We start from the raw sequence: 57348 nt of genomic DNA on the forward strand, positions 1-57348 counted from the left end.
GCCGGAACGTTCGGGATGTTGGTCGGCAGCTGGGCCGGAACCTGCGGCAGGTCGGTGGGCAGGTGCGCCGGGACCTGCGGCAGGTCGGTCGGCAGCTGAGCCGGGACCTGCGGCAGGTCGGTCGGCAGCTGAGCCGGGAAGACGGCGAGGGCTCGCGGCGGCGTCCTGACGAAGAGGAGGGCACTCAGTGCCGACTGATCTGACCGACCCGCGCACGGTGATGCTGCGGGTGCGCATCGGAGCCGAGGAGGCGCACTACGGCGGCGACCTCGTGGACGGAGCCCGGATGCTCCGTCTCTTCGGTGACGTCGTCACCGAGATCGCCATCCGCACCGACGGAGACGAGGGGCTGCTGTCCCACTACACCGGGGTGACCTTCACCGCACCCGTCCACGCCGGTGACTTCATCGAGGTGACCGGTCGGCTGACCAAGGAAAGCCGGCTGCGCCGGGTCGTCGAGTTGGAGGCCCGCAAGGTCATCGAGGCCCGCTACGAGGAGGGCCACAGCACGGCCGCGGTCCTCGACGAGCCGGTGGTCGTCTGCCGTGCGGAGGGGGTCGTGGTGGTGCCGGTGCACAAGGCTCGCCGCCGCGCGCTGACCGCCTGAGCCGGCCCCCGGCGCGGATCCGCCTCGGCGGCCGGGACGCCCCGGCCGCCGGGCCCGCTCACTCAGGAATACGCGGCTTCAGGAAGTACGGACCACAAACAGGAGGACAACGGCGTGACCTTCTCGACCGCTTACACGCCCCGGCCGGGCAACGGGCCGCAGGGGTCCCTCGACGACCAGCCGACCACCCTGGAGGCATGGGGGGCCTACGTACCGTCCCGCTCGGTCTCCCTGGAGGAGGTCGGCGGCCCGCTGGGGCTGACGCGGGCTCAGATGAAAGTGCTGCGGCGCGTCTACGGCGTCCGCGACATGCGGCTGGACCCCGAACAGTCGCTCTTCGACCTCATCCTGCCGGCCGCCCGCGCGGCGCTGAAGGAGGTGACCGACCCGAGCACGGTGAAGTACCTGCTGTACGGACACGCAACCCAGGAGGTAACCCCCTCCACGATGGACGCCGCCGACGTCCTGCGCACCTCGCTCGGACTCCACGACGCACAGGCGTTCGGGCTCACCCAGCAGAACTGCGCGATCGGGCTCGCGGCCATCGACATGGCCGGCGCCCTGCTGGCGATGGACGGTGACCCGGCGGCACGCGCCCTGGTCGTCACCGGCGAGAAACCCTTCGCGAAGCTGAACCAGGACTACCACTCCCTCGGTTCCGTGATGGGCGAGGCCGCCAGCGCCTGCCTGGTCGCCCGCGGGGGCCAGGGAGACCGCGTGCGCTCCTATGTCACCCGGACCCGCGGCGAGTTCGCCGACGGCATCCTGATGGACCAGGAGACCCGTGAGAGGGCCAACAACGCACACGATCCGGAGGTCTGCGATGTCATCCGCGAGGCGGTCGCCCAAGCCGGCCTGCGACTCGACGACATCCACCGGTTCGTGCACTACAACTCGCTGATGATCGAGGTCTCCACCGAACTCGGCGTGGACCGCGACCGGTTCTTCACCGACAACCTCCCGCTGTACAGCCACTGCTACGCCTCCGACGTCATGGTCAATTACACGACGATGCGGGACACCGGACAGCTGGAGGCCGGTCGGCACTACCTGTTCACCGCCACCGGTCTGGGCGCCACGTACTCGGCCATGGTCGTCACCCACGCGCCCGCAGGGGACCGCTGACACCGTCCGGCGGAACCGCCGCGCCCCGGATTTCACCTCGGGCTTGCCCGTTCCCGTGGGAGGATGCACGTGCAAAACCTGGAAAAGATCCCCGAAACACCCCGCAGCGGGCCACGCCCCAAGGCGGGTTCCCTTCACTGGGCCTGGATCGTGGCCGGTGTCTCGTTCCTGGTCCTGATCGGTACGTCCGGCTTCCGTTCCCTGCCTTCAGTGGTCCTGACCCCGCTCCACGAGGAGATGGGCTGGTCCTACGGCACGATCTCCTTCGCGATCTCGCTGAACCTGGTGATCGTCGGCCTGGCGGCACCGTACGCGGCGGCGCTGATGGAACGGCTCAGCATCCGCAGTGTGCTCTCCGGCGCGCTGGTGCTGATCGCACTCGGCACCGGGCTGCCGGCGTGGATGACGGCGCCGTGGCAACTGGTGCTGCTGTGGGGCGTGCTGGTGGGAGCCGGCTGCGGCGCGATTTCCCTGGCCTTCGTCGCCACCCTCACCGAGCGGTGGTTCGTCAAGCGCCGCGGCATCGTCTCCGGGGTTCTCACCGCCGGAAGCACCGCCGGCCAACTGGTCTTCCTGCCGCTGCTGGGACGGCTGAGCGACAACTCGAGCTGGCGCACGGCGTCGATCGTGGTGGCCCTGGGCTCCCTGGTCGCGGTGCCCTTCGTCATCTTCCTGCTCCGGGACCACCCGCGGGAGATGGGCCTGACCGCCTATGGAGCCGAGGAGGTGCCGGAGGGTGAACCGGGCGCGGAGCCGGAGGCCCCGGAGGCGGCGCCCGCGGCCACGAGCGCCTTCGGGGTGCTGCGGAAGGCGGCCCGTACGCAGGACTTCTGGCTGCTGGCCGGCACCTTCGGCATCTGTGGTGTCACGACGTCCGGCTTCATACAGACCGACTTCATCCCGGCCGCTCACGACCACGGGATGACGACGACGGCCGCCGCCGGGCTGCTCGGCATCGCCGGGGTCTTCGACATCGTCGGGACCACCTTCTCGGGCTGGCTGACGGACCGGTACGACTCGCGCTACCTGCTCCTGGTGTACTACACCCTGCGAGGGCTGTCCCTGCTGATGCTGCCGTGGCTGTTCGCCGACACGGTGACGCCCGGAATGCTGGTCTTCACCATCTTCTACGGCATGGACTGGATCGCCACCGTGCCGCCGACCATCCGGCTGTGCCAGGAGTCCTTCGGCTCGTCGGCCGGTGTGGTCTTCGGCTGGCTGTGGACCGCGCACCAGCTCGGCGGGGCGCTCGCGACCGCCGTGGGCGGGGTGATCCGTGACAATTCCGGCAGCTACACGATCGTCTGGTTCGCGGGCGCCACGGTGTGCCTGGCCGCGGGGGCGATGTCCCTGGCGATCCGTCCGTCCAACCCCCTCTCGAGCAACGGGGTCCGTCTGTGACGGCCGGGCCCCAAGCTTCCGGCCGGGCGGCCCGCGCGCGGATGCACCGATGGTTACGGATCGGCTGGATCCTCCTGGTCGTCCTGGCCCTGCCCGCGACCTCGGCCTCCGCGCTGCCCACCCGGGCCCCGGCCCCGTCGGCGCCTTCCGCCGCGTCGTGCTCCGGGGAGCGTCCGGAGGACGGCTGGGCGCCGTCATCGACCGCCGTCGACTCGCGGGACAGCTACCACGCCTTCGTGGGCAACGGCTACCTCGGACAGCGCATTCCCCCCAACGGCACCGGGTACTGGGCCGGCGAGCAGCGAACCGGCTGGCCCCTGTACACACCGCGTTACGACGGCTCGTACGTCTCGGGCCTGTACGCCCACAACCCGGCGACCACCGACGACCGGCAGGTCATCGCCGCCCTTCCCACCTGGACCGGGCTGACCGTCGGGGTCGGTGCCGAAGCCTTCACCTCGGAGACTCCGGCCGACCGGATCTCCCACTACCGGCAGACCGTCCTCCTGCGGTGCGGCCTGGTCCGTACCTCGCTGACCTGGACCACGGCCGACGGGCGCGCCACCGACCTGGTCTACGAGGTGTTCGCCGCCCGCGACCGGGAGCACACGGCCGCGGTACGGGTGCGGATGACCCCGCATTGGAGCGGTGACGCCACCGTCACCGACCTCATCGACGGCCGCGGTGCCCGGATGCTGTCGGCGACCGGCGGCGGGCGCGAGCCCGGCCGCACCATGACCGTGGGATTCCGCTCCGACGGCACCGGGACCCGCGGGGCCATCGCCTCCACCCTCACCCCCGGCCCCGGCGTACACCCGCGCGACACCCGCCCGGCCGGGACGGACCGAAGCCTGACCAATCGTCAATCCGTCGGCTTCCCGGTTCGCGGCGCGCACACGTACACGCTCACCAAGTACGTCGGCGTCGACACCGCCTTGACCGCTGACGCGCCGCTCCGGGCGGCGGTGGCGGCCTCCCGGCGGGCCGCGGAGCGGGGCTGGCCGGCCCTCTTCGCCACCCACACGGCGGCTTGGGCCGCGCTCTGGCGCGGCGACATCGCGGTCGCCGGGCAGCCTGCCCTCCAGGCATGGATCCGCTCCTCGGAGTACGGGATGCTGTCCAACGTCCGCGCCGGCTCCGGCAACAGCGTCGCACCGACCGGACTGACCAGCGACAACTACGCGGGCCAGGTGTTCTGGGACGCCGACACCTGGATGTTCCCCGCGCTGCTCGCGAACCAGCCGCGGCTGGCCAGATCCATCGTGGACTACCGCTACCGCACCCGCACGGCGGCCCGCGCCAATGCCGAGCGACTCGGCTATCCCGGTCTGTTCTACTCGTGGACCAGTGGCGGCCAGGGCGACCTCGAAGAGTGTCATAGCTGGGGCCCGCCGCCGCACTGCCTCATGCAGATCCACCTCCAGAGCGATATCGCCATGGCCGTCTGGCAGTACTACCAGGCGACCGGCGACCGCGACTGGCTGCGGAAACGCGGGTGGCCGGTACTGAAGGGCATCGCCGAGTTCTGGACCGGACGGGTCACCGGAAACGCCGACGGCAGCTACTCGATCGAGAACGTGGCCGGCCCCGACGAGTACAGCAACGGCGTCACCGACGGGTCCTTCACCAACGCCGGCGCGGCCACGGCGCTGCGCGACGCGACCCGTGCGGCGCGAGTGCTCGGACACGACCCGCCCGCCGACTGGACACGGATCGCCGACCGGCTGCGTATTCCGTACGACAGCGAGCGGCAGGTCTTCGAGCAGTACGCGGGCTACGACGGCTCGAAGATCAAGCAGGCGGACACCGCCATGCTGATGTACCCGCTGCGGTGGCCCATGACCCGCGAGCAGGCGGCCCGCACCTTGGACTACTACGCCGTGCGCACCGATCCGGAAGGCCCCGCGATGACGGACGCGATCCACGCGATCGACGCCGCGGACATCGGCGATCCGGGATGCTCGACGTACACCTACCTGATGCGCTCGATCGAACCGTTCGTCCGTGGGCCCTTCCACCAGTTCTCCGAGGCGCGTGGCGCCAAGGCCGGAGCGGACGACCCACTGGCGGGCGCCCCCGCGCACAACTTCCTCACCGGGGCGGGCGGCTTCCTTCAGACGTTCACCTACGGCCTGGCCGGTCTGCGGTGGGGGGACGACCGAGTGCGGCTGGATCCGGTGCTCCCCCCGCAGATGAAGGACGGGGTGCGTCTGAAGGCGCTCCACTGGCGGGGCCGCACGTTCGATGTCGCCATAGGTCCCCACCGCACGACCGTTCGGCTGACCGGTGGCAGACCGTTCGAGGTCGAGACCGCCGAGGGCACCCGGACGGTCGCCACGGCCGCCCCGGCCGTGCTGGAGACCCGGCGCCCGGACCTCGAGGCCACGACCAACGTCGCCCGGTGCGCGACGGCGACGGCCACCTCCGGACAGCCGGGCATGGACGCCCGGGCGGCGGTGGACGGCAGCGCCGCCACGGCCTGGGTCCCGGCCGAGGCGGCCGGCAGCCTCACCGTCGACCTGGGAGGCGCACGCCGGGTGACCCGTATCTCGCCGGAGTGGACATCCACCGCGCCCGCGTCGTCCACCGTGCAGGTCTCGGCCGACGGCCGGCAGTGGAGTCCGGCGGAGAACTCCGCCTCATCCGGCGTGCTCCGGCACCCCGCGCTCGTCCGCTACGTACGGCTCACGCTCAAGGCGGCCGACAGTGGTGACCCTCCCGGCCTGGCGGAGCTGACGGTAAGCCAAACGTCCGCGGACCGGCCGCCCGGCGACCGGTGACGGACGCACGGAACCCGGGCCCCAGCCGCGCCCTGCGGCTGGGGCCCGGGTGCCGCGCGGCGCGTCGCCAGGGGAAATCCCTACGGCCCGGGTGGCCGTCAGGGCACCGGCAGCGCACGGTCCTGCCGGGCCGGGGTGGCCGACTGGGCCAGTGCAAAGGCGAGTTCCGGCCTGCCGGAGATCCCCAGCTTGCGATAGGCACTGGTCAGATGGATCTCGACGGTGCGCCGGGTGACGAAGAGGGCCTCGGAGATCTCGCGGTTGCTGCGGCCCTGGGCGGCCAGCTCCGCCACCCGGCGCTCGCTGGGGGTGAGCCGCCGCGCATCCGATGCCTTGTCCGCCCGAAGTCTGCCTCCGACCAGTGGCAGAGTGCCGCGGACGCGGTCGGCCAGGCAGCTCGCGGAGCACTCCTCCGCCACCACCAGCGCCCGTTGCAGGGAGGATCGTGCCGCGTCCCGTCGTGCGAGGCGCTGGCAGGCGGCGCCGAACTCGTTCAGCGTGTAGGCGAGTTCCACCCGCGCCGGTGAGTGCTCCAGCATGTCGACGGCTTGGGAGAGGAGCTCGAGTCCCCGCTTGCCGCCGGTGACCGTGCCCAGGGTGCGGAGGCTGACGCCGATCGCCTTGTGGGTGCCCCACCTGCGCGACAGCTCCAGATCGCGCTCGGCCATGTCGATCGCCGAGGCCCGGTCGCCGGTGGCGGCATACGCCAGCGCGGCGTAGGAGCGCCACCGAGTGATCGCCGGAATGATCACAGGGCCGGCCTCCTGGTACCGGCCGCACTCCAGCAGGGATGCCAGGGCGGCACCTGGATCACCTTGCTCCAGCCGCAGTCGCCCGTGGGCGAGCAGATAGGCGGACCTGGCCCAGGCATCGCTGACGAGGCTGTCGGTCGGGTGTGTCTGCAGGATGTCGTGCGCGATGTCGGCGGCCCCCAGGTCCAGCAGCAGGTTGGCCACGACCGCGAACGACGGTAGGGCGGGACGTTCCGGGGTTTCCCGCCCGACCACGTCGAGCAGGTCACGCGCGTGGCCGAGCCCCTCCCGCACACGACCGGAGTGCCAGGCCACCGTGCCCAGCCCGAGGCTCGCCAGGGCGGACAGGCGCCCCGAGCCACGCCGGGCGGCGTGGTCGGCCATCCGCTGGAGCCAGCCGGCCGCCATCTCCGGGTGGTCGGTGGCGACGAGGGCGAGGAGGAGGGGCGGGTAGAACCACAGCATGGCCCCGTCGAGCTCCATCCCGCCCCGCAGGGCGCGGCCGGCCAGGGAACGCGCGTGCTCGGCGGTGCCGTGACCCGCGTGAGCGTGCAGGGCGCACACCGCCAGCCAAGCCCGCTCGCCGGGGGTGTCGCCGCGCACGCGACGACTCGACCGCGCCTTCACCAACTCCGTGCCGATCGACGCGGAGGAGCCGTCCTGCCACGAGGCCAGGACCAATTGCGCTTCCAGCCGCAACCGCCACTCGCCGTGCTCGGGCGACTCCCCGAGCTCGGCCAGTCCCTGCCGCAGCGCCGTCACCGCCTCCTGGGTGCGCCGGGTGGTGCACAACGCCGCGGCCAGCCCGCTGACCGCGGCGGCCCGCCCGGGGGTGTCCTGACGCAGCAGCAGTTCCTGGTGGAAGTGGTAGACGGAAGCCGTGGGATTGTCCAGCAACTCGATCGTCGCGAGTTCCGCCCGAAGGCACACCTCCACCTGCGGGGCCGGGGCCTCCGTCAGGGCTTGCCGCAGGTAGCGGGCCGAAATGGCCGGGGCGCCGCGGGCCGCGGCCCTCCGCGCCGCGTCTCGTAGCACCGCGATGCGCCACTCGTCTCCGGTGGGCTGGGTGAGCATCAGGTGGCGGGCGACCTCCTCACTGCATTCGCCGTGGTCGCGCAGCAGCCGGGCCGCGCGCATGTGCTCCTCGGCCAGCTTCCCCGGAGCCATGGCACGGAAGAGGGCGGACCGTATCAGCGGCTGGGTGAAGCGTGGGTGCTCCTCCTCGGTCAGGACGCCCATGCAGCGCATCTCCCGCACCGCCTCCTGCGCACGGAAGGGATCGAGCCCGGCCAGCGCGGCCACGACGGGAAGCTGTGTACCGTCACCGAGTACCGCCAGCGCCCGGCTCATCGCCATGACCGCTTTGGACTGCCGGGCCAGGCGTATGGCGATGGTCTTTTCCGTTACGTGTTCGTTGAGTTCGGCCACGCGGCCGGCCTGAGCCGCGCACGGTCGCACCCCGTTCTTCACCAGGACCCGCAGCAACTCGTTGAGCAGCAGGGGATTACCCCCGCATGCCTCGTGGCATGCCGCGCAGAACTGCTCGTCGGCGTGTCTGTCCATCCGGTCCTGGACGAGCCGGCGCACGCTGCCGGGGCTGAGCGGGGAGAGTTCCAGGGTGATGACGCCCGGCTGGAGAGCGAGTTCGTCCAGCAGCGGCGCGGCTTCCTGTCCGTTACCGCACCGCCGGGTCGTCACCAGCATGAGCGGAAGGCCGTCGATGCGGCCCGCCAGGGAGTGCATCCAGCGGAGCGACGCCTGATCGGCCCAGGTGGCGTCATCCAGGACGAGGGCCAGTGGGCTCATCTCGCAGGCGTTGACGACCAACTCGTACAGGATCTCGCTCATCTGGCACGACACCTCGGCCTGGTCCCCGCACGCCCGGCCCTCCTCACCGGGCGGGGTGGACAGGGCGGACAGGGCCTGGGCCGCCGGGCTCTCCTGCAGAGCGCGCCGGTCCGATTCGGAGAGCGCGGCGAGAAGGGAGTCGAACAACCGCCGTGCCGCCGACCATGGCCGGCCTTCTTGCGACTCGCTGCCACACACACGCGCCACCAGCAGACCACGGTCGCGCGCAGCGGCGATCCAGGCGTTCAGCAGCGAGGTCTTGCCGATGCCTCCCGCACCCTCGATGCATACCACCGAACTGACACGGTCGGGTAAACGCTCGGTGAGTCTTCCTAAGACGGCGAGTTCTTCCCGTCGGTCGAGAAGCTCGTACTGAAGAGCTGCGGTGGCGGGCGAATGCGGTACCGGGCAAGACTTCTCCGCTGAAACCGTGTTCGTGAGGGGGGTGAGCAAGGGTAGATCCTTTCTTGAAAGTCTAGTGTGGTCCCTAGTATTTCGATGTACGGCCATGCGGGAATTCGGTCGGGCCTGCTCGGCAGGACACGGGTGATGGATGCACACCGCACGGGTCGAAAGCGATTCACCGCTGTAACAACTACGTGAACATCTGCCGTTCAGTGCCACCGCAATTCTCGGAACGGCCGGTCAGTAGGGAGTGCAGCGCTTCGAAGGTGCACCTTGCCGTCAGTGCCGCATTCGTCGAATGGCCTGGCCAGAGTGGTTGTTGTGGCCAAGGGCAAGTCAGCATCGGTCAAATGCACCTCCCCTGATTTATCCAAGATAATGAGGGGTCTATGGGGAATCAAGAAGGCCTTTGGCGGGCAGGCGCTCGCTGCGGCGCCCGGCCTGGTCGGCATTCGCCGAAGGAGTGGCCGCCCTTCCTGTTGTGTCTTCCTGTGGAGGGCTCGTGTCGAAACCTCGTCCGCGCAGGTCGATAGACACAGCTCGCGCGGCGGGCGATTCCCCCCGAACTGAGCCGCGCCGGAATTCGGCAGGCGCGGTGTGGCATATCTCACCGTGAAACCTGGTGTGCGGCCCCCGCTCGCAGAGGGCCTGGGCCGCGATACCCGGCACACCTGGTCCATGCCGCGCCACGGGGCAGCTCATCGGTGTCGGTGACCAGGCCCGGGCGCGGTTCGGCCCCGTCCATCGTGGACACCTGCCCGCCTTCTCCGTCCCGCGCACGGTCCCGCTCACAGCCGCAGATGCGACGCCCCGTTGAGATCCAGGACCGTCCCCGACGCCCACGTGGCCTCCGCCGACGCCAGATACACCACCGCGGCCGCGACCTCCTCCGGCGTGCCGACCCTGCCGAACGGACTCTGCCCCCGCAACGCGTCCCCCGACTCCCCGGTCAGCCGCCCCGCCACCCGTTCGGTGGCGGTGAACCCGGGCGCCACCGAGGTGACCGCGATCCCATGCGGCGCCAGCGCGACCGCCAGCGACTGACCGAGCGCGTGCAGCGCCGCCTTGCTCGCCCCGTAGGCCGGATGATCCGGCTCACCGCGGAACGCCCCGCGCGAGCCGATGTGCACGATCCGACCGGGCACACCACGGTCGATGAGGTGCCGCGCCACGCAGTAACTCAAGTGCGCCGCCCCGAGCAGATTGACATCGACCATCTGCCGCCAGACCTGCTGCCACTCCGCGTACGACACGTCGGCCACCCGGTGCGCATTGCCCTCCGACGTGGCCACGGCGGCGTTGTTGACCAGTACGTCGACCCCGCCCAGGGCCTCCTCGGCGGTGTCCGCGATCCGCTGCGCCGCGACCGGATCACCGAGGTCGCCACCGATGACCACATGTCCCTCGCCCGGCAGCGCCGCCCGGGTCTCCTCGGCGTCCGCCGCCCGTGCCCCGTAGTGCACGGCCACCCGGTCGCCACGTTCCGCGAACGCCCGCGCGACCGCCCGGCCGATACCCCGGGACGCCCCGGTGACCAGCACACCCCTGCTCAAAGGGCCGGACACGGCACATCACTCCCGCTGCGGTGGTAGGTACGAAGCGACACCACGCCAGTCCCCGAGCAGTGCGGGGATCCGGTCGTGGGGAACCGCCTCGGTGGATGGGAACGACCAGCGCGCGTCCCCGGTCTTGTCCACCAGCTTGGCACGGACACCCTCGGCGAAGTCCGGCTCGCGGACGAGCCGGGACGCGACCGCCAGGTCCCGCCGGAGGCACTGGGCGAGACTGTCCCGCCCGCCCAGGCGCAGCATCTCGTCGGTCAGCGCGAGGCTCAGCGGTGAGGCGGCCGCGAGTGAGCCGAGCGCCGTCTCCGCCCATGCCGAACCGTCCGCCCGGAGGCGGCCGGTCACGTCGGACAGCGAGCCGGGCGCGAACGCGGTGGCGATACGGTCGCCGATGTCGTCCAGGTCGGACGGCGGCGCGGTACGGGCGTACTTGGCGAGCGCGTCGTCCGGTTCGGCCGTGTCCAGCGCGGCGGTGAACTCGGGCAGATCCGCGGAGGACACGAAGTGGGTCGCGAGTCCCGCCTTGACCGCGTCGGCCCCGGACAGACGGGCGCCGGTGAGCCCGAGGTAACGGCCGAGCGCCCCGCCGAGCCGGGGCAGGAAGTGGCAGGCGCCGATATCGGGGAAGAAGCCGATGAGGGTTTCCGGCATCGCGAACACCGACCGCTCGGTGGCCACGCGCACCGCACCGTGCACGGAGATGCCGAGGCCGCCGCCCATGGCGACCCCGTCGATCAGCGCCAGATACGGCTTGGGGTACTCGGCGATCTCCTGGTTCAGGGCGTACTCCTCGCGGAAGAAACGCGTCGTCGCGGCGAAGTCGCCACGCAGCGCCGCCTCACGGATCGCCCGGATGTCCCCTCCCGCGCAGAACGCCCGTGGCGTGCCGCTGCGGACGACGACCGCGCGGATATCGGGGTCGCCGCGCCACCGGTCCAGCGCGTCGCGCATGGCCAGCACGGTATCGGTGTCGAGTGCGTTGAGCGCGGACGCGCGGCTCAGCACCAGATGCGCCACCCCCTCGCGCACCGAGGTCTCCACAGTCGTCATGAGCGCCTTTCGGAATTCGGTCGGCAGGGTCCTCACGGTAGACACGGTGGTCACCGCCCACGACATCGGGCCCGGCCCAGGCTGGTCTCCTGAACGCCGACGCGCCCCGCCGGAAGGACTCCTGTGACCACCGAGGATCTGCTTGCCACCTGCTGGACCACGGCCGGTGACGCCGCACCCGGGCGGGACGACGAGCGCAGCCCGCTGACGCTGGGGGAGCGGGTGGAGGCGGTGAGCGCCGCCGGGTTCAGGGGCTTCGGGCTGCTGTACGCGGACCTGATGGAGGCCGAGCGCGTATACGGACTCGCGGGCATCCGGTCGCTCTTCGAGGGCAACGCACTCGTCCACGTGGAGCTGGAGTTCCTCGTGGACTGGTGGACCGACGGACAGCGGCTGCCGCCTCGGACGCGGTGCGCCGGGACCTCCTGCGGGCCGCCGAGGCCCTCGGCGCCCGCCACAATCGGCGGCCGAGTTGCTCGACGCGCTCACCGGGGGCCGTACGCACCACGACCCGGTCGTCAAGATGCGGCTGGACGAAGTACACCGCCGCCGCCTCGCCGCGTGTCCCCACGATCCGGCAGCTCATGCGCCACTCGTGATACGCCACGTGGCAGCGGGCGGTACCGGTCGCGCCACCGGCCCAGGGGGCGAGCATCCGCCGGGTGACGGGATGGGGTGGATAGTGGAAGCCTCCGTCATGCCTTACGCACCTCTTCGAGCCGTACGGGCCGGTGCTCGCGCAGCGACAGGGCACAGGCCTCGGCGATCCAGCTCGCCTCGATGGCGTCCGCCACCGTGCAGGGCGAGGTCCGGGTGCCTGCCACGACCTCGGTGAAGGCGGTGAGTTCGGCGCGGTAGGCGTCGGCGAAGCGGTCCATGAAGAAGTCGTGCGGGGGCCCGGCCGGGAAGGTGGCACCCGGTTCGACGGAACGCAGCGGCAGCCTGTCCTCCAGTCCGACCGCGATGCTGTCCGTCATGCCGTGCAGCTCCAGGCGCACATCGTAACCGCGGGCGTTGTGGCGGGAGTTGGAGACGACGGCGATGGTGCCGTCGTCGAGGGTGAGCAGCGCGGACGCCGTGTCGACGTCGCCCGCCGCACGGATGTACTCCGCACCCCGGTTGCCGCCGGTCGCGTACACCTCGGTGACCTCGCGCCCCGTCACCCAGCGCACGATGTCGAAGTCGTGCACACCGCAGTCCCGGAAGATGCCACCGGAGACCGCGACGTACGCGGCCGGGGGAGGGGCGGGGTCCAGCGTGGTGGACCGCACGGTGTGCAGCGGCCCCAGCTCACCGCTCACCACGGCCCCGCGCGCGGCCACGCAGCCCGCGTCGAAGCGCCGGTTGAACCCGATGTGCACCTCGGCGCCGCTGCCCTCGACCGCGCGCAACACCTCCACGCCCTCCCCGATCCCGCGGGCCACGGGCTTCTCGCAGAACGCGGGCACACCCGCCTCGACCGCGGCGAGGATCAGCTCCGGGTGGACGTCGGTCGCGGCGGCGATCACGACGCCGTCGACGCCGGCGGCGAACACGGCCTCGGGAGAGTCCACCGCGGTGGCGCCCCAGCGTTCCGTGGCCAGGGCGGTGGCGGCGGCCACCGGGTCGGTGACCATCAGGGAGTCCACCGTGTCGAGTCCGGACAGAGTCTGTGCGTGGAACGCGCCGATGCGGCCCAGCCCCATGATGCCTATACGCATGACAATCGTGCTCCTTCAGCCCACGGGGCCGTTCAGTCGAACCCGCCGATGACGTTCTGGTCCCAGTCGATGACCGACCCGGTGACCACACCGCTGCGGTCGGAGAGCAGGAAGACCACGAAGTCCGCGATCTCGTCGGCCTGGCCCAGCTTTCCCATCGGCTGCGCCGCGGCGGCCTTCTCCCGCCAGTCGTCGCCCGCACCGTGGAAGGCGCGTTGGGTCGCGTCCTCGCCCTCGGTGTCCGTCCAGCCGATGTTGAGGCCGTTGATGCGGATGCGGTCCCAGCGGTGGGCGTAGGCCGCGTTGCGGGTCGCACCCGCCAGCCCTGCCTTCGCGGCGGAGTACGGCGCCAGGTGCGGCGGTCCGCCGTGCGCGCAGTTGGAGAGGATGTTGACGATGGTCCCCGGCTCCTCGCGTGCCGTCATGTCGGCCACCGCCGCCTGCATCGCGAAGAACGGACCGCGCAGGTTGATTGCCATATGCGCGTCGAACAGCTCCGGCGTGGTGTCCAGCAGCGAGCCGCGCGAGGTCAGCCCGGCCGCGTTGACCAGGCAGTCGATGCGCCCGTGTGTGTCCACGGTTCGTACGACGCTCTCGCGCGCCTGCTCCGGGGCCGCCAGGTCCGCGCGGATGAAGCGGGCTCCCGTGTCCGCGGCGAGCCTCTCGCCGACCTCGGCCCGGCGTCCGGTGAAGACGACCGACGCGCCTTCGCGCACGGCCGCCCGCACGATCCCCGCGCCCACGCCCTGGCTGCCGCCGTTGACAAGGAGGATCTTGTCCTCGAGCAGTCCCATGAGGTGCGCATCCCCCTTCAGCTCTGGCGGCGCTCGGCGCCCGCGCGCAGTTCCTGACGCAGCCGCTCCGGGGCCCAGCCCTCGGCCACGGCCTGCCAAAGGGTGTCCGCCTGGGAGGGCGGAGCGAGCCCGCCGACCGGCGGGTCGAGGTCCAGATCGGTGGGGAAGGCGTAGCCCTCGGCCGTGGCGGCGACCACCCGGCGCAGCCACTCCTCGGGAACGCCCTCGGCCTTGCGGCGCAGCAGCACCGGGAAGAGCGCGTTCGCCATCGCCTGGCGGTCCACGCTCTCCATCGCGCGGCCGAAGGCGGAGGAGATCTGGAGCAGATTGGCCATGCGCTTGATGCCGGCCGAGCGGTTGTGTCCGGCGGCGTGGAACAGCGCGGGGTTGAAGAACACCGCGTCGCCCTTCTCCAGCGGGAGCTGGACGTGGTGCTGCTCGAAGTACTCGATGAACTCCGGCAGCTGCCAGGCCAGATAGCCGGGCTCGTACTTCTGCGAATGCGGCAGGTACAGCGTCGGCCCCGACTCGACCGGCATGTCGCAGTGCGCCACCGCGCCCTGCAGGGTCAGGACGGGCGACAGCCGGTGGACGTGCGCCGGGTACGCGGCCGCCCGCGCCTGAGGGAGGAAGCCCAGGTGGTAGTCGCGGTGCACACTCTGCGCGGCGCCACCCGGGTTGACCACGTTGACCTGCGAGGTGACTTGGTACGCGGGGCCCAGCCACGCCTCGGCGACCAGCTCCAGCATGTCGTTGGCGTAGTAGTCCGCGAACGCCTCCGGCGCGCGCACGGCCATCTTGCCCAGCGCGTTCCACACCCGGTCGTTGGCGCCCGGCTTGGCGAAGTGGTCACCGCGGGCACCGCCCCGCGCGCGCTCCTCCTCGATCAGCGCGTTGAACGCGCCGGACGCGAGGTCCACGACGGCGGGATCCGGGTACGCGCGCCGCAGCACCACCACCCCCGGACCGTCCAGCAGGGCCCGCACCAGCTCGTCCTGTACCGCCCGGCGCCCCTCCGGGGTGGCCGCGAGACCGCGGAGCCGGTCGCTGTCGTACAGCGGGACGTCGTGCTCGATCCGCTCGGCCGAGGGGTGGGCGCCCGGGTCGGTGCCCTGCTCGACCAGGACACGGAACGCGTCGAGGTCGCAGTCGTCCTCGGACAGCCACGTCCGTGTTGCCGCGTCGGTGGAGGACATCCTGGGTCCTTTCGCCGGAAAGACGTCCAGGCCGGCCCGTGCGGGCCGGCCTGGACGCTCAAGGGGTCAGGGCTGCTCAGGCGAGGTCGAACCGGTCGAGGTTCATCACCTTGGTCCACGCCTTGACGAAGTCGTTCACGAACTTCTTCTTCGCGTCATCGCTCGCGTAGACCTCCGCGAGCGCGCGCAGCTCGGAGTTCGACCCGAAGACGAGGTCGGCACGGGTGCCCGTCCACTTGACCTCGCCGGTGGCGGCGTCGCGGCCCTCGAAGGTGTCCTGGGCCTCGGACGTCGACTTCCACTGCGTGCCCATGTCGAGCAGGTTGACGAAGAAGTCGTTGGTCAGCGTGCCCGGCGCGTCGGTCAGGACGCCGTGCGAGGACTGGGCGTGGTTGGCGCCCAGGACGCGCAGGCCACCGACGAGGACCGTCATCTCGGGGGCGCTCAGGGTCAGCAGGTTCGCCCGGTCGATCAGCAGGTACTCGGCCGGGAGCCGGTTGCCCTTCCCGAGGTAGTTGCGGAACCCGTCCGCGGTCGGCTCCAGCGCGGCGAACGACTCGGCGTCGGTGTGCTCCTCGGTCGCGTCGACACGGCCCGGGGTGAAGGGCACCTCGACGTCGTGGCCGGCGTCCTTGGCCGCCTTCTCCACGGCCGCCGAGCCGCCCAGCACGATCAGGTCGGCCAGGGACACCTTCTTGGCACCGGCGTTGAACTCCCGCTGGATGCTTTCGAGGACGCGCAGTACCGTCGCCAGCTCGTCGGGGTTGTTGACCTCCCAGCCGCGCTGCGGCTCCAGGCGGATGCGCGCGCCGTTGGCGCCGCCGCGCTTGTCGCTGCCGCGGTAGGTCGAGGCCGACGCCCACGCGGTGCCGACGAGCTGCGAGACGGTCAGGCCCGAGTCGAGCAGCTTGGCCTTGAGGGCCGCGATGTCCTCGGCACCGATGACCTCGCCTTCGGCCTCCGGCAGCGGGTCCTGCCACAGCAGGGTCTCCTCCGGGACCTCCGGGCCGAGGAAGAGCGACTTCGGACCCATGTCGCGGTGGGTCAGCTTGTACCAGGCCCGCGCGAAGGCGTCCGCGAACTCCTCCGGGTTCTCGTAGAACCGGCGGGAGATCGGTCCGTAGATCGGGTCGAACCGCAGCGACAGGTCGGTGGTGAGCATCTGCGGACGGTGCTTCTTCGACGGGTCGTGCGCGTCCGGGACGATCTCCGGGGCGTCCTTGGCCACCCACTGGTTGGCGCCGGCCGGGCTCTGGGTCAGCTCGTACTCGTACTCGAAGAGGTTCTTGAAGAACCCGTTGCTCCACTGGGTCGGGGTCGTGGTCCAGGTGACCTCCAGACCCGAGGTGATGGCGTCCGCGCCCTTGCCGGTGCCGTAGCTGTTCTTCCAGCCCAGGCCCTGCTCCTCCAAGGTGGCGGCCTCGGGGTCGGCGCCGACGCTCTCCGCCGGGCCCGCGCCGTGGGTCTTGCCGAAGGTGTGACCGCCCGCGATCAGGGCGACCGTCTCCTCGTCGTTCATCGCCATCCGGCGGAACGTCTCACGGATGTCGCGCGCCGCGGCGAGCGGGTCCGGGTTGCCGTTGGGGCCCTCCGGGTTGACGTAGATGAGGCCCATCTGCACCGCGCCGAGGGGGTTCTCCAGCTCGCGGTCGCCGGTGTAGCGCTCGTCGCCGAGCCAGGTGGTCTCGGGGCCCCAGTACACGTCGTCCTCGGGCTCCCAGACGTCCGCGCGGCCGCCGCCGAAGCCGAAGGTGTCGAGACCCATCGACTCCAGGGCGACGTTGCCGGTGAGGATCATCAGGTCGGCCCACGACAGGCTCTGGCCGTACTTCTTCTTGACCGGCCACAGCAGACGGCGGGCCTTGTCGAGGTTCCCGTTGTCCGGCCAGCTGTTGAGGGGGGCGAAGCGCTGCTGGCCCGTACCGCCACCGCCGCGGCCGTCGCTGATCCGGTAGGTGCCCGCGCTGTGCCAGGCCATACGGATCATGAACGGGCCGTAGTGGCCGAAGTCCGCCGGCCACCAGTCCTGCGAGCTGGTCAGCACCTCGGCGATGTCCTGCTTCACGGCCGCGAGGTCGAGGCTGTTGAACGCCTCGGCGTAGTCGAAGTCCTCGCCGAGGGGGTCGGCCACTGCGGGGTTCTTGGCGAGGATCTTCAGGTTGAGCCGATCCGGCCACCACTGGCGGTTTCCGCCGCCCTGCGTCGGGTGCGGGGCGCGCCCGTGCGCGACCGGGCAGCCACCGCCTTCGCCCTCCGTCTTCGCGTCTACGACGATTGCTTCATGGTTCTCAGACATGGGAATCCTTCCGGACCGGGCGGATCAGGTGCCCAGGAACTGCGGGCGGTGGAACAGTCGGGGCGCAGGCCCCACGTCTCCGCCTCTGCCGAATTGGAGTCTTCCTGTCCCTTGGCTATCGCCGGAACCGATCCTACGATGGACAGGATCTAAGTCAATAAGCACGCCAAACCCAGATCACATCAGAGTCCCGGACGCCTCTGGGTACCATCGGGGCATCCCACCGAACGTGAATAGGTGAGCCTGTATGAGTGACCTGCTGCGGCGACTGCGAGGGCGTGGCTGGCGGATGACCTCCCAGCGGCGTGTCGTCGCGGAGGTCCTCGACGGGGACCATGTGCACCTCACCGCCGACGAGGTGCACGCCCGCGCGGCAGAGCGGCTGCCCGAGATCTCCCGGGCGACCGTCTACAACACCCTGGGCGAGCTGGTCTCCCTCCGTGAGGTCATCGAGGTCTCCACCGACGGCCGCGCCAAGCGCTACGACCCCAACGCCCACCACCCCCACCAGCACCTGGTGTGCTCCGGCTGCGGCACCATCCGCGACGTCCACCCCACCGGTGATCCACTGGCCGCCCTCCCCGCGGATGAGCGGTTCGGGTTCACGGTGTCCGGGGCCGAGGTGACCTACCGGGGGCTGTGCCCGGCCTGCGCCTAAGTCATCGCCGCGGTGACTCCTATGCCGAATCGGGCCGAGAGGCTGTCCCGGATGGTCTCCATCGCGTCGATGACCGACGTGCACAGCGAGATGGCGTGCAGGACGGCCCCCGGGGGCAGCACGTCGTCCTCCCGGCCCTGCCCCAGCCTCCGCCGGATGCGGCGCGCGCTGCCCCACACCGCGAGCGTGAAGTGCATCGCGGCGGTCCCGGTCAGGCCCTGGCCGGTGTACGGGCCGGACGCGACGAGCCGGTTGTGGTAGTAGGTGATCCTGGCATCGAGCTGATGTCGCAGCAGGCAGGTGCCGCTGGAGACGCTGCCGGCCGGGAGGAGCTGTGCCAGCAGCGTGGTGTCCTGGTAGGCGTCCGCGAGCAGCTCGGCGAACGTGGGGGGCCGGTCGGCCGCTGCCTCGGAGGACTCGGTGGCGCCCGTCCCGGCCTCCGTCCCCGGCGTGCGGATGGTGACGGCCCCGTCGATGTGGATGTCGCGGTAGGCCGCGTACAGGTCGGGCTGGCTGGGCAGCGGTACGTCTTCGGTCGGGACCGCGTGCCAGTGCGCCAGGGCGGCGCCGCGGTCGGTGTCGAGGTTGGCGCTCACGGTATCCAGTACGGCAGCGTCTGCCGCGGCGAGGAGAGCGTCGAGTGCCGTGTCCGGATGGGTCATTTCGCACCTCCAGCGGATGTCAGGCCCAAGATGTCCTTCAGCAGGGCACGGGCGCGGGCGACGTTCTGCCGGACCGCGTTCGGTTGCATGTCCAGCGTCTCCGCGATCTCGTTCGTCGAGTAGCCGTCGAGGCGCCAGGCCATCACCTGACGCTGCCTCATGGGCAGCTGGGCCAGGGCCTCGTAGACCTGCTTCTCCTCGTCGGCGAGCACGACTCTGTCCAGCGGGCACGAGAAGGCCGGCCGGTCGGGCACCTCGGCGGTGAGTTCCTCCTGCGGGCGCGGGGCCTGCCGCAGGTACTGACGGAAGGCCACCTTGCGCAGCCACGCGCCGGGGGACTCGATCAGATGCCATACGCGGAAGCCCTCGATGAAGGCGGCCTGCGCGGCATCGGCCGCCTCATGCGGACTGGCCCCGTAGCGCATGACGAACCTGATCAGGGACGCCATGTGCTGCTCGTAGTAGCGGGAGAAGCTCTCACGGAGCGCCTCGTCTTGATGGGCAGGCACGGAGACACCACGTTGGCCGGGAAGGGACACGGGCAGGGCGCGGACGGTATGGCTCGTGCGGCTATCCACGCGCTCCTCCCGTCGGCGGACCGACCCGGACCCGGATGCTGTCGCCGTGATGGGCTTCGCTCAGCGTGCTGCCCGGTGGCAGCGCACGCACGCGCTCGCTGATGCCCTGCTGACGCAGCCGGGCCAGCCGAACGTGGGCACGACTGCCTATCCAGGCGTACAGCAGGCGTGCTCCCGCGGCGCAGACCGTTCCCACGGCTGCCGCGACCGCGATCTCCATGCGGCTCCTCACAACTCCCTCGATCGACGGTGCCCCATTGCATCGTCGGCGGACCTTTAGGAGTGCACTTCGGCCCGCAATGTGTGACATCGAGATCGCGAGAAGCCCGATTTTGCCGCGTTCCGGCGCTGGCCACCACGCCGGAGGTGGTCAGGAAGGGCAGGGATCCTCGGGGCCGTTGCGGTAGGTGCGGTAGAGGGTCGGCGCGCTCTGGTCGGCGGTGCGGGTGGAGGGCGGGTACTCGACGACGGGGACCGGCTTGCAGACGGCCCACTGGTCGTTCTTTCCCGGGCCCTCGAAGCCGTAGGTGCCTCCCGCGCCGATCAGACAGGAATCGCAGGAGCCGCCGGAGATGCTCGGGTAGTTGAGGGTGTTGTAGACGTCCTCCTTCATGGGCATGCGCGGGGACTTCGGGGACTTGCCGCTCTCGTTGAACTCGGTGTAGGTGCGGTCCACGGCGTTGGCCAGGAGAGCGAAGGCGTCGTGGTACATGACGGCGTAGCCGTCGTCGAGTGGCTTGGTGCCGAGCTGCTTGTGCTGCCTCGTCAGCTCGTAGAAGCGGTCGAGGAAGCTGCCGAGTGCCTTCTTGGGCTTGTTCTTTCCGTTCCACCAGGCGGGGTCGACGCAGGACGCGTCGATTATCGTGGCGTGGGCGTCGTCCAGCCGCTGGGTGGGCGCGGGGGCGGTGAGGGTGGGTTCCAGGCCGATGCCCACCTTGAGGATGCGCAGCTTCGTGGTGCGGCCGCAGTCGCCCTCCTGGGCCAGGCGCTCGATGAACGCGGGCAGGTCCTGGTCGCGGCCGGCGAAGAAGACGGTGTCGGACTTCTCGTTGCAGATCTTCTGCACGGCGTCGGTGAACCGCTGGGGGATGCCCTTGCCGGTGCCCGAGGTGCCGATGAAGTTCGAGTTGTGGTGGGCCAGGCCGTACTCCTTGCCGAAGTGCCGTTCGAAGACGCTGCGCAGATTGCGTGAGTAGACGTCCTCACCGCGGTCGTCCCAGACCAGGAAGCCCTGGTGCTTCCCCGGCTTCTCCTTCAGATAGCGGACCAGGGCGCGGGCGAACTGGTCGTTGTTGGCCGCGGTCTTGAAGAAGTACGGGGAGTTCATGGTGGCCGCGGTGATGACGGGGCCGACGGTGGGGATGCGGTGCTTGCTGAGCGCGGCGATGGCTCTGCGCGTCTCCGCCGTGCTGCTGGGGATGCCGGTCACACCGACCAGCGGCGCGCGGGTGTCCTTGGACAGTTCGGCGAGGCGCGTGACGACGGGTTCCCACTGGTCGAGGTTGCGGCCGTCGGGAGCGAGCAGCAGCTGGTAGTGCGGGCCGCCGTAGCGGTTGGCCTGCCGCTGCGCGGCGAGGGCACCGGCGAGGCCCCGGCGGATCATGTCCGTCGTCATGGCGCTGTGCTCGTCCGCGGTGAAGGGCATCATCAGCGCGATGCGCACGTACGGGATCTCGGGGCCGCTCGACGGGGACTCGCCGTTCTGCTTCACCCGGGCGTTCTCGTCCGCCACCGCCTTGATGAGGCTCTTGACACCCGGATCCGCCTCGAAGGCGTTCGCGGTGACGCCTATGCAGTCCCCGCCGATGTCCCGCAGATCGTCACCGCACCTGCCGGGGCCCCGCGCCATGCTGACGAGGACGGTGATCGTGACAGCGGTCAGGACACCGAGTCCGAAGACGGCCAGCCATTCGACCGGACCCCACTCGCGGGGATGACGACGGAACAGACGCAGCAGCATGCTTCCTCACTGACCGGTGATGGGGAAGGGGCGCTTCTTCCGCGCCGCCGCAGGCCAGCTGCGGGCGGCCTGGCCCAGGACGGCGTGCCAGGAAGGGTGCCGGGGTGAGAGGTAGGCCAGCTCTTCGCCGACGGCCTTGCACATGTCGGGGTCCGGTTCGGCGTGCGGTTCGGACACATGCCACAGGGCGTGCAGCAGCCGGTTGACGCAACGCTCGATCTCGTGCAGTCCCGCATACCGGCCGTCGTGCGCGCCGAGGGCGACCTGCATACGTTCGTCGGTCCACTCCCCGGCGGGCGGGGTGGGTGCGGTGGCGGCGTACTGCAGACACCGCAGCCAGTGCGCGGCGGCCTGTTCGTCCTGCTCCGACTGGAACTCCTCGGCCAGCATGGCCACCACGGCCTCGGCGTTCCCGGCGGCGAGCGTGTGCCGCAGGGCGTCCGCCTCCCCGCTCTCGCCGCGCTGCGCGTGGTGCATCCGCAGGAAACGGTGGATGTCCTGCCAGCCACGGCCGTCCTCGCCCGCCTGCGAGGTACGGCGCGCCTCCTGTACGAGCAGGGTGCGCAGCAGGGGGTCGGCGACCAGCGGCTCATCCGGCGGGGTGAGCTGCTGCCACTGCTGCTCTTCGAGGTAGTCGGTGGCGGAGTTGGCGGGCAGCTGATCGGGGCCCTGCAGACGCAGATGGTCGGCCAGCGCCTCGGCCGCGGTGCTGTCGCGGGCGAGCGAGAGGAGGGTCAGCCGGTCGCGCTGGCGCCGGTTCGGAAGCAGCCGCTCCAGGAGTGCTTCGGTGACCGGGCGCCCGTCCTTGGCACGCAGGTGGAGAAGGTCCCGCGGGCCCACGCCGGCGCCCTTCGCGGTGGCGTCCAGCACCGCCGCGCACAGCACGGTGGTCACCGCGGGATGCCCGCCGGTGAGGGAGTGCACGGCGGAGGCCAGATAGGGGTGGAGCGGCCGGGCGGGCCGGTCCGGCACCAGGAGGGGCAGGATGTCGTCCCGGCTCAGCGGGGTGAGGGGGACGGCGAGCAGCCCTGCGGAGGGGCTGAGGCCCTTGCGCTCCCAGCCGGAGGACTTCACCAGGTCGGGGAGGTTGCGGCGGACCGCGGCGGACGCGTCCTCCGGCAGGCCGCCGAGCCGGGTGGCCACGACGACCAGCTCCTCGTGGTCGGGGCGTTCGGGCATCGCCCGGTGCTCCAGGAGCAGATCGAGGAAGTCCTGCCCGGGAGGATGGTGGGTGTCGTCGAGCAGGATGAGCGGCCAGGGCTCCCGGTTCCACCGCTGCAGCCTGCCGTAAGAGGCGGCCACGTCGTGCAGGAAGGCGGCCATCAGGCTCTGCTCCGCCGCGTGCCGGTAGTCGCCGCCCTGCTGGAACCACTGCCCGAGCAGGACCAGAGGGTCCTGGCCCTCCGCGCCCCGGGGGAAGCGCCGCCGGTACCACTCCTCGGCCGCGGCCGGCTGGTGCCGTTCGGCGTACTCGGCCACCACGGCTGCGGTGACCGCCTCCTGGTCCGGCCGGCCCCAACGGTCAGGTTCCACGTAGTCCGAGGGCTCCGCGCCGGTCTCCGCGTCACGGACCTCCAGGCGGCCTTCGACGGCGGTGGCCCAGGCGTGCCGCAGCGTGCTCTCGTCCCCGACGGTGAGGCGGCAGGCGAGCAGCAACCGGGCGAACCGGAGACACGCCGCGTCCCGCTGCTCGGCGTTGCCGTGGTGCCAGCCGGAGACGGCGAACAGACCGGGCACCAGAACGGGAAAGCGGCGGCGCAGTCCGGGTGCGAGCCCGCACACCAGCTCGGCCAGGATCTCGACCAGGGTGGAGGCGGTGGGAGCCGCGCCGCCGGCCGGGGCGGTCGGGAAGGCGACGGTTTCGGTGGCCACGACCCGGACGTGGGCGAGCGGCAGCCGGTCGCGGTAGCGCGCGGCCAGTTCCGCGAGGACGACGCTGCGCCCGATGCCGTGGTATCCCGTCACCAGCACCACGGGGAGATCGCCCTGGTGTTCCCGGGGCGTACGGGATCTCTCGTCGAGGGTCAGGCCCGTGAGCCGGGGAACGAGCGAGCGCAGCAGGGGGTCCCGGCCATAGAGCTGTGACCCTTCCGATACGCGCATCTGGCTGCGTCCCGCCTCCGTCGCTCAACGCTGCCGGCGGCCACAACTCAGGAGGCGGGCGGCACCGCTCCCCCGAGACATCAGCCGCTGACATCCGTACCAACTACGCCTGTAAGCAGAGAATTTACCCGTCACGGGAGCATCGCACCAGGTGAAGACGGGATCGGGTACGCGGTGGCGGCCGATGGGGCCTCGGATCGAACAGAGGTGCCCTTCTGTGTCGAACACCAACACGGGAGGGGACTGGATGTCAGGGGTGCGGATAGACATCCAGTTCGACACTGTCCGGAAGCGCGTCCGCCCCGCGGATCTCGCCGGGGTAGACGAGCCGTACCCGGCGCAGCCGGCGCAGTCCGGCGAGGGAGCCGAGATCGACCTCGGTGACCTGCGACAGATGGATCTCCTCGAGCCCCGGCAGGCGCCGGGCGATCCGCCGCAGCGGAACCGCGGCACCCGCCCTGGCCCACACATCCAGGTGGGTGACCTGGGGAATCTCGGTACGAGGGGCGAACAGCAGCATGCTCAGCTGCTGCGGGGAGAGCGTCAGCTTGCGCAGATTCGGCAACTCGGCGACGAGGGAGCCCCACTCGTCGGGCGTCAGCCGCTCGCTCGCGTCCTGCAGCCGCAGCTCCTCGAGCCCCCGGCACGCCACGATGCCCGCCAGCTGGGCCGCCGACGACGGCAGCGCCAGCAGCCGCAGCTCGGCGGCGCGCGGAAGGTCGGACAGGCCGCGCCAGGGAACCTCCGGCCCGACGAGAAGGCCCTCCAGCCGGGGGCAGTCCGACAGCCTCAGCAGCGTCTCGAACTGGGGGAGGTCCCGCAGCTCCAGCTTCCGCAGCCGCGGCAGCCGGGTCAGCGGCGCCGGGTCCTTGACGTTCCGGCACCCCTGGAGGGCGAGCGTCTCCAGCTCGGGGTAGGCGGTGAGCAGGCCGAGATCCTCCAGCTGGAGGGTGTTGCGCAGCCGCAGCTCGCGCAGCCGCCGCGGGTCGAGCGCGGTGCGGATCTCCTCCGGTCCGAAGTCGCCGTGCAGGCCCACGCGTTGATAGCCGGACATGGTGCTCAGCGCGTCCAGCTCGGCGTGCGAGCGCACCGTGACGATCTCCTCGGGGGCGGATTCGAGGAGCGGGCGCACGATTTCCTCGGCGTACGTCGTCGTGTCGAAACGGTCCCAGTGGGCGAGGAGTTGCGCGCGCACCGCGGGCTGGCCGGTGCGCAGGAACTCCCGGAGCCTGGGGATGGCGGCGTCGCCGCCGATCTGGCAAATGGCGTGGACGGTGGCCAGCTCCTCGTCGCCCTCCAAGTCCTTCGCGGCGGGCAGCAGACCGAGCAGCAGCGGACCCGTCTGCGCCAGCGACCTGGCCTCCCGCAGGCTGCGCGGCGGGAGCAGCCGCGCGGCCCGGTCCTCGATCGCCTCGCGCACCGTCGGCTCCAGGCGGGTGGCCTGTTCGAGGGAGGCGAGCGCGAGGAGCCGCAGGCGCGCCCGCACCGCCGCGTCCTGCTCCCGGTCGCCCCGCTCGCGAAGGCGGGTCAGCAGATCGGCGCGCTCCTGGTGACGGGCCTGTGCGACGGCCATTTGCACCACGTCCTCCCACTGGTCCAAGTGCGCGTTGTTCACCAGCATGCCCATGTCGCGCTCTTCCAGTACGGCCCGGGCGCCCAGGAAATCCTGAAAAGTCCGGTGAATGAAGTTCACTGCACCTGTCGCGGGTTCCCGCAACAGACCGGAACGCTCCAGCAGATGCTGCAAAGCATCCTCCGCCGTCCCGACTTCCGCCAGCCGGGGTACGGAGGGCTGCAGCCGCCGCACCACGTCCACCGCGTCCGAACGGTCCAGCTGCGTCCGCTCGTTGCGGATCAGCCAGTACGCCAGCTTCTGCAGAGGTTCCGTCGCCGACCGCTGGTCGAGTACCGGGCGGCTGCGGCCGTACACCTCGCGCTCCAGATCGCGCCGCTCCAGGAGCATCGACAACGCCGCCTCGTACAGGGAGGCGCGGCCCTGGGGCAGGAAGCCGCGGCGCTCCCGGTGCAAAGCGCAGATCAGGCCGCACATCAGCGGATTGGTCGCCAGGCGGCTCAACTCGGGGCTCCTGCGCAGCGACAGCGTCAGCGAATCGCCCAGCTCCTCCGACGCCCCGGCCGCCGCGTGCCAGCGCCGGATGAACTGCTTCATGTCGGCGGGCCGCATCGCGGCGAGCGCGAACTCCTGGAAGCCCTCGCGCGCCAGCCAGCCCCGCTCCAGTGCCGCGGGCCGGGAGGTGAGAAGCCACAGATTGCCGGGGAAGACGGCGAGCAGTTTCTTGAGCCAGGCTCGAGTGCGGGTCCGGTCTTCCTTCGGGATCTCGTCGGCCCCGTCGATCAGGAGCACGCCGCGCCCGTGCTGCAGCACCCGCGCCGCCCAGCCGTCCGGTTCCGTGCCCACCAGCGGGCAGCCGATCCAGCGCAGGAAGTCCTCGGGCATGGGCAGCTCGGCGCCCCGGCGCGCCAGCGTGCGCAGGGGCAGGACGAAGGGGACGCGCCCGAACAGCTGCGACAGCCCGCCGGGCACCTGATCCTGCTGCGCCGCGGCGAGGGCCAGCCACTGCACCAGGGTCGTCTTCCCGGTGCCGGCGACCCCGCGCAGCAGCACCCGCTCATGGCGGGCGAAGACCGCCTCGGCCGGGCCCGCGGCGCGCTCGGCCTCCGCATCCCGGTCGGCGCCCGTCTCACCGTTCACCACCGGAACCGGATCGGTCCCGTCGCGGTACGGCCTGGCCTCCAGGCTCAGATAGGCGGTCTCCAGCGGCCAGTCCTGGCCGTCCGGTTCGCGCAGATCGACGCCGTAGATGGTGAGCCTGCCGTGGCACTCGACGACGTAGTGCGCGTACTCCTCCTCGAACTCCGCGTCCTGGCGGCTGATGTCGGGCAGCTGCCGCAGGATCCTGTCCAATTTCTCGCTCTGCTCCCGGATTTCGCGGCTCTGCTCGATCTGGGCACGGGCCGCGAAACCGGGCCGCTGGCTGAAGAAGCGCATGAGATGCACGCACGCCGTCTCCAGGAGCCGGTCGTGGAAGCGGGCGGCGTCGTCGCTGAGGAGCCTGCGGGTGTCGGGGCCCGCGCTCCTGGACAGCTCTGCGGCCAGCCGCTCGGGGCCGAGCGCGAAGGCGTGGACGTCGTCCATGTCGAGATCGCCGAGCGCGTGCAGGGTGCGGGTCAGCGCCTGCCCGACGGAGTCGTGCTCGTCGGCGCCGATCGGCGGATCGTGCGGACCCGCGGCCCGCACGGCGCGGCGGACCAGCTCCCGGGCGAGCTTGTGCAGATCGTCCTCGGTCAGGGTGCGGTGCTCCTTGGCGAAGGACACCAGTCGGCGGATCGGGATCGGACGCTCCCCGAACTCGGCCGCCGGTGCGCTCGCCGGCGGCACCAGCAGTCGTTTGACCACCGGCACGACCACTGCCGATGCGATCTTCAGGCCCACCGTGCCGCCGTCCACAGCAGCCCCTCCCTCACCAGCGCCGACGCGCTTCCCCCGCCGGGCCCGTACCCCTCGGACCCCGCTCACCATAGCCGCGGACAGCCGCCTTGAGGCAGGGCGCGCGGGCGCCGGGCTCGCGCCAGACGCCGTCGCACCCCTGTTCGCCGGCGTCCGCTCAGGATACGTAGTCGGCCCTCTTCGCCGCGGCCACCACGCCGCGGCCATCCGCCGCGCTCAGCAGCCCCGCGGTCACCCAGGAGTCCACGGTGGACTTCACGTACTTGACCAGCGCGCCCTTGTTCCGGTAGGGAGCGGCGGCCCAGATCGCGTCGAGGAGGGTGGTGCCGTCGTCCCGGGCGGGGTTGGCGATGCCGGAGTCGGTGGTGCCGAAGACCACGGTCGGCTCGGAGCGGCGGAAGTAGGCGTGGGTCGGTTCCTCGGTGCCTTCGGAGAACGGGGCGAACTCGACGCCGTCGAGAGTGTAATGGAGCGGCTTGCCCGGTACGGGGGTGAGCGTGGGCAACAGGTCGCCGGAGAGGGCGGCGTTGCGGTAGAGGCCGAACGTCAGGAAGGACGTGCGCGCGTCGCGCGCCACCAGATTGACCGGACCGTAGAACAAGGTCTGGACGGCTGGGTCGTCGAGCGCCTTCTCCACCCGCAGCCGGAACGGGATGTCGACCCGGACGGTGTCCCCGTCGTGCCAGGTGCGGGACACCGAGGCGTAACTGCCGGGGGACCAGGTCCCCTTCACCACTGTGCCGTTGACCGTCACCCGGAAGCCGTCCGTCGTCCACGCGGGCACGCGCAGGCGTAAGGAGAAGGCGGCGGTGCGGCCCCGGACGGTGAGCGTCGAACCCTGCTCCCTCGGATAGCCGGTGGACTGGGTGACGGTGACGCCCTTCTCGGCCCAGGTGAGCGTGGACGGACTGTACAGGTTGACGTACAGGGCGGTGCCGTCGGACTTCTTGAAGTACACGGAGTCCTGGTACTTGGTCGCGCTCTCCATGCCGGTGCCCTCGCAGCAGGTCGTGCCCGCCTTGGGGGTGTAGTCGCGCACATGCCCCGGCACCAGGCCGATGAAGTACGTGACCAGCGGCTTCTCCGCGTCGGCCTTGTCCTGCTTGGAGCCGAGGACCTGGTTGTACAGGGCGCGCTCGTAGTAGTCCATGTACGTCGGGTCCTGCTCGTGGAAGAACAGCATCCTGCTCAGCTTGAGCATGTTGTAGGCGCAGCAGGACTCGGCCGTGGTGTCGCTGAGCGTCTTGGCGATGGCACCGCGCGCGCCCCAGAACTCCCGATTGCTGGTGCCGCCGATCCCGTACATCCGGGTAGGGACGACCATGTCCCAGAAGTTCTTCGCCGCGGTGAGGTAGCGCTCCTCCTTCGTCTCGTCGTACAGCCGGACCAGACCGGTGAAGATCGGGATGTGCTGGTTGGCGTGCAGTCCCTCCAGGATGTCGTTGCCGACGGCGCAGGCGTCGATGAGCCTGTCGAGGTCGAACAGCCGGGCCAGCGCGAGGTGCTGGGCCTTGCCGCTGATCGCGTACAGATCGCAGATCGCCTCGACGATGCCGCCGAACTCGCCGCTGGAGAAGATGCCCCACATCCGCTGCAGGGTGCTCCTGGGCAGCTTCGACAGCCGGGAGTGCATCCAGTCGCACATGCCCGTCGCGAGGTCCAGGGCGCGCGCGTCGCCCGTGCTGAGATGGGCGTCGAGCAGCCCGCGCAGGATCTTGTGCGCGGTGTAGTACGGCGCCCACACCACGGTGTAGTCGCCGCTCGTCATCGACTCCAGGGCGATGAACTGCGTCTCCGGGTACGCCGCGAGGAACCCGGGGTGGCTCGGCCCTCCCCAAGTCCGGCGCAGGGTGGCGTGCCGGCCGTGGCCCGAGGAGTCGGCGAACGTGCCGCCGGTGGTCTCCTCGAAGGTGTACGCGGCCAGGTTTCCGGACCCCGCGGACGACTCGGCGGCCGGGTGGTCCTGAAGCTCGGCGATCTGGGCCGCGGTCAGGGCCCGCGACCAGAGGTGGACCTCGTCGAAGGCCCCCGCGAACACCGGGTCGGCGGAGTAGTGGGACCGGCCGAGCCAATGGTCGCGCAGGGTGCCCAGGGCGGCCGGGGTGAGGGTCATCGCGGTGTTCCTCGCGACCGCGGCGCCGTTGATGTAGAGGATTCCGGTGCCGTCCGCGATCGTCACCGCCACATGGCTCCAGGCGTCCGGGGGCAGTGGCGCCGTGCCGTCCAGGCTCTGCTCGCCGCCGGCCCCCGAGGTGGTGATGGCGAAGCGGGGATTGCCTTGTCCATTGCGGGCGGTCAGATAGAGATAGCGGGTGGTGTCGTCGCCGAAGTCGAGGATCCGGGCCCAGCCGGCGGTGTGCGTGGGCTTCACCCAGGCCGCCAGGGTGACCGCGGGGGCGCCGCCGAGCACGGTGTCCGGCAGGTCGACGTACTGGTAGGACCCCCGGACGTTCTCCGCGGCGGTGCCGAACCTGCCCGGCACGCTGAGCACCGCCGGATCGCGCCGCAGCGCCTCGCGGACCTCGTCCAGCGCCCCGACCATATGGCGGATCTTGTCCGCGTACACCTTCTCGCCTGTGCCGGTGTGGGCCTGGGAGAGCATGGTGAGGAAGTGTCCGGTGAAGTGCCCGCGAAGGTTTCCGTTGGCCTCGCCGTCCAGTCCCTCCCAGCCGCCCGGCGCGACGGCGCCACGGGTGGAGAGGCCCGCGTTGGCCCGGAAGACCTGGAGCAGCCGGTCGACGTCGTAGCCGCGGCCGTAGTCCAGCATCAGTTGGCGCTTGGCGGTGAAGTCGCTTTTCCGGAGCGCCACGTCCTCGGGGCGGAACGGCTGAAGTGTCCAGGCGGCCGGGGCCCCGGATGCGGCGTCTGAAGCGGCAGTTGCCCGGCCGGTGGCGAGTGAGGTCAGCGCCGGGGCCGCCGCGACGAGGGCTGCGGCGCGGAGGACGGCTCGTCTGGCGGGTGCGGGTGCCATGGATTGCCTCGTTTCTGGGGGCGGCGGGCAGGCGAGTGTTCGATATGTCAAACGTCGTTCGGAAAGGCGACCAGAAAGTAGAACGCCGGTCAGAACACGTCAATAGCTGGGACAAGAGTGTGCGTGAGCCTCAGCGAGGCGGGGGAGTGACCCGGGAGCGCTGTCGTACGGTCGTGGGCAGGCGCCGCCCGCCGTCCGAGGCCACGTGGAAGAGCTTGCCGCGCAGACCGGTCCACGTCGGCATGACGAGAGCGCCGGGGGCCGGCCGGGCAGCACCTGCCGGCGCACCCGGAGGTATCCCCGCCCCGTGAACGTCACGTGCTCGCCCCGGTGGGTCAGCCCGGTCGGCGGTGCGCGCGCGCCACCCCCGACGAACGCGGCGGCCCCGCCGCCGAGCGGCCCGGCCGCCACGAGGCCGCCGCCGAGGGGGAACAGTCCTCTGCGGCTGAGGCGGTGCTTGTTGTCCTGAACAGGAATAACAGAGGACGCATAGGAGACGGAGCCACATCACCGCCGATGACAGTTTTTCAGGCCGACCTCAACGCAGCGCCGTGTACACCGCGTCGATCAGGGCCTTCTTCCGGGGATCGTCGGCGATGTGCGGACCCATGCGGTTCATCACATAGCCGAGGCTGACCTCGGCTTCCGGGTCGGCGTGGCCGCAGGAGCCGCCGAAGCCGTCGTGACCGAAGGCGCGGGGGTTGGGGCCGTACGAGCCGTTGGTGCCGCTCAGCCACACACCGAGGCCGGCTTCGGTGTCATGGGTGAAGCCATGCGCCAGGATCAGGTCACGGCACGCCCCCTGCCCCTCGCGGGCGCGCTCGACGGCCTCGGGCGAGAGTACGCGGTGGTCCCCGGCCAGGCCATGGCGGGCGTAGATGCCGTAGAGGGTGGCGATCGCACGGGCCGTCCCGTGGCCGTTGGCCGCCGGGATCTGTGCGGCCCGCCACTGCGGAGTATTGGCCTCGGCGGCCCCGACGAGCGGATTGGCCAGCGCGGCGATGGCGACGGGCTCCAATTGGGCGCACGCCGCAGCCTGTTGGCTGGACGCGGCGGCGGGCGGATGGACCAGCTCCGCCGCCCGCCCGGCCTCCTTCTCCGGCAGACCGATGCCGAAATCGATCCCCAGCGGCCCGGTGATCTCCTGGCGCAGAAACTCGCCGGGAAGGACACCGGTGATGCGCCGGATCACCTCGCCGACCAAGTGGCCGTAGGTCATGGCGTGGTACCCGGACCGGGTTCCGGGCTCCCACCACGGCTCCGTGGCGGCCAGTCGCGCGCAGGTCTTCTCCCAGTCGTACAGATCGGCCACGGTGTGCTTTTCCCGCAGCCCTGCCAGGCCCGCCCGGTGGGACAGCAGATGGCGCACCGGCAGGTCGTCCTTGCCCGCCACCGCGAACTCCGGCCAGTACGAGGCCACCGGCGCGTCGAAGTCCAGCAGCCCCCGGTCCGCGAGGACGTGGGCGCACAGCGCCGTCACCCCCTTGGTGGTGGACCAGACGTTCACCACGGTGTCCCGCTCCCACGCCCGTTGGCGCCCGGCATCCGCCCAGCCGCCCCACAGATCCACCACGGTCCGCCCGCCCACATGAACGGTCACCGCCGCGCCCAGTTCCTCGCGCTCGGCGAAGTTGGCTTCGAACGCGGCGCGTACGGCGGTGAACCGTGGGTCGCAGTGGCCTTCGATGCGCGGTGCGGGCGGCACGGACTGCTGCGTCATGGGGCACTCCCAACAGGTCTGTTCGGCAGATTGCAACATACCGACCGGTTGGATCAGCCGAAACCCGGGGAGGTCCTCCGGCAGCCGCTGACCACCACCCCCGAGGAGCAGGCCGTTGGGACACACACGGCAGGACGAATGGGACGCCCACTACGCCGACGGAAAGATGTTCCGGCCCCTGAGGGACACCGAACGCGCACTGCTGTCCGCCCATGTGCCCGCCCCCGCCGGCGGCGGCCGTGCCCTCGATGTGGGCTGTGGCCTCGGTGAACTGGCCGCGCATCTGGCGTCGGTGGGCTACATCGTCGACGCCGTCGACTGGGCCGGCAGCGCCCTCGACCGGGCCGGTTCCGATCACCCGGCGGGGGTGCGGTGGCTGCGCCTGGACGTCGAGCGGGACGACCTCGCCGTATTGGGCCGCGACGGCTACGACCTGATCACGCTCCGGCTGGTCTATCCCTTCCTCCGTCACCGCACCCGGACCATGGACGACCTCGGCCGTCGGTTGAGGGAAGGCGGCGCGATCGTGGTGATCACACCGCTCGCCGCGACGACCCCGGAGAAGCGGCGGGACATCGCGCTGGACGAGACCGAGATCGACGTGCTGAGCGCCGGATGGGAGCGGGTGGAGCGGCTCGACGCGGAGGGGCTGGCCGTGCTGATCCTGCGTGGCCGGGTTCAACCGGCGGCTTGAGGGTTGTCCGCCCACTCACCCTGAACCATCGCCCCAGGCGCGAGGAAAAGTCTCCGGGATCACTTCAACGAAACACTTGAATTCATGGATCCCCAAGACATCGAACCGCCCCAGGCGGAGTCCGCCGCCGACACCATGCAGCGACCCGCCCCCGCGCGGCGGTGGTGGTGGTGGACGCTGCTGGCGGTGAGCGCGGCCCAGCTGCTCGTCGTGCTGGACGGGACGATCGTGAACATCGCGCTGCCCTCCGCGCAAAGCGCGCTCGGGATGTCCGATGCGAACCGGCAATGGGCGATCACCGCGTATGCCCTGGGCTTCGGTGGGCTGCTGCTGATCGGGGGCCGGATCAGCGGCGCGCTGGGCCACCGGCGGGGGTTCGTCATCGGTCTGGTCGGCTTCGCCGCGGCGTCCGCGCTGGGCGGGGCCGCCGTGGATCCCGGGATGTTCTTCTGGGCCCGGGCCCTCCAGGGTGTGTTCGCCGCCCTCCTTGCGCCCGCCGGGTTGTCGTTGCTGACCATGACATTCACGGAGCCGCGCGAACGCGGCCGGGCGTTCGGTGTGTTCGCCGCGGTCGGTGCCGCCGGGTCGGCCCTCGGCCTGGTTGCCGGGGGACTGCTGACGGAGTACGCCGGCTGGCGCTCGTGCCTGTACCTCAACATCCCCGTCGTCCTCATCGCCGTACTCGGCACGGCCTTCGTGCCACCGGACCGCCCGGTCCGCGGCGGCGGACGGCTCGACGTCGCGGGCGCACTGCTCAGCGCCACCGGGTTCGCCGCCGTGGTGTACGCCTTCAACGAGGCCGAACCGCTCGGCTGGGGCGCGCCGAAGGTGCTGGCGCTGCTCGCCGGGGGTGTCCTGCTGCTGGCCGCGTTCGCGGCCGTCGAGGTCCGGGCGCCCCGCCCGCTGCTGCCGATGCGGGTGCTTCTGCACCGGGCCCGGGCCGGTGCGTTCCTCTCGATCACGTTGATGTTCGTCGCGATGTTCGGCTTCTACCTGTTCATGAGCTACTACACCCAGACCGTCCTGGGCTATTCGCCGGTCCGGGCGGGCCTGACGCTCATCATCAACGCCTTGGCCGCCCTGCTCGGGTCCACACTCATCGCCGGGAGGCTGCACGGACGCGTCGCGCCCGTGGCGTTGATCCTGCCCGGTCTGCTCGCCGCGGCCGCCGGGATGTTCGTCCTGACCCGCCTGACACCGCAGAGCACGGACATCCTGCCGCTCCACCTGGTGCCCGCCCTGGTGTTCACCGGGCTCGGTCTCGGCTGCGTCATGCCTCCGACGGCGAGCCTGGCCACCGCGGACATGCCGCGGAACGACGTCGGAGCCGCGTCGGCCGCGTACAACGCGTCCCAGCAACTGGGAGCCGCACTCGGCACCGCACTGCTCAACACCATCGCGGCCGGCGCCACGGCGTCCCACCTGGCGTCGGCACGCGACGCCACGCCGACCGCGGCATCCGTGCACGGCTACACCACCGCCCTGACGGTCGGTTTCGGCATCCTCCTCGCCGCCGCGTGCGTCGCCGCGGGATGCGGGGCACCCGCCCGGCGTCAGGGAAGGGGTTCGACCTCCAGATAGCGGTGGCGGCCGCGGCCGCGGTACTCCAGGGCCTCCCAGCCCAGTTCGCGCAGCACGCGGGCGCAGCGGCCCAGTTCCTCTCCCGCCGCGTACGCGGCGCCACTTCCCGGGGGGCCCAGCCACTCGACCCGGACCACCCCCGGCCGCTCGGCCTCGCCGCAGCGGTAACCCGTCGCCAGCCGGTGGCCGTCGGCGCCGACGGCCGAGGGTGGGATGGCCGCCGCCTCCAGGGCAAGGGCCACGGCCCGTACCGGCTGGTGCCGCTCCCAGGGGGCGGGTGCGACAAGAGGGTCGTCCCGGTCGGTGTTCATCAGCCGACGGATCTCCCGCAGGCCGTCGAACGCCGCCCGCACCGCCGCCGCCCGCTCCCGGGGGTCGGCGTCGAGGGGCGCTTCGTCACCCGTGGCCGCCTCGAACTGTGACCTGTTGCCGCCGCTGTCCGCCATCACCTGCCACCTCCGGGCCGGAGCCTCTCCGGCATGCGCCGGACCGGCCGACACGTTCACGGACAGACGGTAGCGGGTGGACGTCTGCGGCTTGATTCCCTATTTTTCCTACTGGGTTAATAGGGAATCATGGCAGGCAGTACGTGCCGGACGAAGCGGCTCTTGCCGAAGGAAGAGGAGCAGGCGTGACGGTGGTGGATGCGGTAACGGAAACACGCGACCGCGCGCGTTGGCTGCAGGTCGCCCACGAGGCGGCGGACGACCTGGCCACCGACGCGGTGGTCCGTGACCAGGCCGGGAAGACACCCTTCGACGAGGTCTCACGGCTTCGGGAGGCGGGACTCCTGTCGTTGCTGATACCCGTCGAAAGCGGGGGCGGCGGGGCGGACTGGCCGACGGCTCATGCCGTCATCCGGACGATCGCCGCGGCCGACGGGGCGATCGGTCAAGTGCTCGGCTGTCATTACCTGCTGTCGTCCAGCGCGCGGTTCTTCGGCGGCCCGGGCCTCGCCGCTCGCGTCGAGCGGGAGTCCGCGGCCGGTCAGTGGTGCTGGGGCGGCGGGCTGGCCCCCGTGGAACCGCGTCTGACGCTCACCCCGGCGCCGGGCGGCTATGTGCTGAACGGACGCCAGGGTTACGCCACCGGCGTGCTGGTCGCCGACCGGCTCGCCGTGCGCGCCGACCACTCCGAGACGGGGGAGCCGCTGGCCGTCCTCGTCGACGCCGGGCGGCCCGGCGTGGTGTCCGGGGGTGACGGCGGGGACACCTTCGGCCAGCGGCTGGCGGCCGGCGGGAGCGTGGAGTTCGACGCCGTGGCGATCGAGAGCGACGCGGTTCTCGGCCCGCTCTCCTCGGACGACAGCACCCTGTCGCCGTTCGCCGGGCTGTCCGCGCCGACCGGGCGGCTGGTCTCCGCCCAGATCTGTCTCGGGATCGCCCAGGGAGTGCTCGCCGAAGCCCGCGAGTACACCAGGGCCGCGGACGTGCCCTGGCAGCTGGACGGGCCGTCGTACGGCTCGCCGCGTAATCCGTACGTGCTGACGACCTACGGCGAGCTGACCGTCGCCACGTTCTCCGCGTCCGCGCTCGCCGACCAGGCGCTGGAAGCGCTGGACTGCGGGCTGGCACGCGGCGAGGACCTCACCGACGACGAGTGCGCCGAGATCACCATGCTGGCGGCGGCGGCCGAGGCGGCTGCCGCCGGGGCCGCGCAGGACGTCACGGCCCGCGCGCTGGACGTCCTCGGCGCCCGCTCCGCCGCATCGGCGTACGGTTTCGACCGGTTCTGGCGCAATGTGCGCACCCACACCCTCTGCGTCCCGGTCGCCCCCCGGCTCCAGGAGGTGGGGGACTACTTCCTCCACGGCGAGCACCCTCCGTTCGCCCTGCCCTTTTGATCGCCGCGGCTCCCGGTGGCGGATAATCACCGCATGCGGATCTCTGCGAAGGCGGACTATGCGGTGCGGGCGGCTCTGGAGCTGGCGGCGGCGGCGGACGGTATCTCTCTCAAGGCCGAGGCGATCGCGGCGTCGCAGGGCGTTCCGCACAAGTTCCTCGAAGGGATCCTGGGCGATCTGCGCCGGGGTGGGCTGGTCGCCAGCCAGCGTGGTGGGAAGGGCGGCTACCGGCTGGCCCGTCCCGCCGACGAGATCACGATCGCCGATGTGATCCGCGTGGTCGACGGGCCCCTGGTGTCCGTCCGCGGCGTACGCCCGCCCGAGCTGTCGTACTGCGGCCCGGCGGAGTCCCTGCTGCCGCTGTGGATCGCGGTGCGGGCCAACGTCCGCAAGATCCTCGGTGAGGTCACGCTCGCCGAGGTCGCCGCGGCCGAGCTGCCGGAAGGGGTCCTGGACCTCGCCGAGGACCCCGAGGCGTGGACCAACCCGTAGGTCCGTAACCAGGACGTGGGACACCTCTTGACGGAATCCGTGAGGCACTCGACACTCCTCGTGAGGGATTCCTAGCGGATAGGTGGGGAATGATGAGGCCAGGGCAGGCGGCCGCCGACCGAGCGGTCCGCACGCATCGGCCGACTCCCCTTCTGACCTCCCGCCGTCACATCGACCTGCTGCGCGTCTGCAGCGCCGCAAGTCTCTTCTCCTGAGCCGGCAGGCCCCCGCGGGCGCCTGACACCGTCGTCACGCAGCGCTGCGCGCGTACCCCGCCGCACGCTCACCGCAGGCCGTTCACCGTCGGCCGCTCACCGTACGTCTCACCACCAGCGAACAACCCGACCTGGGGAGATACGTGTCCGTTACACCTGGGAAAGCCGCGCCGTCCTCGCTGTCCGTCGCATCGTTCCGGGGCAGGATCGGCCGGGACGCGCGCAGTGGACACTACGCCGTGCCGCGCCGCTACCGCCTCCATCTGTCGCTGTCGTGCCGCCATTGTCTGCGGATCGCCATCACCCACAGCCTGCTCGGCCTCGGTGACACCCTCCCGGTGACCCTGTTGCCCGCCGTGCCCGACGGACCGGACGGCGGGCACTCGGCCCTGAGCCTGATGTACGAGGCCAGCGCGCACCGCTACGCCGGGCCGACCGCGGCACCGGTGCTCAGCGACGACTGGTCGGGCAGGATCGTCAGCACACACACCCCCGACATCCTGCGCGACCTGGACCGCCACTTCGGCAGCGCGAGCCCCGCACGCCCCGTGCTCCACCCGTGCGGCGCGGAGCGGGAGATGGAGGCGATCGCCCGCCTCTGCGAACACGGCATCGACGACGCCGCCCAGCGCGCCGGACAGCCCGGCATCGAGGACGCGGCGCGCGACACCGCGCTCGGTACGGTATTCAGCGCGCTGGACGCGCTGGAGCGACGGCTCGCGGTCCGGGCCCATGTCCTGGGTGACGCACTGACCGCCTCCGATGTGCAGGTGTGGGTGACCCTGGTGTGGCTCGACACCGTGCATCGGCAGCATCTGGACGCCGCCGCGGTGCACCGCATCACGGAACATCCGCACGTGTGGGCGTACGCACGCCGGCTGGCCGCCCACCCGGCGTTCGGCCCGCACCTCGATCTCGACGGCATTGCCCGCCGGCACCACACGCACTGCCGGGGGCTGGAGGCCGCCGGAGCGGCGGTGCAGATCCTGGACTGGGCGGCGCACACACGGCTCAGGACCCCCGCCGAGCCCAGCTGACACCGCTTCACGGGCCGCCCCGCGCGCCGCTCACCGCAGCCGGGCGCGCAGGGCGGCCAGCTGTGCGCGCAGGCGCTGCACAGGAGTGGGCGGCAGGGTGCGGGCGGCTCCGCGCGCGTAGTAACGCTCGACGTAGAACTGCCCCGCGCTCAGCACCGTGGTGACGGCGATGTACCAGAGGGTGGCCACCATCAGCAGGGGGATGACCTGGTACGTCTGGTTGTAGACCAGCTGCACCGAGTACAGCAGGTCGTGCACGGCCAGGACGCTGACGATGCTGGTGCCCTTCAGGGTGCCGATCAACATGTTCCCGGCCGTCGGCACGATGGAGCGCATCGCCTGGGGCACGACGATCCGGCGCAGCGTGCGCCACCGCCCCAGGCCGAGCGCCTGGGCCGCCTGGGTCTGGCCGGAGTCCACGGAGAGGATGCCAGCGCGTACCACCTCGGCGGCGTACGCGGCCTCGTGCAGGGTCAGGCCGATGACCGCGGTGAGGGCGGGCCCGAACAGGTTGACGGTCTTGACGGTGATGAACTCGGGACCGAAGGGGACCCCGACACCGAGCGTCGGGTAGAGGGCGCCGATATTGAACCAGAACAGCAGCTGGACCAGCAGCGGTGTGGAGCGGAAGATCCACACATAGCCCCAACTCAGCGTAGCCAGCACCGGGTTGGCGGACAGTCGCATCACGGCCACCAGGGTGCCGAGCAGAAAGCCGAGCACCATGACCACCGCGGTCAGCCACAGGGTCAGCAGCAGCCCGCCCAGCACGGCGCTGGTGGTGAAGTAGCTCCCCACCACGTCCCATTGGAAGGCGGGATTGCGGACGACGGAGTTCACCACCATGGCGAACACCATCAGCGCGACGGCCGCGGCGAACCAACGGCCGAGGTGCCGACGCGGCACGATCGGCGGCAGATCGCCGGAATCGCCGGGGTCCGGGGCCGCGCCTTCCGGCCGCTTGCGCGCGGATACGGATACGGACACGGCGTCAGGGGCGGTGACATCGGAAGGGGCCATCTTCAGGCTTCTCCGGGGGAAGGATCGCGGGCGTGGGTGTGAGCACCCCGGTGGCACGGTGCGGCCGGGGCGGGGCGGTTCATCACGCTCGCCGCGTCCCTCAACGCGGCCGGAGAGGCTGCCGCGCGAGGGCGGAGCCGGTCCAGGGGGTGATGGTATGTGCCGACTGCGTGCCACTGTCAATGCGGCAGGGGGTCAGCCAGCGCCGGTCCGTCATCCGAGCACTGGTTGACGCGACGCCGTTCGTCCTGCTCAATTAGTTCCATGACTGCCCAGCTGCGCTTGGTCTCCCGCGACCACATCGACTTCGGTCGTGTGTGGTCCGCGATGTGTTGCGCCTGACTCGGCAGCGGGCTGTCTGACCGGCCCTTCCCTCCCTCGGTGACCCCGTCGCGGGCCGAGCTCTCCCCTCGTACGACCGCAGCACACGGGCGCCGCCCGGGTACGAACGGTCCTGCGAACCCGGACACGCGCTGCCTTCGCACCCCTCCGGCCTCATCACGCCTGTGCCACCCGCGCTTCGCACCACGCTGATCCACCGTCAAATGCCGGCTGGGCCAGCGGCACCCCGCCCCGCCCGTGGGACTCCTCCGCCCTATTCCGAAAGGCCCTTCGCATGCCCGTGGAATTCCTCGGCATCGCCGCCACCCATGACGGCTCCGAGACCACCCCGCGCTCCGGCGCGGCCTTCGACAAGGAGTACACGCTCCGGCTCGCCCGGGCGCACGAGGACCACGGCTGGGACCGGGTGCTCTTCGCCTACGGCTCCGGATCGCCTGACCCCGCCCCGGCCGCCGCGTACATCGCGAGCAGGCTGGAGCGCCTCCAGATCCTGCTCGCCCACCGGCCCAACGTCTCGTACCCCACGTACGCCGCCAAGACCTTCGCCACCCTCGACCAGATCAGCGAGGGCCGCCTGACGGTGCACTTCATCACCGGCGGCAACGACCACGAGCAGGGCCGGGAGGGCGACACCCTCACCAAGGACCAGCGCTATGAGCGCACCCGTGAGTACATCCGGATCGTGAAGAAGATCTGGACGGAGCGCGAGCCGTTCGACCACGAGGGGGAGTACTACCGCTTCCACGACTTCGTCAGCGATGTACGCCCCGTACAACAGCCCCGGCCCCGGGTCTCCTTCGGCGGCTCCTCCCCGGCGGCCTACGCGGCCGGGGGAGCGGAGGCCGACATCTACTGCCTGTGGGGCGAGCCCCTGGAGAAGACCGCGGAACAGATCGAGGCGGTGAAAGCGGCCGCGCGGGCGGCGGGCCGCACCGATGTCCCGCGCATTCAGGCGGCCTTCCGGCCGATCATCGCTCCGACCGAGGAACTGGCCTGGGAGAAGGCCCACCGCACGGTCGGCGCGATCCGCGCGCGGCGTGAGCAGGGGCTCGTACGGCACCACCGCAACGGTGCCCCCGAGAACACCGGTTCCCAGCGGTTGATCGCCATCGCGGAGCAGGGCGAGCGCTACGACCGCGCGCTGTGGACCCCGACGGCCGCCGCCACCGGTGGCGCGGGCAACTCCAACGCCCTGGTCGGCACCCCCGAGACGGTGGCCCAGGCGCTGCTGGACTACTACGACCTGGGCGTCGACATCCTCTCGGCCCGGGGCTACGACCTGCTCGGCGACGCGATCGACTTCGGGCGGCACGTGATCCCCATCGTCCGCGAGGAGGTCGCCAAGCGCGATGCCGAGCGCGCGGCCCGCGGCCCACAGGCCCTCGCGGCGGTGCGCGCATGACCGCAGCCACGCAGGGGCCGTCCACCGGGCTGACCGTCGTCATCGTCGAGGTCGGCGACCCGCGCGTGGCGCCGTTGTTGCGTGAACTGGGCAACGAGTACTCCACCCGTTACGGCAAGGACGCCCACGCCGAACTCGCCCGGTACCCCGACGAGGAGTTCACCCCCGCACACGGCGGCGTGCTGCTCCTGTTGCTGGAACACGGGGAGCCGGTCGCGGGCGGCGCCTTCCGCCGGTACGACGCGACCACGGCCGAGCTGAAGAGGATCTGGACCCACTCCGCCCACCGCCGACGCGGCCTCGCCCGCCGGGTCGTGGCCGAACTGGAGCGCGAGGCAGGGTCTTGCGGCTACCGGCGCCTCTACCTGACCACCGGACCGCGCCAGCCCGAGGCGCGCGGGCTGTACCTGGCCACCGGCTACACACCGCTGTTCGACACCGAGGCCGACCCGGAGACCATCGGCCCGCTCCCGTTCGAGAAACACCTCATCACCCACAGTGGTGCCCGTATCCGAAAGGCCATCGCCCCGTGAACCACACCCGCACGAGACTGCGCCTCCGTCCGGTCGCCGCCGCAACCGTTCTCGTGTCGATGCTGGCAGGCTGCGGCTCCGGTGGCGCCGGCGGAACCTCGGAGGCGGGCGCCGCGTCCCCCGCACCGACCCAGAACCCGGTCGCCGAGGTGCACAAGGCCGACTCCGTCGCCGCCCTGCTGCCCGCCGATGTCAGGAAGACGGGCACGCTGCGGATCGGCAGTTCGGTGGGGGGACCGCCGGGCGCGTACTACCCGCAAGGGACGGGCGGGAAGCCCGTGGGCCAGGACATCGATCTCGCGAACGCGGTGGCCAAGGTCCTCGGCGTCAAGCTCCAGCGCCAGGACGCCGCGTTCGAGACGATCCTGCCCGCCCTCGGCAGCGGCAAGTACGACGTCGGGACCGGCAACTTCGGCGTCACCGCCGAGCGGCTGAAGACCATCGACTTCGCCACCTACATCAACGACGGCCAGGGCTTCGCGGTGAAGAAGGGCAACACCGCGCTCGGCGGCAAGGTCACCGACCTCACCCGGCTGTGCGGCCTGACCATCGGCACCGGGGCGGGCACCACCTTCGAGGCGACCCTCGCAGCGCGGAAGAAGGTGTGCACGAAGGCGGGCAAGGAGCCGTACGAGGTGAAGGTGTTCTCGGAGAACGGCGCCCTCCTCACCGCACTCCAGCAGGGCCGCATCGACGTGGAGATGTCCACCATCAACGGCCTGCGCCACCAGGCGGCGCAGAAGGCCGCGCAGACCACCTTCCTGGGCGAGTACCACCGGCTCGACGTGGGCTTCGCCTTCAAGAAGGGCTCACGGCTCACCCGCGCCTTCCAGGCCGCCGTCAATGAGCTGATCAAGGACGGGGTCTATGCCCGCATCCTCGACAAGTGGGGCACCGGCGCCTCCGCCATCAAGACCTCGCGGATCAACCCGCCGGAACACACTTAGGAGCGACAGGAGAGCGGGGACCGGCCGCGGAGATACCGCGGCCGGCCCCCGTGGCGTTCTCTGGACAGCCGGGGCGGCTCAGAAGAAGCCGGTCAGGGGCGGGGCCTCGGCGTTGAGGAAGTAGTCGCCCACCACCGGCGGGCAGCGTCAGCAGGTGGCGATAGCGCGGGCGTCGGCCGCCGAGCCGGAGATCATCGTGTGCGACGAGCCGCTGTCCGCACTGGACGTCCTCATCCAGGCCCAGGTGCTCGACCTGATCGGGGACCTGCGGGAGGAGCTCGGCACCTCGCTGCTCTTCATCTCGCACGACCTGGGGGTGGTGCACCCCCTCACCGACCGCGTGCTGGTGTTCAAGGGGGGTGGGTCGTGGAGCGGGATGATGTCGACGAGGCCCTGAAAGCCCCGCGCCACCCCTACACCCAGGAGCTGCTGGCCTCGCTCCCGGGGCGGGCGGCCCACCTGACCGTGGTGTGTTCCGGGCGGCCGTCCGGAACAGCGGGTGTCGATCGCGTGGCTTCACGGACAACCTCGCCGGGCCGAATCGCGTCTTGATCGACAGCGGACGCGTGGCAGCCAACTGAGAGAGGGCTGTTTCCGGCCCTCTATGCACTGCATGTATACGCGCAGTGCATAGAGGGCAGCGTGCGCTCCTGCGGGCACCACATACGGAAAGGCATTCATGTACGGCAAGGCATTCGCCCCGGAGTACCAGGGCTCCCTGACCACCCTGTCCGTGAACTCGTCGCTGGTCGACGTACTGGCCGCGGGCACCGAGCAGTTGCGGGCGGCCGAGCGGAGCGGCTGCCCGCGCGAGGCGGCACGCGTGGGGCTGGCGGTGGCCGAGGCCCACCGCAGGCTGGGGCATGTGTCGGACGCCGACCGCGAGTGGAAGGCCAGCTATCGGGCGGCCCGTGCGGCGGGGGACGCCGGGGCGATGGCGTGGGCGCTGTGGAGCGGCGGCACGCTTGCCCGGCAACGGGGCGCGCTGGCCCTGGCGTGGCGCCTGCTCGCATCAGCGGCCGAACTCGGCGAACGGGGACGGGACATCCTCGCCCGCGGCTACTCGCTCGCCGGCATGGCCGAGACGGGCCGTATCCAGGGGGATTACGAGGCCGTGAGCGCGCTGCACGAGCAACTGCTCGCCGAGGCGCGGGAGCGCGGCGAGGCACGGCACACCGTATGGGCGCTGGAGGGGATCGCCCAGATGCATCGCAACACCGGGTCGTACGACACGGCGTACGCGATGTTCGAGGAGTCCGCGGAGATCGCCGCGCAGGCCGATGACCGGCGCGGACACGCCTGGGCACTGCGGGGCCTGGCCGACATCGTCTCCGTGCGCGATGGCGACGTGGACCGTGCGCTGGAGCTGCTCTCCGAGGCGGAGGTGACGTGTCGCGCGATGAACCTGATGAGCGCGCTGGCCTACAACCACAAGATGCGCGGCAATGTGCTCTATCGCGCGGGCCGCTTCGCGGAGGCGCGGGATGTCTACCAGGGGGCACTGACCGAGTTCAGCGCCATGCGTGAGCCGCGCGGCGAGGCCCTCGCCAGGCTGGGGCTCGTCAAGTCCCTGGCCCAACTGGGGCGTGACCGCGCCCTGACGGCCGCCGATCTGGCCGAACTGGCCGGTGTACTGGACCGGATCGGGCTGCGGCACGCACGCCGGATGGTGGACCGCGCGCGGGTGGAATGCGGGATCACGGAGGAAAGCGCGGACCCGGAACACCTGGGGGAGGCCGTCCCCGCGGGCCGGTGAGGCGCGGCGGCCTGCTCGCGACGGCCGACCTCCCGCCCCGGGGCGGCGACCCTTGCCGGAGTCGCCGCCCCGGGGTGCGGGCCGTGACCGGGGAATTACGCGGAAGCCTGGTCGTTGTCCTTCATCGAACCCCAGCCGTGCCACCGCTCGACCTCGATCCAGGCGCTGGTGCGGGCGCGGACCCGGTCCGGGTAGGGCCGGTCGATGTAGCGGTGGGCGATGCGGTGCGGCGTCCACCTGGCCGACGTCATCGACCTGCCCTATCTGCGACTGCCCCCGCACACACCGCGCACCTTCACCGACTACCTGTACTTCGGGACCGGTGAACGCCGCGCACCTGACTACGCCTCACGCCGCAGGACATCCTCACCAGCGTGGCGGCGGGCCGCGGCGCGGGCTCGGGGCTCGCCTCCTTCGCCCGCTTCTACCGCTGGCCGGGTGCGCGGTACGTACCGGTGCTGGACGCGCCCTACGCACAGAGCGTCCTCGCCACCCGCACCACGGACACCAGCCCCGAAGTGCGCGTCTTCCGCGCCCTGACCGTGGCCCTGGCCCGCGAGATGGACACCGGCACCTCGCGCTGACCCTTTGTGGTCAAGGGACTGAACGACGGACACATACGCGAGCATTGACATGTTCGCGACGCCTCCTTATGGTCCAGTCCAATCCCGTCCCACTGCGCCACCGCGTCCCCCATCGAGCATGGAAGAGGTCATCGGATGGCACGAACCAGAACCGCGCTGCTCAGCGTGCTCGTCCTGCTGGCCGGGCTGCTGAGCCTTCAGCTCACCGGCCCGGCGCCACGCGCGACCGCCGCGCCGGCCACCTTCACCCACCCCGGGGTGCTGGTGAGCCGGGGGCAGCTCGACTACGCCCGGGCGAAGGTGCAGGCCGGCCAGCAGCCCTGGAAGGCCGCGTACGACGACATGATGGCCAGCTCCTACGCCTCACTGTCGCGTACCCCCAAGCCACGGGCCATCGTGGAATGCGGATCGTCGTCCAACCCCAATCACGGCTGCACCGACGAGCGCCAGGACGCCATCGCGGCCTACACCGACGCGCTCGCCTGGTACTTCACCCGGGACAGCAGATGCGCCAAGAAGGCCATCGAGATCATGGACGCCTGGTCCGCGGCCATCACCGATCACACCAACAGCAACGCCCCGCTGCAGAGCGGCTGGTCCGGATCCACCTGGCCACGCGCCGCCGAGATCATCAAATACACCTACGACGGCGGCTGGGCGGGCGCCGGGCGCTTCGCCACCATGCTGCGCGATGTGTACCTCCCCAAGGTGATCAGCGGCGCCGAGACCAAGAACGGCAACTGGCAACTGGTCATGACCGAGGCGGCGATCGGCATCTCCGTCTTCATCGAGGACCGCACGAGCTACGACAAGGCCGTCAGCACCTACCTCGCCCGCGCCCCGGCGTACGTCTACCTGACCACCGACGGCGATCTGCCCAAGCCGCCCGCGAACAGCAGCATCGACACCAAGGCCGAGATCGTCACGTACTGGCAGGGCCAGAGCACCTTCGCCGACGGCCTCTCCCAGGAGACCTGCCGCGACTTCGGGCACACCGGCTGGGGCCTCGCCTCCATCGCGGACATCGCCGAGACCAGCCGCATCCAGGGCCAGGACCTGTACCCGAAGATCCAGGACCGGCTGCGCCAGGCCCTGGGCTTCCACACCTCGTACGAGAACGGCACCACCGTGCCGTCCTGGCTGTGCGGCGGCTCGGTCAAGAAGGGCCTCGACCGGGTCACCGAGGTCGGCCTCAACGCCCTCCACAACCGCCTCGGCATCGCCATGTCCAACACCCAGAAGTACACCGAGGCACACCGCCCGTCCGGCACCGACAACTACTTCAACGCCTGGACGACCCTCACCCACGCGGACAACCCGTCCTGACGGAGAGCACACGGGGCGTCGGGCATCAGCCGTCGAGCGGGAAGTGGCACAGACTCTCGTGCCGCTCCCGCCCGGCGTGTGTCGCTGACTCCCGGGTGACGGCCGGGGGAGCAGCCTCCACGCAGCGGGGCTCGCTGCTTCCAGCAGCGGGTCCGGAACCGGCAGGCCCCGATGCGGACGGTGTCGAACCGCCGTGTGTGAAGGGGGTGATCGGTGGACCCTGCCTGCTCAGCGGCGCCGCGGATGACCTTAGACTGCCCTCGTCTTCAAGCCGATCAGGAGCTTCACATGCAACGCCGCCTCGCCCCCGCCCTCGTTCTCGCGGCCGTGACCGCCCTCGCACTCACCGGGTGCGCGCAGGACTTCGAGAAAGGCCCTGAGGGAAGGGTCACCGAGAAGGTCAGGGACGGGAAGAAGTTCTATCTGGTCGTCGATCCCGCCAAGGGGGGCGAGGGGAAGAAGTTCCGGGTCAGCAAGTACGACTACCACGACTGCAACCGGGGCTCGAAGTACCCCAAGTGCATCGACGACTAGTCTTCTTCGGTCTTCTTCGGTCCTCCTTTGGGCCTATTCGAACCGCGCGGTGTCGCCCGCCCCTCGGCGCACGATCTGGGCCTCGCCGTCGGAGAAGTCGATGACCGTGGTCGGCTCGGTGCCGCACTCTCCCGAGTCGACCACGGCGTCCACCACATGATCGAGCCGTTCCTTGATCTCCCAGCCCTGCGTCATCGGCTCGTCCTCGCCGGGCAGCAGCAGGGTGCTGGAAAGCAGCGGCTCGCCCAGGTTCGCGAGCAGCGCCTGGGTGACGGCGTGGTTGGGGATCCGCACGCCGACCGTCTTCTTCTTCGGGTGCGGGAGCGCCCGCGGCACCTCCTTCGTCGCGGGGAGGATGAAGGTGTAGCTGCCCGGTGTCGCCGCCTTGATCGCGCGGAACACATCCTTGTCGATGTGCACGAATTGACCCAGCTGTGCGAAATCCTGGCACACCAGGGTGAAGTGGTGGCGGTCGTCGAGGTTGCGGATCGAGCGGATCCGGCTGATGCCGTCGCGGTTGCCCATCTGGCAGCCCAGCGCGAAGCAGGAGTCGGTCGGGTAGGCGACCAGCGCGCCGGAACGGATCCTGTCGGCCACATTGCCGATGGTGCGCGCCTGGGGATTGTCGGGGTGAACATCGAAGTACTTCGCCATCTGAGGAGCCTAATCGATCGCCGGGAACATGCGCAGAATGATGATCTGGAAAGCTCGCAGGGCGAGCGGCGGCGCTACCGCGGTGATTGGATCTTCAACGACCGGCGGACCTAGTGTGCGGGGCAGGCACGCGACACCGCTACGAGGAGAGAACCATGGCGAAGATCCTTTTTGTGATGACCGGAGCCGACGCGTGGACGCTGGCGGACGGCAGCACGCACCGCACGGGTTTCTGGGCGGAGGAGGCCGTCGTCCCGCTGGAGGCGTTCAAGGCCGCCGGGCATGAGGTCACCGTGGCCACTCCGGGCGGCGTGGTGTCGCCGGTCGACCCCGTCAGCCTGGCTCCGGAGGCGGCCGGCGGCGCCGAGGAGGCCGCGAGGCTCACGAAGGTGGTGGAAACCGCCGCCGAGTTCCGCCGGCCGGCCGTCCTGGCAGATGTGCGGCTAGAGGACTTCGACGCGGTGTACGTTCCCGGGGGCCACGGCCCCATGGAGGACCTCGCCGTCGACGCCGACTCCGGGCGGCTTCTGACGCGGGCGGTGGACCGGGGGCTGCCGGTGGGCGTGGTGTGCCACGGCCCGGCCGCGCTGCTGGCGGCGGTCAAGGAGGACGGCACCAACGCCTACGCCGGTTACCGGATCACCGCGTTCACGAACGCCGAGGAGCAGCTGGCCGGAAGCGCCGACAACGCCAAGTGGCTGCTGCAGGACCGGCTGACCGAGGCCGGGCTCACCGTCGAGGCAGGCGAGGCATGGGCGCCGCACGTCGAGGTCGACCGCAACGTCGTCACCGGTCAGAACCCCGCCTCCTCCGGCCCCCTCGCCACCGAGCTGCTCAAGAAGCTCGGCTAGCCATGGCCGGAGGCCGGCAGCCTCTGCTCACACCAGATGGTCTTTCCGGCCGTGGTCTGGCGCGTCCCCCAGTTGTTGCTGAGCTGGGCGACGAGCACCAGGCCACGGCCGCCCTCGTCGTAGGCGCGGCTGCGGCGCAGATGGGGAGTGGTACTGCTGGCGTCGGACACCTCGCAGATCAGCTTGCGGTCGCGGATCAGCCGTAGGCGGATCGGTGTGGCGCCGTAGCGGATGGCATTGGTGACCAGCTCGCTGACCAGCAGCTCGGTGATGAAGGCCAGATCCCACAGCCCCCATGCGTCGAGCTGTTCGACGGCGAGTTTCCGGGCGTGAACGACCAGCGCCGGGTCGGCCGCGATGTCCCAGCTGGCGACCCGGTCCGGGGCCAGGGCGCGCGTACGGGCGAGCAGCAGGGTGATGTCGTCCGCCGGGCGGTCGTCCGCCAGCGTGCGCAGAACGGTGTCGCAGGCCGCGTTCAGTGACGTTTCCGGCACCGACAGCGCGTCGCACAGCTTGGTGAGCCCCGCGTCGATGTCGCGGTCGCGGGACCGGACCAGGCCGTCGGAGTACAGGGCGAGCACGCTGCCCGCGGCCAGGTCCAGCTCGGTGGTCTCGAACGGCAGGCCGCCCACTCCGAGCGGCGGGCCGGTGAAGCCGCGTACCAGCTCGGCCCTGCCGCCGGGGGTGACGAGGACGGGCAGCGGGTGGCCGGCCGAGGCCACCGCGCAGTGCCGGGAGGCCGGATCGTAGACCGCGTACAGACAGGTCGCCCCCACTCCACCGGTGGTTGCCGTGTCCGGGTCCGTGTCCGCGTCCGCGTCGGTGTCCACCTCGTCATCGGCGAGGTGGATGACGAGGTCGTCGAGGTGGGTGAGGAGTTCGTCGGGCGGCAGGTCGACATCGGCCAGGGTGCGCACGGCGGTGCGCAGCCGTCCCATGGTGGCGGAGGCGTTGATACCGTGGCCGACCACATCCCCGACGACGAGCGCCACGCGGCTGCCGGAGAGCGGAATCACATCGAACCAGTCGCCGCCCACGCCGGCCCGCGAATCCGCCGGCAGATAGCGGGAGGCCACATCGACGGCCGTCTGCCCGGGCAGATGCCGGGGCAGCAGATTGCGCTGCAGCGCCAGGGCGGTGGCCCGCTCACGGGTGTAGCGGCGCGCGTTGTCGATGGCCGTGCCGGCCTTGGCGGCCAGTTCCCCGGCGTCGGACAGATCGCTGTCGGTGAAGGGCCGGGTGCCCCGCGTACGCCAGAAACCGACCATCCCCAGCACACTGCCCCGGGCCCGCAGTGGAGCGGTGATCAGTGAGCCCATGCCGTAGTCCAACACCGCCCCGGCGGGCTCGGGGACCAGCGCCTGCCAGTCGACGCGGGCCCGCAGATCGGGTTCGATCCTCGGCCGCCCGCAGGGCGAGCCGCGGTTTCGCGGCTCGTACAGGGCAAGCCTGGGCGGCCCGCCCACGGGGAGCAGCGGATGATCGTCGCGGACCCCGGCCAGCGCCACCCGGCGCACCCGTGTGGCGCCGTCCGGCGGCATCTCGTCCCCGGCCAGGACGCACACGGCCAGATCGACGGTGACGAAATCGGCGAACCGGCCCACCGCCACCTGCGCCAGCTCCCGCCCGGTCCGCTCCGCGTCGAGAGTGGCACCGATGGCCGTACCGGCGTCATGCAGCAGTTTGAGACGGCCATGCGCCGCCTGCGCCCGATTCCGCTGGCTGAGGGCGCGCACTGCCAGTTCCGAGACGGCGAGACCGATGGCGAGCAGCAGAGCGGCCGTCCAGCCCTCCTGGGCGCTGGTGACGGACAGCGCCTCCCACGGGCGGGTCAGGAAGAAGCCGAACCAGATGGTGGCCGACAACGCCGCGATCACGCCCGCGCTCCGGTAGCCCAGGGCTGCCACGGCCACCACCACCGCCACCAGCACGAGAGCCGAGTCGGTACGGGGGAAGGCGGTACGGAACGGCACCAGCAGCAGCGACACGATCAGCGGTCCCACCAGGGCGAACGCTATCGCTGTCCGGATGCTGCTCAGCCAGCGCACACCAGGCCACTTACCCATCCGAAAGGGGATGTACCACCTTAAGGGCGGGGCGGTTCGGAGGACGAGGGAAAGTCCTCGGCGAGGGCGCGGTCGAGTTGCTCGGTGCGGAAGCCACTGCGTACGGCCCACCCGTAGCTGACCAGCGCGAGGGCGATGATGACGAGCAGGTCGTACGGTCCGCCCAGCGGTGGCGTGGCGAGGGGGCCGAATGCGCCGTAGTAGGAGACGGCGAGGACGGCGAGGAGGGTGGCGACCAGCCAGATTCCGGCATCCAGATGCCGGCGCGCCTCCGCGGTGCCGACCGCTCGCAGCGCGCCGAGAAACAGCGCGACGCTCGCCACCATGGCCGCCAGGTACCAGGGGACCGCTGCGCACCCAGGTGTAGGCGCCGTATACGGCGAGTCCGGCGAACGTGATGATGAGCAGCTGGACGAGTGCGGAGAACCCGGCGGCGTAGACGATCAGCGTGAGCGAGGTGCGCAAGGAGACGGGGGCGGGGGAGTAGTCGACGCTGTAGCCCTTGCCCGGCCGGATGGGCAGGGGGCGCCCAACTGGCGGGACACGCGCCCGGTCCACACCCCGGCGGCCAGCAGCAGCGTGTCCCGGTGATCTCCCCCTTGTCGGTCAGCACGCCCGTCACCCCGTCGCCACGCAGCAGGACACGCCGCACCGGAGTGTGCTCGTGGATGACCACCCCCAACTCCCGGCAGCGCAGCCCGGGGCGAGCGAGGGCCTGATGTGCAGCGGGCTGTCCGGCTTCAGCAGCCACCGCAGCGACTGCAGGATGACCCCCGGGTCCCGGGACGGGACCGCTCTCGGCGAGGGCGATCTTGGCCGCGTTGCCGTGGGAGGCGGCCGACCCCGCGCCCCGGGCCTCCAGGACCACCACCTCGCAACCGCTTCGGGCCAGGCTGTAGGCGCTGGCCAAACCGACGACACCGGCCCTGACCACGATGATGAGCATGGAGTCGTGTCCCTCCTGACAGTCCTTATGCCGTGGATGGGATGCAGATTGGGCGGAGTGAGGTTTCTTGTGGCGGCACGCAAAAGGGGCCCGTCATCCGCGACAGGCCCCTGATCTGCGCGTTGTCCTGCACCAGGGTGTAGACCTGCCCGGTCTGACCGCCCTCGACGGACCGGACATGGGCCTGGGCCACCTCGGCGAGGCCGCTGACGCCATGACCACCCGGCCGGGACGGCCCGGAAACCGCGCTGCGTCACGGGCACATCGACGTCGCCGACGTCGACGAGTGGCTGACCGCCATCGCGGTCGGCGACGCCATGGGGGTGACCGCCGAGGGCACCGAACGGCGGCCGAACGCCTCCCACGACCACGTACAACCGCTCCTGGGGGATCAGGTCGTGGCCAGCAGCAGGTCCTCACCGCTGGACGGGCGCAGGCCGTCGGCGCGGCCGGCGAAGTAGCGCGCGGCGTGCGACGCCCCCGACACGTGGCGGGCGTCCCGGAAGCCCGCCTCGCGGGCCAGGTCCAGCATCTCCCGCGGGGTGTAGAAGCTGAGGAACGGCGTTCCGGACGCCCGCGCGCCCTCCTTGCTCGCCCGGAGGCCGGGGCGGTCGGCGTCGTCGACCAGCTCGGTCGGCAGCAGGAACGTCATGGCGAGCGTCGAGCCGGGGGCGAGCCCGGCGATCCGGCGCAGGGTGGCGCTGGTGGCGTCCTTGGTGAGGTACATGCTGACGCCGGTGGAGGCGATGACCGCCGGTTGCCCGGGATCAAAACCGGCCGTGGCCAGCCGCTCCAACCAGGAGCCTCCCGCCTCGAAGTCGAACGGCACCAGATGGAGCCATTCCGGGACGCCGTAGCCGAGTTCGGCGAGGCGGCGGCGTTTCCAGGCCTGGGGCCCTGGCTGGTCGACCTCGAAGATCCGCAGCCGGGAGGCGATCTCCGGCTTGCGCTGGGCGAAGGTGTCCAGACCGGCGCCCAGGATGACGTACTGGCCGACGCCGCGCTCCGCCTGCTCGGTGATCAGATCCTCGATGAAACGGGCCCGCGCCACCATGGCCGCCCGGAACCCGCCGGTGGCGTCCGGATCCATGTCCGGGCGGTCCCGCCACTCCTCGCCGGGTGCCGCCAGCCGCAGGCCGATCTCGTCCTCGATCACGTGTGGGGGCGCGTCGGCCTGGACATGCATGGCCCGCCAGAGCGCGGTCCGCACCGCGGTGCTGTCCGGCGCCTCGATGTGTTCGTCCGTCATGATGTCCCCTTCGCCGTGGCCTGCGCGTGGGTCAGTTCCCGGCGGGAGCCTGAAGGCTCCACACACGCCCGTCGGGGTCGCGGACGGTCATCTCCCTGGTCCCGTAATGCGTGTCCTCGAAGGGCGTGACCACCTCGACGGCATCCGGGTCGGGGCGGAACGCCTCCGCGTCGGGCACCTTCAGCACGATCCGGGTCTCGGGCTCCTGGTCCCCGGGGACCTCGGCGATGAACACATAGGGTCCGTCGCCGTTGCGGAGCTGTCCGGAGTTGTGGTCCGTCGCGAACTCCAGCTCGTAGCCGAGTGTCTGGAAGAACTTCGCCGCCCTGCCCCAGTTGTGCGTCGTCAGGAACACGGCCTCGATGCCTTCGGTCGCCATGTCTTGTGTCGCCATGTCAGGTCTCCTGCTCGGTCGATTGCCGTCCGGACTCATCGGCGTCGTCGAGATAGGCGCGCAGTGCGTCGGCGACCAGCGCCGACAAGGACATGCCCGACTCGATGGCGCGGTACTTGACCTGCTTGATCAGCCCGATCGGCAGGTACACGTTGAACTGCTTGACGTCCTCATCACCCACATTCGCAATGCTAGCATCCTAGCAAGCTAGGCGAGGGAGCGGCCGTGGCGTGAGGTGCTTCACAATGGAGGGTGACGTGCTACGGGCTGGGTATGCGGGTCATGATCACCGCGTGAGACACCGATGTGATCGGCACAGGTAGAGCATCGTTGGAAGGAGGGCGACATGTCGTCGAAGCGACGTCGCAAGAAGAAGGCCCGCCGTAAGAACGGTGCCAACCACGGCAGCCGCCCCCAGTCCTGATCTGAGGCGCTCTGCCGAGTGGCGATGAGGGACTCCCCGTGCGCAGGGCGCGTGGGGAGTCCCTCGTTCGGTGAAGGGCGGGTCAGGCGGGCTCGGCCACGGTGCCGCGTACGACGAGTTGCGGGCTCAGGACCACCTCGCGGGGACTGGTGCGGCCCTGGTCGAGGCGTTCGACGGCGGCGGCCACCGCCTGCCGGGCCTGTTCCTCGGCGTTCTGGCTGACCGTGGTCAGGTTGAAGCAGCTCAGCCGGGAGAGTGTGTCGTCGTCGTATCCGGCCACGGACACCTCGCCGGGGACGGCGACACCGGCGCGGGAGAGGGCGGTCAGGACGCCGATGGCGCACTGGTCGTTGAAGGCGACCACGGCGGTGGGCAGGGCGGCGCCGTCGAGGAGGTGGCGGGCCGCGCGCTCGCCGGCCGCCTCGGTGTTCTCGCCGCGCAGGATCCTGATGTGCGGGTCCAGGCCGTGGCGGCGCATGGCGGTGCGGTAGCCGCGGCGCCGGTCGGTGGCGATGACGCCCTTGCCGCCGTCGACGTAGGCGATGGCGCGGTGGCCGAGCCCCGCCAGGTGGTCGACGATCTGGCCGACCCCGTCCTCGTCCGCGGTGCGCACGACGTCCAGCTGCTCGTCGGTGATCCGGCGGCCGATGACGATCACCGGGGCCTTGCGGTCGAGGGCGGCGAGCGTGTGGGCGGGGGCGGTCGGGCCGAGGAGGATCAGGGCCTCGCTGCGGAAGGCCAGCAGCGTCTCGACGGCGGTGTGCTCGTCGCGGGTCCGGGTCAGGGTGCTGAGGACGAGGTCGTAGCCGACTTCCTCGGCGGCCGTGTGCAGGTAGTCGACCAGTTCGGCGTGGTAGGGGCTGTGGACGTCGACCATGACGCCGAGCAGCCGGGTGCGCCTGCTGGCGAGCAGGCTGGCGGTGCGATCCGCCTGGTAGCCCAGCTCGGCCGCGGCCTTCAGGACGCGCTGCCGGGTACGCTCGCTGGGGCCGGACACGCCGCGCAGTACCAGGGAAACGGACGCGGTGGAGAGGCCCACGCGGGCCGCCACGTCCTCGAGTCGGGGGCGTCTGCTCGCGCCGTTTTGGCGCCGCTCGGAATCGGCATCGTCCACCTGTGCCTCCCGGACTGCGATCTCCTCGCGCAACGCCTTGACACCCTCTCGAAACGAGTCGATAGTACCAGCACTTAAAGCGCTTTAATCGCTCCGGTCGCTCCCGGCTGCGTCCGGGTGTTCGGCCATCCCGACGAAGCGCGCGGCGCGCGCCGCTTCGGTCTGCTGTCCCTCCCTCCCGTCCCCCAGCAAGTCGCACAGTGAGGTGCACGAGCCATGAACCGCGTTTCCCTTTCCCGCTCCCGCTCCCGAAGAGTCGCTCCCGTCGTGGCCGTGGCCGCCTCGACCGCCTTGGTCCTCGCGGGCTGTTCCAGTTCCGGTGGGAAGAAGGCCGAAGAGGCGGGCAGCAACGTGTCCGCAGGCAAGGCCACCACTCCGCGCATGACGATCGCGATGGTCACCCACGCTCCCGCCGGTGACACCTTCTGGGACACCATCCGCAAGGGCGCCCAGGCCGCCGCCGCCAAGGACAACGTCAAGCTCGTCTACTCCAGCGACGAGAACGCGGCCGACCAGGCCAATCTGGTGCGGAACGCGATCAACCAGAAGGTCGACGGCATCGCTGTCACCCTGGCCAAGCCGGACGCCATGCGGGCCGCGGTCGCCAAGGCCGAGAAGGCCGGTATCCCGGTCGTCGGTTTCAACGCCGGGATGTCCGTCTGGAAGAAGCAGAACCTGCTCTCCTTCTTCGGCCAGGACGAGTCCATCTCCGGCCGGGCACTCGGCAGCAAGATCGACACCACCGGCGCCAAGCACGCCCTGTGTGTCATCCAGGCCCAGGGGGACGTCAACCTTGAACAACGTTGCGCCGGAGTGAAGAAGACCTTCAGCGGCAAGACGGACATCCTCTACGTCAACGGCACCGACATGCCCTCGGTGAAGTCGACGATCAGCGCCAAGCTCAGGCAGGACAAGTCCATCGACGAAGTGGTCACCCTCGGCGCCCCGTTCGCGCTCACGGCCGCGCAGGCGGCGTCCGAGGTGGGCAGCAAGGCCAAGGTCGCGACCTTCGACCTCAACAAGCAGCTCATCTCCGCCATCGAGAAGGGCAGCGTCCAGTTCGCCGTGGACCAGCAGCCCTATCTGCAGGGCTACCTGGCGATCGACTCCCTGTGGCTCTACAAGAACAACGGCAACTACAGCGGTGGCGGCGAGCAACCCGTGCTGACCGGTCCGGCGTTCGTCGACAAGGGCAACGTGGACACCGTCGCCGCGTTCGCCGAGAAGGGCAACCGGTGACGAGCCGCGGCCCATCGGGCCGCGTCACACCGTAGAGACAATCTATTGACATGACATTTCCGTGGAGGGCATCGTACTCGCCGAGCGGCTCTTAAAGCGCTTTAATCCTGCGCGTGGCACCTGAACCCGGCTGGCTCACCGCACCCGCACACCAACCCGTAGGAGGTGGTCATGGACGTCAGGGACGACGCGCCCCAGGCCCCCATACAAAGCAACGCCGTCACGGACCATGCTTCGCCGCAGGCCTCTCCGACCGCTACGGGCGCAAGCGGGCCATCCTCGGGCTCGCCGTGCTGTTCTTCATCGGCGCCCTGGGGACCGCGCTCGCACCGGACCTCGCGGTGATGGCGCTCTTCCGGATCCCGCTCGGGCTCGCCGTCGGAGGCGCGTCCGCCACCGTGCCGGTCTTCATCGCCGAGCCGGCCCCCGCCGCACACCGCGGCCGGCTGGTGACCCAGAACGAGCTGATGATCGTGACCGGCCAGCTCCTGGCCTACACCTCGAACGCGGTCATCGCGAAGACCATGGGCGAAGGCGGCGTCTGGCGCTGGATGCTCGCACTGGCCGCGATCCCGGCCGTGCTGCTGTGGATCGGCATGCCGTTCGTGCCCGAGTCACCGCGCCGGCTCGCCTCCCGCGGCCGGTTCGACGACGCCGCCCGCACCCTGGGCCTCATCCGTGACCCGGAGGTGGTCGAGCCGCTTCGCGCCCACGATCCTGCTGGACACCGGACTCGGCACCCAGGCCGCGCTGACCGCCACCATCGTCAACGGCGTCGTCGCGGTGCTCGCCGTCTCCACCGGCATGTGGCTGCTGGGCCGGTACGGGCGGCGCCCGATGCTGCTGACCGGACAGGTCGGCGTCACCGTGTCGCTGGTGCTGATCGCGTTCTGCTTTCTGGTCCCGCCCGTGTCGGCCGCACGCAGCTACCGCGTCCTGGCGTCCATGCTTGCGCGGCCAGTCCGCCGCCTGACCGTCCACGCCACGTCGACCTGACCACCCCCACACGCTGAAAGGCACCCCCATGGCCACGTCCGGCAAGCCCCTTTCCGTCGCGGTAATCGGAGCCGGCATGGCCGGCCGCACCCACGCCGCCGGTTACCGCAACGTCAACACGGTCTTCGCGGCCGGCCTGCCGCCGGTCCGCCTGGCCGCCATAGCCGACGCCAACGTCGAACTCGGCGAGGACGCCGCCCGCCGGTACGGGTACGAGAAGGCGCTCCCCAGCTGGGAGGCGGTGGCCGAGGACCCGACGATCGACGCCGTCAGCATCGTCGTCGGCAACGATCTGCACCGTCCGATCGCCGAGGCCCTGGTCGCCGCGGGCAAGCACGTGCTGTGCGAGAAGCCCCTGGCCGGATCGCTCGAGGACGCCCGCGCGATGGCCGAGCTGGAGCGCACCGCCGACGTCGTGACGGCTGTCGGCTACACCTTCCGGCGCTCGCCCGCCATCTCCGCGGTCCGTGACCACGTCCAGCGCGGTGAGCTGGGCGACCTCACGCTGTTCAGCGGCCGCTACTGGTGTGACTACGCCACCGACCCGAACGGGCCGCTGAGCTGGCGCTTCAAGGGCGGTCCCGGCTCCGGCGCACTCGGGGACATCGGCGCGCACGTGATCGACACCGCCGAGTACATCGCCGGGCCCATCGCCGCGGTCTCCGGCTCCTCGCTGTCGAGGCAGATCCCCAAGCGCCCGCTGCCGCTGGGCGCGGTCGTCGGCCACAACGCCGCCCCCGTCTCCGACGAGTTCGGCGAGGTCGAGAACGAGGACACCGCGTCCTTCACCGCGCGCTTCGAGTCCGGACTCGTGGGCACCTTCTCGCTCTCACGCACCGCCTTCGGCCTGCCCAACGGGCTCGGCTTCGACATCGTGGGGCTCGGCGGCCGGGCGGCGTTCGACCAGCACCGGCCCGCCGAGTACCTCTTCGACGACGCCCAGCCGGACGCCCGCACCCGCGGTGCGCGCCACATCATCGCCGGTCCGCAGATGCCGTACTTCAAGGGCGGCTACCCGATGGAGGCACCGGGGGTGGGCGGCGGCAACGCCGAGATGTTCACCTTCCAGGCCCGTGCCTTCCTCGACGAGGTCGCAGGTGTCACCGACCCGCTGCCGGCCTGCGCCACCTTCGCCGACGGGCTGCGGACCATGGAAATCATCCAGGCCGTCGTCGAGTCCTCCCACAACGGCGGTGCCGCCGTCACCATCCCGGCCACTTCCTGACCACCCCCGTACGAAGGAGAAAGGAGCCCATGGCTCTCAAGCTCGGCGCCTACACCGCCTGTCTGCACGACCGCACGCTCACCGAGGCCCTCGACATCCTCGAGGAGAACGGCCTGACCTCCGTGGAGGTCAACACCGGTGGCTTCATCCCCGCCCCGCACTGCCCGGTCGACCTGCTGTTGTCCTCGGCCACCGCACGGGAGGAGTACCTGGCCACCTTCGCCGATCGCGGGATGGAACTCAC

The 57348-nt window shown here is 70.9% G+C and carries 49 protein-coding genes and 3 pseudogenes (1 of these 52 only partly in view); 26 read left to right on the forward strand and 26 right to left on the reverse strand.

Going from position 1 to position 57348, the window contains the following annotated elements; translation table 11 throughout:
• The 5 genes from ACH4SI_RS38080 to ACH4SI_RS38100 all read left to right on the forward strand — a co-directional run.
• Positions 1-203 (forward strand): hypothetical protein (locus tag ACH4SI_RS38080; RefSeq protein WP_398304182.1); only part of this gene is annotated, 203 nt, incomplete at its 5' end.
• A 17-nt stretch (positions 204-220) separates the two neighbouring features.
• Positions 221-607 (forward strand): 3-aminobutyryl-CoA ammonia lyase, encoded by a 387-nt coding sequence (locus tag ACH4SI_RS38085; protein ID WP_398304483.1) that lies wholly within the window; start codon positions 221-223, stop codon positions 605-607.
• A gap of 114 nt (positions 608-721) precedes the next feature.
• Positions 722-1732, forward strand: a complete 1011-nt coding sequence (locus ACH4SI_RS38090; protein ID WP_398304184.1) for a 3-oxoacyl-[acyl-carrier-protein] synthase III C-terminal domain-containing protein — start codon at positions 722-724, stop codon at positions 1730-1732.
• A gap of 63 nt (positions 1733-1795) precedes the next feature.
• On the forward strand, positions 1796-3133 hold the full coding sequence (locus ACH4SI_RS38095) for an MFS transporter (RefSeq protein ID WP_398304186.1): 1338 nt from the start codon (positions 1796-1798) through the stop codon (positions 3131-3133).
• 41 nt (positions 3134-3174) lie between these two features.
• The gene (locus ACH4SI_RS38100) at positions 3175-5913 is read left to right on the forward strand and encodes a discoidin domain-containing protein (protein ID WP_398304188.1); all 2739 of its coding nucleotides are present in this window, start codon (positions 3175-3177) and stop codon (positions 5911-5913) included.
• A 98-nt stretch (positions 5914-6011) separates the two neighbouring features.
• Here ACH4SI_RS38100 and ACH4SI_RS38105 read toward each other — a convergent pair whose 3' ends face one another.
• From ACH4SI_RS38105 to katG, 7 genes are all read right to left on the reverse strand, one after another.
• Positions 6012-9023, reverse strand: a complete 3012-nt coding sequence (locus ACH4SI_RS38105; RefSeq protein WP_398304190.1) for an ATP-binding protein — start codon at positions 9021-9023, stop codon at positions 6012-6014.
• A gap of 683 nt (positions 9024-9706) precedes the next feature.
• Positions 9707-10483, reverse strand: coding sequence for an SDR family NAD(P)-dependent oxidoreductase (locus tag ACH4SI_RS38110; RefSeq protein ID WP_398304193.1), 777 nt, complete (start codon positions 10481-10483; stop codon positions 9707-9709).
• Between the two features lie 6 nt (positions 10484-10489).
• A complete protein-coding gene (locus ACH4SI_RS38115; RefSeq protein WP_398304196.1) occupies positions 10490-11533 on the reverse strand; it encodes an enoyl-CoA hydratase/isomerase family protein in 1044 nt (347 codons plus the stop codon).
• Positions 11534-12228: 695 nt separating this feature from the next.
• Positions 12229-13233, reverse strand: coding sequence for a Gfo/Idh/MocA family oxidoreductase (locus ACH4SI_RS38120; protein WP_398304199.1), 1005 nt, complete (start codon positions 13231-13233; stop codon positions 12229-12231).
• A gap of 32 nt (positions 13234-13265) precedes the next feature.
• Positions 13266-14027 (reverse strand): SDR family oxidoreductase, encoded by a 762-nt coding sequence (locus tag ACH4SI_RS38125; protein ID WP_398304202.1) that lies wholly within the window; start codon positions 14025-14027, stop codon positions 13266-13268.
• Positions 14028-14044: 17 nt separating this feature from the next.
• On the reverse strand, positions 14045-15223 hold the full coding sequence (locus ACH4SI_RS38130) for a phytanoyl-CoA dioxygenase family protein (protein ID WP_398304205.1): 1179 nt from the start codon (positions 15221-15223) through the stop codon (positions 14045-14047).
• A gap of 76 nt (positions 15224-15299) precedes the next feature.
• The gene (gene katG / locus ACH4SI_RS38135) at positions 15300-17519 is read right to left on the reverse strand and encodes a catalase/peroxidase HPI (protein WP_398304208.1); all 2220 of its coding nucleotides are present in this window, start codon (positions 17517-17519) and stop codon (positions 15300-15302) included.
• A gap of 247 nt (positions 17520-17766) precedes the next feature.
• On the opposite strand from katG, the gene ACH4SI_RS38140 reads away from it, so the two are divergent.
• Entirely contained in the window at positions 17767-18177 is a 411-nt protein-coding gene (locus ACH4SI_RS38140; RefSeq protein ID WP_398304211.1) for a Fur family transcriptional regulator, read from the forward strand.
• On the opposite strand, the gene ACH4SI_RS38145 is transcribed toward ACH4SI_RS38140, so the two are convergent.
• The 8 genes from ACH4SI_RS38145 to ACH4SI_RS38180 all read right to left on the reverse strand — a co-directional run bounded on the left by ACH4SI_RS38145 (position 18174) and on the right by ACH4SI_RS38180 (position 31640).
• Positions 18174-18839, reverse strand: coding sequence for a hypothetical protein (locus ACH4SI_RS38145; RefSeq protein WP_398304214.1), 666 nt, complete (start codon positions 18837-18839; stop codon positions 18174-18176). The genes ACH4SI_RS38140 and ACH4SI_RS38145 overlap by 4 nt on opposite strands.
• Positions 18836-19348: an RNA polymerase sigma factor gene (locus ACH4SI_RS38150; RefSeq protein ID WP_398304217.1), complete on the reverse strand. Its 513-nt coding sequence runs from the start codon at positions 19346-19348 to the stop codon at positions 18836-18838. Before ACH4SI_RS38150 ends, ACH4SI_RS38145 begins: the two co-directional genes overlap by 4 nt.
• Before the next feature lie 61 nt (positions 19349-19409).
• Positions 19410-19637, reverse strand: coding sequence for a hypothetical protein (locus ACH4SI_RS38155; protein ID WP_398304220.1), 228 nt, complete (start codon positions 19635-19637; stop codon positions 19410-19412).
• A 150-nt stretch (positions 19638-19787) separates the two neighbouring features.
• Positions 19788-21377, reverse strand: a complete 1590-nt coding sequence (locus tag ACH4SI_RS38160; RefSeq protein WP_398304222.1) for an ABC transporter substrate-binding protein — start codon at positions 21375-21377, stop codon at positions 19788-19790.
• 6 nt (positions 21378-21383) lie between these two features.
• Positions 21384-23480, reverse strand: coding sequence for an ATP-binding protein (locus tag ACH4SI_RS38165; RefSeq protein ID WP_398304225.1), 2097 nt, complete (start codon positions 23478-23480; stop codon positions 21384-21386).
• A gap of 250 nt (positions 23481-23730) precedes the next feature.
• Entirely contained in the window at positions 23731-26949 is a 3219-nt protein-coding gene (locus tag ACH4SI_RS38170) for an NACHT domain-containing protein (protein ID WP_398304228.1), read from the reverse strand.
• Between the two features lie 157 nt (positions 26950-27106).
• Complete coding sequence (locus ACH4SI_RS38175; RefSeq protein WP_398304232.1) at positions 27107-29920, reverse strand: beta-L-arabinofuranosidase domain-containing protein; 2814 nt, start codon at positions 29918-29920, stop codon at positions 27107-27109.
• Between the two features lie 538 nt (positions 29921-30458).
• Positions 30459-31640 (reverse strand): serine hydrolase domain-containing protein, encoded by a 1182-nt coding sequence (locus ACH4SI_RS38180; RefSeq protein ID WP_398304235.1) that lies wholly within the window; start codon positions 31638-31640, stop codon positions 30459-30461.
• A 115-nt stretch (positions 31641-31755) separates the two neighbouring features.
• Between ACH4SI_RS38180 and ACH4SI_RS38185 the strand changes: the two genes are divergently transcribed.
• Positions 31756-32334 (forward strand): class I SAM-dependent methyltransferase, encoded by a 579-nt coding sequence (locus ACH4SI_RS38185; RefSeq protein ID WP_398304238.1) that lies wholly within the window; start codon positions 31756-31758, stop codon positions 32332-32334.
• A gap of 84 nt (positions 32335-32418) precedes the next feature.
• Positions 32419-33915 (forward strand): MFS transporter, encoded by a 1497-nt coding sequence (locus tag ACH4SI_RS38190; RefSeq protein WP_398304241.1) that lies wholly within the window; start codon positions 32419-32421, stop codon positions 33913-33915.
• On the opposite strand, the gene ACH4SI_RS38195 is transcribed toward ACH4SI_RS38190, so the two are convergent.
• Positions 33888-34361 carry a hypothetical protein gene (locus tag ACH4SI_RS38195; protein ID WP_398304244.1) on the reverse strand — a complete coding sequence of 158 codons (474 nt, stop codon included), beginning with the start codon at positions 34359-34361 and terminating at the stop codon, positions 33888-33890. The genes ACH4SI_RS38190 and ACH4SI_RS38195 overlap by 28 nt on opposite strands.
• A gap of 185 nt (positions 34362-34546) precedes the next feature.
• Here ACH4SI_RS38195 and ACH4SI_RS38200 point away from each other — a divergent pair, with 185 nt between their 5' ends.
• From ACH4SI_RS38200 to ACH4SI_RS38210, 3 genes are all read left to right on the forward strand, one after another.
• Positions 34547-35758 carry an acyl-CoA dehydrogenase family protein gene (locus ACH4SI_RS38200; RefSeq protein WP_398304247.1) on the forward strand — a complete coding sequence of 404 codons (1212 nt, stop codon included), beginning with the start codon at positions 34547-34549 and terminating at the stop codon, positions 35756-35758.
• Between the two features lie 33 nt (positions 35759-35791).
• Positions 35792-36250: an RrF2 family transcriptional regulator gene (locus tag ACH4SI_RS38205; protein WP_398304250.1), complete on the forward strand. Its 459-nt coding sequence runs from the start codon at positions 35792-35794 to the stop codon at positions 36248-36250.
• 358 nt (positions 36251-36608) lie between these two features.
• On the forward strand, positions 36609-37502 hold the full coding sequence (locus ACH4SI_RS38210) for a glutathione S-transferase C-terminal domain-containing protein (RefSeq protein ID WP_398304253.1): 894 nt from the start codon (positions 36609-36611) through the stop codon (positions 37500-37502).
• Between the two features lie 30 nt (positions 37503-37532).
• On the opposite strand, the gene ACH4SI_RS38215 is transcribed toward ACH4SI_RS38210, so the two are convergent.
• Positions 37533-38522, reverse strand: a complete 990-nt coding sequence (locus ACH4SI_RS38215; RefSeq protein WP_398304256.1) for an amino acid ABC transporter permease — start codon at positions 38520-38522, stop codon at positions 37533-37535.
• A gap of 616 nt (positions 38523-39138) precedes the next feature.
• Here ACH4SI_RS38215 and ACH4SI_RS38220 point away from each other — a divergent pair.
• The 5 genes from ACH4SI_RS38220 to ACH4SI_RS38240 all read left to right on the forward strand — a co-directional run bounded on the left by ACH4SI_RS38220 (position 39139) and on the right by ACH4SI_RS38240 (position 43502).
• Positions 39139-40266, forward strand: coding sequence for an LLM class flavin-dependent oxidoreductase (locus ACH4SI_RS38220; RefSeq protein ID WP_398304260.1), 1128 nt, complete (start codon positions 39139-39141; stop codon positions 40264-40266).
• Positions 40263-40799 carry a GNAT family N-acetyltransferase gene (locus ACH4SI_RS38225; protein WP_398304263.1) on the forward strand — a complete coding sequence of 179 codons (537 nt, stop codon included), beginning with the start codon at positions 40263-40265 and terminating at the stop codon, positions 40797-40799. Before ACH4SI_RS38220 ends, ACH4SI_RS38225 begins: the two co-directional genes overlap by 4 nt.
• The gene (locus ACH4SI_RS38230) at positions 40796-41746 is read left to right on the forward strand and encodes an ABC transporter substrate-binding protein (RefSeq protein WP_398304266.1); all 951 of its coding nucleotides are present in this window, start codon (positions 40796-40798) and stop codon (positions 41744-41746) included. The genes ACH4SI_RS38225 and ACH4SI_RS38230 overlap by 4 nt, the downstream gene beginning before the upstream one ends.
• 154 nt (positions 41747-41900) lie before the next feature.
• A complete protein-coding gene (locus ACH4SI_RS38235) occupies positions 41901-42143 on the forward strand; it encodes a hypothetical protein (protein WP_398304269.1) in 243 nt (80 codons plus the stop codon).
• Between the two features lie 282 nt (positions 42144-42425).
• Positions 42426-43502: a tetratricopeptide repeat protein gene (locus ACH4SI_RS38240; RefSeq protein WP_398304272.1), complete on the forward strand. Its 1077-nt coding sequence runs from the start codon at positions 42426-42428 to the stop codon at positions 43500-43502.
• 95 nt (positions 43503-43597) lie between these two features.
• On the opposite strand, the pseudogene ACH4SI_RS38245 reads toward ACH4SI_RS38240, so the two are convergent.
• A pseudogene (locus tag ACH4SI_RS38245) lies at positions 43598-43705 on the reverse strand (PPOX class F420-dependent oxidoreductase); the annotation flags it as partial.
• Positions 43706-43876: 171 nt separating this feature from the next.
• Here ACH4SI_RS38245 and ACH4SI_RS38250 point away from each other — a divergent pair.
• The 3 genes from ACH4SI_RS38250 (at position 43877) to ACH4SI_RS38260 (ending at position 45946) form a co-directional block, all read left to right on the forward strand.
• Positions 43877-44086: a hypothetical protein gene (locus ACH4SI_RS38250; protein WP_398304275.1), complete on the forward strand. Its 210-nt coding sequence runs from the start codon at positions 43877-43879 to the stop codon at positions 44084-44086.
• Positions 44087-44221: 135 nt separating this feature from the next.
• On the forward strand, positions 44222-45412 hold the full coding sequence (locus ACH4SI_RS38255; RefSeq protein ID WP_398304279.1) for an alginate lyase family protein: 1191 nt from the start codon (positions 44222-44224) through the stop codon (positions 45410-45412).
• 288 nt (positions 45413-45700) lie between these two features.
• A complete protein-coding gene (locus tag ACH4SI_RS38260) occupies positions 45701-45946 on the forward strand; it encodes a hypothetical protein (RefSeq protein ID WP_398304282.1) in 246 nt (81 codons plus the stop codon).
• A 33-nt stretch (positions 45947-45979) separates the two neighbouring features.
• On the opposite strand, the gene ACH4SI_RS38265 is transcribed toward ACH4SI_RS38260, so the two are convergent.
• Positions 45980-46600, reverse strand: a complete 621-nt coding sequence (locus ACH4SI_RS38265) for an L-threonylcarbamoyladenylate synthase (protein ID WP_398304285.1) — start codon at positions 46598-46600, stop codon at positions 45980-45982.
• Between the two features lie 155 nt (positions 46601-46755).
• Between ACH4SI_RS38265 and ACH4SI_RS38270 the strand changes: the two genes are divergently transcribed.
• Positions 46756-47451 carry a type 1 glutamine amidotransferase domain-containing protein gene (locus ACH4SI_RS38270; RefSeq protein WP_398304288.1) on the forward strand — a complete coding sequence of 232 codons (696 nt, stop codon included), beginning with the start codon at positions 46756-46758 and terminating at the stop codon, positions 47449-47451.
• Here the strand turns inward: ACH4SI_RS38270 and ACH4SI_RS38275 are convergent.
• The 6 genes and pseudogenes from ACH4SI_RS38275 to ACH4SI_RS38300 all read right to left on the reverse strand — a co-directional run bounded on the left by ACH4SI_RS38275 (position 47448) and on the right by ACH4SI_RS38300 (position 52287).
• Positions 47448-49517, reverse strand: a complete 2070-nt coding sequence (locus ACH4SI_RS38275) for a SpoIIE family protein phosphatase (RefSeq protein ID WP_398304291.1) — start codon at positions 49515-49517, stop codon at positions 47448-47450. The genes ACH4SI_RS38270 and ACH4SI_RS38275 overlap by 4 nt on opposite strands.
• 20 nt (positions 49518-49537) lie before the next feature.
• Positions 49538-49843: a hypothetical protein gene (locus tag ACH4SI_RS38280; protein WP_398304492.1), complete on the reverse strand. Its 306-nt coding sequence runs from the start codon at positions 49841-49843 to the stop codon at positions 49538-49540.
• 533 nt (positions 49844-50376) lie between these two features.
• Positions 50377-50463, reverse strand: a pseudogene (locus tag ACH4SI_RS38285) (hypothetical protein); the annotation flags it as partial.
• A 391-nt stretch (positions 50464-50854) separates the two neighbouring features.
• Positions 50855-51712 (reverse strand): class I SAM-dependent methyltransferase, encoded by an 858-nt coding sequence (locus tag ACH4SI_RS38290; protein WP_398304294.1) that lies wholly within the window; start codon positions 51710-51712, stop codon positions 50855-50857.
• Between the two features lie 31 nt (positions 51713-51743).
• The gene (locus ACH4SI_RS38295) at positions 51744-52091 is read right to left on the reverse strand and encodes a VOC family protein (RefSeq protein WP_398304486.1); all 348 of its coding nucleotides are present in this window, start codon (positions 52089-52091) and stop codon (positions 51744-51746) included.
• 16 nt (positions 52092-52107) lie between these two features.
• Entirely contained in the window at positions 52108-52287 is a 180-nt protein-coding gene (locus ACH4SI_RS38300; RefSeq protein ID WP_398304297.1) for a CopG family transcriptional regulator, read from the reverse strand.
• Between the two features lie 165 nt (positions 52288-52452).
• Between ACH4SI_RS38300 and ACH4SI_RS38305 the strand changes: the two genes are divergently transcribed.
• Positions 52453-52530: a 50S ribosomal protein bL37 gene (locus tag ACH4SI_RS38305; protein WP_370443954.1), complete on the forward strand. Its 78-nt coding sequence runs from the start codon at positions 52453-52455 to the stop codon at positions 52528-52530.
• An 82-nt stretch (positions 52531-52612) separates the two neighbouring features.
• Here ACH4SI_RS38305 and ACH4SI_RS38310 read toward each other — a convergent pair whose 3' ends face one another.
• Entirely contained in the window at positions 52613-53644 is a 1032-nt protein-coding gene (locus tag ACH4SI_RS38310) for a LacI family DNA-binding transcriptional regulator (RefSeq protein ID WP_398304300.1), read from the reverse strand.
• A gap of 216 nt (positions 53645-53860) precedes the next feature.
• Between ACH4SI_RS38310 and ACH4SI_RS38315 the strand changes: the two genes are divergently transcribed.
• The 5 genes and pseudogenes from ACH4SI_RS38315 to ACH4SI_RS38335 form a co-directional block, all read left to right on the forward strand.
• Positions 53861-54883, forward strand: coding sequence for a sugar ABC transporter substrate-binding protein (locus tag ACH4SI_RS38315; protein ID WP_398304303.1), 1023 nt, complete (start codon positions 53861-53863; stop codon positions 54881-54883).
• A 290-nt stretch (positions 54884-55173) separates the two neighbouring features.
• Positions 55174-55512, forward strand: a pseudogene (locus ACH4SI_RS38320) (MFS transporter); the annotation flags it as partial.
• Positions 55513-55561: 49 nt separating this feature from the next.
• Entirely contained in the window at positions 55562-55879 is a 318-nt protein-coding gene (locus ACH4SI_RS38325) for an MFS transporter (RefSeq protein ID WP_398304306.1), read from the forward strand.
• 28 nt (positions 55880-55907) lie between these two features.
• Positions 55908-57104 (forward strand): Gfo/Idh/MocA family protein, encoded by a 1197-nt coding sequence (locus tag ACH4SI_RS38330; protein WP_398304309.1) that lies wholly within the window; start codon positions 55908-55910, stop codon positions 57102-57104.
• Positions 57105-57133: 29 nt separating this feature from the next.
• Positions 57134-57348, forward strand: the 5' end (the start) of a protein-coding gene (locus ACH4SI_RS38335) for a sugar phosphate isomerase/epimerase family protein (RefSeq protein WP_398304312.1). 784 nt of this gene lie beyond the right edge of the window; only the first 215 of its 999 coding nucleotides appear in the window; it begins with the start codon at positions 57134-57136; its stop codon lies off the right edge, out of view.

The sequence above is a fragment of the Streptomyces sp. NPDC021212 genome (assembly GCF_044332925.1).
Lineage (GTDB): Bacteria > Actinomycetota > Actinomycetes > Streptomycetales > Streptomycetaceae > Streptomyces.

Coding starts and splice junctions, on each gene's coding strand:
- ACH4SI_RS38180 (WP_398304235.1), bottom strand. CDS start 31,640: ATGACGCAGCAGTCCGTGCCGCCCGCACCGCGCATCGAAGGCCACTGC.
- ACH4SI_RS38215 (WP_398304256.1), bottom strand. CDS start 38,522: ATGGCCCCTTCCGATGTCACCGCCCCTGACGCCGTGTCCGTATCCGTA.
- ACH4SI_RS38305 (WP_370443954.1), top strand. CDS start 52,453: ATGTCGTCGAAGCGACGTCGCAAGAAGAAGGCCCGCCGTAAGAACGGT.
- ACH4SI_RS38115 (WP_398304196.1), bottom strand. CDS start 11,533: ATGACGACTGTGGAGACCTCGGTGCGCGAGGGGGTGGCGCATCTGGTG.
- ACH4SI_RS38190 (WP_398304241.1), top strand. CDS start 32,419: ATGGATCCCCAAGACATCGAACCGCCCCAGGCGGAGTCCGCCGCCGAC.
- ACH4SI_RS38280 (WP_398304492.1), bottom strand. CDS start 49,843: ATGGTGGCGAGCGTCGCGCTGTTTCTCGGCGCGCTGCGAGCGGTCGGC.
- ACH4SI_RS38105 (WP_398304190.1), bottom strand. CDS start 9,023: ATGGCCGTACATCGAAATACTAGGGACCACACTAGACTTTCAAGAAAG.
- ACH4SI_RS38330 (WP_398304309.1), top strand. CDS start 55,908: ATGGCCACGTCCGGCAAGCCCCTTTCCGTCGCGGTAATCGGAGCCGGC.
- ACH4SI_RS38120 (WP_398304199.1), bottom strand. CDS start 13,233: ATGCGTATAGGCATCATGGGGCTGGGCCGCATCGGCGCGTTCCACGCA.
- ACH4SI_RS38255 (WP_398304279.1), top strand. CDS start 44,222: ATGGCACGAACCAGAACCGCGCTGCTCAGCGTGCTCGTCCTGCTGGCC.
- ACH4SI_RS38175 (WP_398304232.1), bottom strand. CDS start 29,920: ATGGCACCCGCACCCGCCAGACGAGCCGTCCTCCGCGCCGCAGCCCTC.
- ACH4SI_RS38195 (WP_398304244.1), bottom strand. CDS start 34,361: ATGGCGGACAGCGGCGGCAACAGGTCACAGTTCGAGGCGGCCACGGGT.
- ACH4SI_RS38225 (WP_398304263.1), top strand. CDS start 40,263: ATGACCGCAGCCACGCAGGGGCCGTCCACCGGGCTGACCGTCGTCATC.
- ACH4SI_RS38265 (WP_398304285.1), bottom strand. CDS start 46,600: ATGGCGAAGTACTTCGATGTTCACCCCGACAATCCCCAGGCGCGCACC.
- ACH4SI_RS38290 (WP_398304294.1), bottom strand. CDS start 51,712: ATGACGGACGAACACATCGAGGCGCCGGACAGCACCGCGGTGCGGACC.
- ACH4SI_RS38275 (WP_398304291.1), bottom strand. CDS start 49,517: ATGGGTAAGTGGCCTGGTGTGCGCTGGCTGAGCAGCATCCGGACAGCG.
- ACH4SI_RS38220 (WP_398304260.1), top strand. CDS start 39,139: ATGCCCGTGGAATTCCTCGGCATCGCCGCCACCCATGACGGCTCCGAG.
- ACH4SI_RS38240 (WP_398304272.1), top strand. CDS start 42,426: ATGTACGGCAAGGCATTCGCCCCGGAGTACCAGGGCTCCCTGACCACC.
- ACH4SI_RS38095 (WP_398304186.1), top strand. CDS start 1,796: ATGCACGTGCAAAACCTGGAAAAGATCCCCGAAACACCCCGCAGCGGG.
- ACH4SI_RS38155 (WP_398304220.1), bottom strand. CDS start 19,637: ATGGAGATCGCGGTCGCGGCAGCCGTGGGAACGGTCTGCGCCGCGGGA.
- ACH4SI_RS38315 (WP_398304303.1), top strand. CDS start 53,861: ATGAACCGCGTTTCCCTTTCCCGCTCCCGCTCCCGAAGAGTCGCTCCC.
- ACH4SI_RS38205 (WP_398304250.1), top strand. CDS start 35,792: ATGCGGATCTCTGCGAAGGCGGACTATGCGGTGCGGGCGGCTCTGGAG.
- ACH4SI_RS38125 (WP_398304202.1), bottom strand. CDS start 14,027: ATGGGACTGCTCGAGGACAAGATCCTCCTTGTCAACGGCGGCAGCCAG.
- katG (WP_398304208.1), bottom strand. CDS start 17,519: ATGTCTGAGAACCATGAAGCAATCGTCGTAGACGCGAAGACGGAGGGC.
- ACH4SI_RS38100 (WP_398304188.1), top strand. CDS start 3,175: ATGCACCGATGGTTACGGATCGGCTGGATCCTCCTGGTCGTCCTGGCC.
- ACH4SI_RS38085 (WP_398304483.1), top strand. CDS start 221: ATGCTGCGGGTGCGCATCGGAGCCGAGGAGGCGCACTACGGCGGCGAC.
- ACH4SI_RS38145 (WP_398304214.1), bottom strand. CDS start 18,839: ATGACCCATCCGGACACGGCACTCGACGCTCTCCTCGCCGCGGCAGAC.
- ACH4SI_RS38130 (WP_398304205.1), bottom strand. CDS start 15,223: ATGTCCTCCACCGACGCGGCAACACGGACGTGGCTGTCCGAGGACGAC.
- ACH4SI_RS38270 (WP_398304288.1), top strand. CDS start 46,756: ATGGCGAAGATCCTTTTTGTGATGACCGGAGCCGACGCGTGGACGCTG.
- ACH4SI_RS38295 (WP_398304486.1), bottom strand. CDS start 52,091: ATGGCGACCGAAGGCATCGAGGCCGTGTTCCTGACGACGCACAACTGG.
- ACH4SI_RS38165 (WP_398304225.1), bottom strand. CDS start 23,480: ATGCGCGTATCGGAAGGGTCACAGCTCTATGGCCGGGACCCCCTGCTG.
- ACH4SI_RS38260 (WP_398304282.1), top strand. CDS start 45,701: ATGCAACGCCGCCTCGCCCCCGCCCTCGTTCTCGCGGCCGTGACCGCC.
- ACH4SI_RS38160 (WP_398304222.1), bottom strand. CDS start 21,377: ATGCTGCTGCGTCTGTTCCGTCGTCATCCCCGCGAGTGGGGTCCGGTC.
- ACH4SI_RS38140 (WP_398304211.1), top strand. CDS start 17,767: ATGAGTGACCTGCTGCGGCGACTGCGAGGGCGTGGCTGGCGGATGACC.